Origin of the sequence: Citrobacter sp. Cf088, assembly GCF_030334295.1 — a bacterium.
Taxonomy (GTDB): Bacteria; Pseudomonadota; Gammaproteobacteria; order Enterobacterales; family Enterobacteriaceae; genus Citrobacter; species Citrobacter freundii.
On sequence record NZ_JAOWEE010000040.1, the window covers coordinates 345,432 to 402,511 of the forward strand.

Annotated in this window: 55 protein-coding genes and 1 other annotated feature (1 of these 56 only partly in view); of the genes, 23 read left to right on the forward strand and 32 right to left on the reverse strand. The window is 52.1% G+C overall.

The genetic code is table 11. The features are described from left to right. The 6 genes from OGV71_RS06935 to OGV71_RS06960 form a co-directional block, all read right to left on the reverse strand. On the reverse strand, positions 1–299 hold the start of the coding sequence (locus OGV71_RS06935; protein WP_005121522.1) for a PTS system mannose/fructose/sorbose family transporter subunit IID. Its footprint begins 562 nt before the window's first position; the window shows 299 of its 861 coding nt (coding positions 1–299); the start codon lies at positions 297–299; the stop codon falls past the left edge of the window. Next, complete coding sequence (locus OGV71_RS06940) at positions 296–1,045, reverse strand: PTS mannose/fructose/sorbose/N-acetylgalactosamine transporter subunit IIC (protein WP_003023960.1); 750 nt, start codon at positions 1,043–1,045, stop codon at positions 296–298. The genes OGV71_RS06935 and OGV71_RS06940 overlap by 4 nt, the downstream gene beginning before the upstream one ends. 25 nt (positions 1,046–1,070) lie before the next feature. Next, entirely contained in the window at positions 1,071–1,556 is a 486-nt protein-coding gene (locus OGV71_RS06945) for a PTS sugar transporter subunit IIB (RefSeq protein ID WP_003023959.1), read from the reverse strand. 12 nt (positions 1,557–1,568) lie between these two features. Continuing rightward, positions 1,569–1,994: a PTS sugar transporter subunit IIA gene (locus OGV71_RS06950; protein WP_003023957.1), complete on the reverse strand. Its 426-nt coding sequence runs from the start codon at positions 1,992–1,994 to the stop codon at positions 1,569–1,571. 120 nt (positions 1,995–2,114) lie between these two features. Continuing rightward, positions 2,115–4,913 carry a transcriptional regulator DagR gene (gene dagR, locus OGV71_RS06955; protein WP_003840669.1) on the reverse strand — a complete coding sequence of 933 codons (2,799 nt, stop codon included), beginning with the start codon at positions 4,911–4,913 and terminating at the stop codon, positions 2,115–2,117. A 90-nt stretch (positions 4,914–5,003) separates the two neighbouring features. Then, complete coding sequence (locus OGV71_RS06960; protein ID WP_003023951.1) at positions 5,004–5,420, reverse strand: GNAT family N-acetyltransferase; 417 nt, start codon at positions 5,418–5,420, stop codon at positions 5,004–5,006. Between the two features lie 130 nt (positions 5,421–5,550). Here OGV71_RS06960 and OGV71_RS06965 point away from each other — a divergent pair, with 130 nt between their 5' ends. Beyond that, positions 5,551–5,844 (forward strand): YicS family protein, encoded by a 294-nt coding sequence (locus OGV71_RS06965; protein WP_008323809.1) that lies wholly within the window; start codon positions 5,551–5,553, stop codon positions 5,842–5,844. 94 nt (positions 5,845–5,938) lie between these two features. Then, complete coding sequence (gene gmuD / locus OGV71_RS06970) at positions 5,939–7,321, forward strand: 6-phospho-beta-glucosidase GmuD (protein ID WP_204583164.1); 1,383 nt, start codon at positions 5,939–5,941, stop codon at positions 7,319–7,321. Between the two features lie 49 nt (positions 7,322–7,370). Here gmuD and nepI read toward each other — a convergent pair whose 3' ends face one another. After that, the gene (gene nepI / locus OGV71_RS06975; protein ID WP_003840662.1) at positions 7,371–8,564 is read right to left on the reverse strand and encodes a purine ribonucleoside efflux pump NepI; all 1,194 of its coding nucleotides are present in this window, start codon (positions 8,562–8,564) and stop codon (positions 7,371–7,373) included. A 214-nt stretch (positions 8,565–8,778) separates the two neighbouring features. On the opposite strand from nepI, the gene OGV71_RS06980 reads away from it, so the two are divergent. Together OGV71_RS06980 and OGV71_RS06985 are read left to right on the forward strand one after the other, a co-directional pair. Further along, on the forward strand, positions 8,779–9,138 hold the full coding sequence (locus OGV71_RS06980; RefSeq protein WP_061547778.1) for a type II toxin-antitoxin system RelE/ParE family toxin: 360 nt from the start codon (positions 8,779–8,781) through the stop codon (positions 9,136–9,138). Further along, positions 9,122–9,445, forward strand: coding sequence for a helix-turn-helix domain-containing protein (locus OGV71_RS06985; RefSeq protein WP_003023937.1), 324 nt, complete (start codon positions 9,122–9,124; stop codon positions 9,443–9,445). Before OGV71_RS06980 ends, OGV71_RS06985 begins: the two co-directional genes overlap by 17 nt. A gap of 66 nt (positions 9,446–9,511) precedes the next feature. On the opposite strand, the gene OGV71_RS06990 is transcribed toward OGV71_RS06985, so the two are convergent. The 8 genes from OGV71_RS06990 to rbsK form a co-directional block, all read right to left on the reverse strand. After that, positions 9,512–9,964: a DUF1198 family protein gene (locus OGV71_RS06990; RefSeq protein WP_003023933.1), complete on the reverse strand. Its 453-nt coding sequence runs from the start codon at positions 9,962–9,964 to the stop codon at positions 9,512–9,514. A gap of 125 nt (positions 9,965–10,089) precedes the next feature. Continuing rightward, positions 10,090–11,481: a hexose-6-phosphate:phosphate antiporter UhpT gene (uhpT, locus tag OGV71_RS06995; protein ID WP_003023929.1), complete on the reverse strand. Its 1,392-nt coding sequence runs from the start codon at positions 11,479–11,481 to the stop codon at positions 10,090–10,092. Between the two features lie 142 nt (positions 11,482–11,623). Further along, entirely contained in the window at positions 11,624–12,952 is a 1,329-nt protein-coding gene (locus OGV71_RS07000; RefSeq protein WP_003023927.1) for an MFS transporter, read from the reverse strand. Between the two features lie 9 nt (positions 12,953–12,961). Next, positions 12,962–14,464 carry a signal transduction histidine-protein kinase/phosphatase UhpB gene (uhpB, locus tag OGV71_RS07005; RefSeq protein ID WP_204583163.1) on the reverse strand — a complete coding sequence of 501 codons (1,503 nt, stop codon included), beginning with the start codon at positions 14,462–14,464 and terminating at the stop codon, positions 12,962–12,964. Next, complete coding sequence (uhpA, locus tag OGV71_RS07010; protein ID WP_003023923.1) at positions 14,461–15,054, reverse strand: response regulator transcription factor UhpA; 594 nt, start codon at positions 15,052–15,054, stop codon at positions 14,461–14,463. Before uhpA ends, uhpB begins: the two co-directional genes overlap by 4 nt. Before the next feature lie 153 nt (positions 15,055–15,207). Continuing rightward, positions 15,208–16,221 (reverse strand): aldose 1-epimerase family protein, encoded by a 1,014-nt coding sequence (locus OGV71_RS07015; protein ID WP_192474432.1) that lies wholly within the window; start codon positions 16,219–16,221, stop codon positions 15,208–15,210. 11 nt (positions 16,222–16,232) lie between these two features. Continuing rightward, positions 16,233–17,549 (reverse strand): L-fucose:H+ symporter permease, encoded by a 1,317-nt coding sequence (fucP, locus tag OGV71_RS07020; RefSeq protein WP_003023919.1) that lies wholly within the window; start codon positions 17,547–17,549, stop codon positions 16,233–16,235. Between the two features lie 27 nt (positions 17,550–17,576). Beyond that, positions 17,577–18,497 carry a ribokinase gene (rbsK, locus tag OGV71_RS07025; protein ID WP_003844463.1) on the reverse strand — a complete coding sequence of 307 codons (921 nt, stop codon included), beginning with the start codon at positions 18,495–18,497 and terminating at the stop codon, positions 17,577–17,579. Positions 18,498–18,820: 323 nt separating this feature from the next. On the opposite strand from rbsK, the gene OGV71_RS07030 reads away from it, so the two are divergent. Then, complete coding sequence (locus OGV71_RS07030) at positions 18,821–19,606, forward strand: DeoR family transcriptional regulator (RefSeq protein WP_003023916.1); 786 nt, start codon at positions 18,821–18,823, stop codon at positions 19,604–19,606. 1 nt (position 19,607) lies between these two features. Here OGV71_RS07030 and ilvN read toward each other — a convergent pair whose 3' ends face one another. The 3 genes from ilvN to ivbL form a co-directional block, all read right to left on the reverse strand. After that, positions 19,608–19,898: an acetolactate synthase small subunit gene (gene ilvN / locus OGV71_RS07035; RefSeq protein ID WP_048218864.1), complete on the reverse strand. Its 291-nt coding sequence runs from the start codon at positions 19,896–19,898 to the stop codon at positions 19,608–19,610. A gap of 3 nt (positions 19,899–19,901) precedes the next feature. Beyond that, entirely contained in the window at positions 19,902–21,590 is a 1,689-nt protein-coding gene (gene ilvB, locus OGV71_RS07040) for an acetolactate synthase large subunit (RefSeq protein ID WP_071696251.1), read from the reverse strand. Positions 21,591–21,697: 107 nt separating this feature from the next. Then, positions 21,698–21,796, reverse strand: coding sequence for an ilvB operon leader peptide IvbL (gene ivbL / locus OGV71_RS07045; RefSeq protein ID WP_071696250.1), 99 nt, complete (start codon positions 21,794–21,796; stop codon positions 21,698–21,700). Between the two features lie 521 nt (positions 21,797–22,317). Between ivbL and tisB the strand changes: the two genes are divergently transcribed. The 3 genes from tisB to emrD all read left to right on the forward strand — a co-directional run bounded on the left by tisB (position 22,318) and on the right by emrD (position 24,742). After that, on the forward strand, positions 22,318–22,407 hold the full coding sequence (gene tisB / locus OGV71_RS07050) for a type I toxin-antitoxin system toxin TisB (RefSeq protein ID WP_003840643.1): 90 nt from the start codon (positions 22,318–22,320) through the stop codon (positions 22,405–22,407). A gap of 123 nt (positions 22,408–22,530) precedes the next feature. After that, entirely contained in the window at positions 22,531–23,364 is an 834-nt protein-coding gene (locus tag OGV71_RS07055; protein ID WP_071696249.1) for an EamA family transporter, read from the forward strand. 193 nt (positions 23,365–23,557) lie between these two features. Continuing rightward, the gene (emrD, locus tag OGV71_RS07060; protein ID WP_044714253.1) at positions 23,558–24,742 is read left to right on the forward strand and encodes a multidrug efflux MFS transporter EmrD; all 1,185 of its coding nucleotides are present in this window, start codon (positions 23,558–23,560) and stop codon (positions 24,740–24,742) included. Here the strand turns inward: emrD and OGV71_RS07065 are convergent. Then, on the reverse strand, positions 24,669–25,751 hold the full coding sequence (locus OGV71_RS07065) for a cellulase family glycosylhydrolase (RefSeq protein WP_174501263.1): 1,083 nt from the start codon (positions 25,749–25,751) through the stop codon (positions 24,669–24,671). The two genes, emrD and OGV71_RS07065, sit on opposite strands and share 74 nt — an antisense overlap. Positions 25,752–25,829: 78 nt before the next feature. Beyond that, a complete protein-coding gene (gene dsdC, locus OGV71_RS07070) occupies positions 25,830–26,756 on the reverse strand; it encodes a DNA-binding transcriptional regulator DsdC (RefSeq protein ID WP_204584365.1) in 927 nt (308 codons plus the stop codon). A gap of 229 nt (positions 26,757–26,985) precedes the next feature. On the opposite strand from dsdC, the gene dsdX reads away from it, so the two are divergent. Both dsdX and dsdA read left to right on the forward strand, forming a co-directional pair. Continuing rightward, on the forward strand, positions 26,986–28,323 hold the full coding sequence (dsdX, locus tag OGV71_RS07075) for a D-serine transporter DsdX (protein WP_003844455.1): 1,338 nt from the start codon (positions 26,986–26,988) through the stop codon (positions 28,321–28,323). Positions 28,324–28,340: 17 nt separating this feature from the next. Continuing rightward, positions 28,341–29,663 (forward strand): D-serine ammonia-lyase, encoded by a 1,323-nt coding sequence (gene dsdA / locus OGV71_RS07080; RefSeq protein ID WP_204583162.1) that lies wholly within the window; start codon positions 28,341–28,343, stop codon positions 29,661–29,663. Positions 29,664–29,665: 2 nt separating this feature from the next. On the opposite strand, the gene OGV71_RS07085 is transcribed toward dsdA, so the two are convergent. The 6 genes from OGV71_RS07085 to ibpA all read right to left on the reverse strand — a co-directional run bounded on the left by OGV71_RS07085 (position 29,666) and on the right by ibpA (position 33,798). Next, complete coding sequence (locus OGV71_RS07085) at positions 29,666–30,178, reverse strand: radical SAM protein (RefSeq protein ID WP_286532955.1); 513 nt, start codon at positions 30,176–30,178, stop codon at positions 29,666–29,668. A gap of 14 nt (positions 30,179–30,192) precedes the next feature. Next, complete coding sequence (locus OGV71_RS07090; protein WP_003023890.1) at positions 30,193–30,555, reverse strand: DUF202 domain-containing protein; 363 nt, start codon at positions 30,553–30,555, stop codon at positions 30,193–30,195. Continuing rightward, positions 30,545–30,892 (reverse strand): YidH family protein, encoded by a 348-nt coding sequence (locus OGV71_RS07095; RefSeq protein ID WP_003023888.1) that lies wholly within the window; start codon positions 30,890–30,892, stop codon positions 30,545–30,547. The genes OGV71_RS07090 and OGV71_RS07095 overlap by 11 nt, the downstream gene beginning before the upstream one ends. 185 nt (positions 30,893–31,077) lie before the next feature. Continuing rightward, positions 31,078–32,739, reverse strand: a complete 1,662-nt coding sequence (locus OGV71_RS07100; RefSeq protein WP_003023886.1) for a putative transporter — start codon at positions 32,737–32,739, stop codon at positions 31,078–31,080. A gap of 124 nt (positions 32,740–32,863) precedes the next feature. Next, positions 32,864–33,292, reverse strand: a complete 429-nt coding sequence (gene ibpB, locus OGV71_RS07105; RefSeq protein WP_003840609.1) for a small heat shock chaperone IbpB — start codon at positions 33,290–33,292, stop codon at positions 32,864–32,866. A gap of 92 nt (positions 33,293–33,384) precedes the next feature. Then, entirely contained in the window at positions 33,385–33,798 is a 414-nt protein-coding gene (gene ibpA, locus OGV71_RS07110) for a small heat shock chaperone IbpA (protein WP_003023882.1), read from the reverse strand. Further along, positions 33,792–33,864: a sequence feature (ROSE (Repression Of Heat Shock gene Expression) occurs in the 5'-region of heat shock genes and acts as an RNA thermometer to modulate expression.), on the reverse strand. Its footprint overlaps the gene before it by 7 nt. Before the next feature lie 238 nt (positions 33,865–34,102). Between ibpA and OGV71_RS07115 the strand changes: the two genes are divergently transcribed. Then, a complete protein-coding gene (locus OGV71_RS07115; protein ID WP_003840607.1) occupies positions 34,103–34,435 on the forward strand; it encodes a YceK/YidQ family lipoprotein in 333 nt (110 codons plus the stop codon). Between the two features lies 1 nt (position 34,436). Here the strand turns inward: OGV71_RS07115 and OGV71_RS07120 are convergent, their stop codons facing one another. After that, the gene (locus OGV71_RS07120; RefSeq protein ID WP_204583161.1) at positions 34,437–35,663 is read right to left on the reverse strand and encodes a YidR family protein; all 1,227 of its coding nucleotides are present in this window, start codon (positions 35,661–35,663) and stop codon (positions 34,437–34,439) included. Between the two features lie 99 nt (positions 35,664–35,762). On the opposite strand from OGV71_RS07120, the gene cbrA reads away from it, so the two are divergent. After that, positions 35,763–36,863 (forward strand): colicin M resistance lipid reductase CbrA, encoded by a 1,101-nt coding sequence (cbrA, locus tag OGV71_RS07125; RefSeq protein ID WP_204583160.1) that lies wholly within the window; start codon positions 35,763–35,765, stop codon positions 36,861–36,863. A 22-nt stretch (positions 36,864–36,885) separates the two neighbouring features. On the opposite strand, the gene yidA is transcribed toward cbrA, so the two are convergent. From yidA to dnaA, 5 genes are all read right to left on the reverse strand, one after another. Continuing rightward, entirely contained in the window at positions 36,886–37,698 is an 813-nt protein-coding gene (gene yidA / locus OGV71_RS07130) for a sugar-phosphatase (protein WP_204583159.1), read from the reverse strand. Positions 37,699–37,856: 158 nt separating this feature from the next. Continuing rightward, positions 37,857–40,271 (reverse strand): DNA topoisomerase (ATP-hydrolyzing) subunit B, encoded by a 2,415-nt coding sequence (gene gyrB / locus OGV71_RS07135; protein ID WP_192464863.1) that lies wholly within the window; start codon positions 40,269–40,271, stop codon positions 37,857–37,859. 28 nt (positions 40,272–40,299) lie between these two features. Beyond that, on the reverse strand, positions 40,300–41,373 hold the full coding sequence (recF, locus tag OGV71_RS07140) for a DNA replication/repair protein RecF (protein ID WP_181509893.1): 1,074 nt from the start codon (positions 41,371–41,373) through the stop codon (positions 40,300–40,302). After that, complete coding sequence (gene dnaN, locus OGV71_RS07145; RefSeq protein WP_003023863.1) at positions 41,373–42,473, reverse strand: DNA polymerase III subunit beta; 1,101 nt, start codon at positions 42,471–42,473, stop codon at positions 41,373–41,375. The genes recF and dnaN overlap by 1 nt, the downstream gene beginning before the upstream one ends. 4 nt (positions 42,474–42,477) lie before the next feature. Next, positions 42,478–43,881: a chromosomal replication initiator protein DnaA gene (dnaA, locus tag OGV71_RS07150; protein ID WP_003023861.1), complete on the reverse strand. Its 1,404-nt coding sequence runs from the start codon at positions 43,879–43,881 to the stop codon at positions 42,478–42,480. A gap of 297 nt (positions 43,882–44,178) precedes the next feature. Here dnaA and OGV71_RS25555 point away from each other — a divergent pair, with 297 nt between their 5' ends. The 11 genes from OGV71_RS25555 to OGV71_RS07200 all read left to right on the forward strand — a co-directional run bounded on the left by OGV71_RS25555 (position 44,179) and on the right by OGV71_RS07200 (position 56,960). Next, the gene (locus OGV71_RS25555; protein ID WP_418222139.1) at positions 44,179–44,259 is read left to right on the forward strand and encodes a hypothetical protein; all 81 of its coding nucleotides are present in this window, start codon (positions 44,179–44,181) and stop codon (positions 44,257–44,259) included. 228 nt (positions 44,260–44,487) lie between these two features. Next, a complete protein-coding gene (rpmH, locus tag OGV71_RS07155) occupies positions 44,488–44,628 on the forward strand; it encodes a 50S ribosomal protein L34 (RefSeq protein WP_003023858.1) in 141 nt (46 codons plus the stop codon). A 17-nt stretch (positions 44,629–44,645) separates the two neighbouring features. Beyond that, the gene (gene rnpA, locus OGV71_RS07160) at positions 44,646–45,005 is read left to right on the forward strand and encodes a ribonuclease P protein component (RefSeq protein WP_003844432.1); all 360 of its coding nucleotides are present in this window, start codon (positions 44,646–44,648) and stop codon (positions 45,003–45,005) included. Then, positions 44,969–45,226 carry a membrane protein insertion efficiency factor YidD gene (gene yidD, locus OGV71_RS07165; RefSeq protein WP_003023846.1) on the forward strand — a complete coding sequence of 86 codons (258 nt, stop codon included), beginning with the start codon at positions 44,969–44,971 and terminating at the stop codon, positions 45,224–45,226. Before rnpA ends, yidD begins: the two co-directional genes overlap by 37 nt. Positions 45,227–45,228: 2 nt before the next feature. Continuing rightward, complete coding sequence (yidC, locus tag OGV71_RS07170) at positions 45,229–46,875, forward strand: membrane protein insertase YidC (RefSeq protein ID WP_003023844.1); 1,647 nt, start codon at positions 45,229–45,231, stop codon at positions 46,873–46,875. A 105-nt stretch (positions 46,876–46,980) separates the two neighbouring features. Then, positions 46,981–48,345, forward strand: coding sequence for a tRNA uridine-5-carboxymethylaminomethyl(34) synthesis GTPase MnmE (mnmE, locus tag OGV71_RS07175; protein ID WP_003844431.1), 1,365 nt, complete (start codon positions 46,981–46,983; stop codon positions 48,343–48,345). 320 nt (positions 48,346–48,665) lie between these two features. After that, on the forward strand, positions 48,666–49,886 hold the full coding sequence (locus OGV71_RS07180) for a tyrosine-type recombinase/integrase (RefSeq protein ID WP_286532963.1): 1,221 nt from the start codon (positions 48,666–48,668) through the stop codon (positions 49,884–49,886). Positions 49,887–50,035: 149 nt separating this feature from the next. Further along, positions 50,036–53,290 (forward strand): hypothetical protein, encoded by a 3,255-nt coding sequence (locus OGV71_RS07185; RefSeq protein ID WP_286532965.1) that lies wholly within the window; start codon positions 50,036–50,038, stop codon positions 53,288–53,290. Between the two features lie 749 nt (positions 53,291–54,039). Continuing rightward, the gene (locus OGV71_RS07190; protein ID WP_204583155.1) at positions 54,040–54,915 is read left to right on the forward strand and encodes an integrase domain-containing protein; all 876 of its coding nucleotides are present in this window, start codon (positions 54,040–54,042) and stop codon (positions 54,913–54,915) included. After that, positions 54,912–55,904: a primase-helicase zinc-binding domain-containing protein gene (locus OGV71_RS07195; protein ID WP_286532968.1), complete on the forward strand. Its 993-nt coding sequence runs from the start codon at positions 54,912–54,914 to the stop codon at positions 55,902–55,904. Before OGV71_RS07190 ends, OGV71_RS07195 begins: the two co-directional genes overlap by 4 nt. A gap of 3 nt (positions 55,905–55,907) precedes the next feature. Continuing rightward, the gene (locus OGV71_RS07200) at positions 55,908–56,960 is read left to right on the forward strand and encodes a helicase RepA family protein (RefSeq protein WP_204583153.1); all 1,053 of its coding nucleotides are present in this window, start codon (positions 55,908–55,910) and stop codon (positions 56,958–56,960) included. Positions 56,961–57,080: the final 120 nt, after the last annotated feature.

Consider the following 57,080-nt stretch of genomic DNA (forward strand, 5'->3'; position numbering starts at 1 on the left):
TGTTCCTCCATCGCAATGGAGATCCCCTGAATCACCGCCCCGAACGTCTGCTCTGAGTTGAAGAAGTTCAGATGGCGTTTCAGCGCTTCTACCTGTTCCTCTTTTTGCGGGTAGAGCTTTTTGATGATCGGCGTCATCGAGGCGCAGAAAATCAGGCTCTGCAAACGTTCATAGGAGCTGGAAACTTCCGCGCCCAGCCAGTAGATAAACCAGGCTTTGGTGATGTCTGCTTTGGTCAGCGTGCCGCTTTCACGCGCACGCTCCACCAGTTCATGTTGCATTACGTCGCTGCTCATCATGCTGCTCCTTCATTTTTCGCCAGACCTTTAATCAGGAAAGCCACGCAGGTACCAAAGATTGCCATCGCCATGATGTCCACCTTCAGGTACAGCACTGCGAAGAATCCGCCGATAAACCACGGCAGCAGGCTCTTTTTACCGATCACCATAATGGTGATGGCGAAGCCCAACGCTGGCAGAATGCCGCCCATAATTTCAAAGGAGTGCGTCAGCCAGTGCGGCATCAGCTTAAGGAAGCTTTCCACCACGTCCTGACCAAAATAGTTGGCGGCGAAAACCACCGGGAAACGCAGTACAAGGCCAAGCAACGCCGGGTAGAGGAATGCACAGCGCATAATGCCCGCCATGTTGGCCGTTTCCGCATGCTTGTCGGCCATATGCACCCATGCCGCGTTTAACGTGCGGCGCAACTGGTCGAGGAACACGCCGATGACGCCGAATGGGATCGCCAGCGCGATAGCCAGGTTCGGATCCATTCCGGCCTTCACGGCGATAGGAATTGAAATACAGGCAGCTAGCGCAGGATCCGACGGGACGTTACCGCCTGGCGTAGAGGTCACGCCGAGATAAACCAGCTGCATGCCTGCACCGATGATCATCGCCGTTTCCATGTTGCCTAACAGCAGGCCAACGAATACGGCAATCACGACGGGCTGTAGCAGCATGGCGGAGAAGGTGTAGCCAAGGCGTAAACGGGCAAACCAGTAATACAACCCCATCAGGCTTGCAAAGACTAAAGTATCCATAGTTAAGTACCCTGTTATCAAAGAATTAGAATTTTTTCAGGATATCGTCCAGCGACTGAGGCTTATCTTCCGGGATAGTCTGGAAGAACACCTGAATCCCACGATTTTTCAGGTCGCTCAGAATGCCGACGTCTTTTTCATCCAGCGTAATGTTCTGGAATACCGCTTTGCGGTTTGGCCCACCGCCCAGCCCACCGACCTGAATAGTGGTGACATCAAAGCCCAACTGAACCGCTTCCTGTACCGCCGCCAGAGAGGGGAACAGCACCAGCACTTTGCCGTCACCAAGCTGGTTTTCTTTCCAGGCGGCCGCAAAACTTTGGTTACCAAAGCAATCCACTTTGATGTTTGGCGGCGCGGCCATCAGGTAGATGTTTTTCATAAACGGATCGGCATCCAGCTCATCGCTAACCACCGCAATCCGGTTGGCCTGAGATTGCCCAACCCACTTGGTCACCACTTGTCCATGAATCAGACGGCTATCGATACGACATAAGACGATGTTTGCCATGATGTTTATTCCTTATTGTGATTGTTGTAATTGACGCACGTGGGCGACAACGTCCAGGCAACTGCTACGCCCGGCGTCGACCAGTTCAGCCACGCAGGTGGTCAACTGGCCATGCTCGCGTTTGTCGAGCGCCTCCAGCAGCAAAGAGGCGTTGAGCCCGGAAATAACAGCCACCGGGTAATCGGCGCTCAGCCGCGCCGCCACGTTGGAGGTGGTGCCGCCAATAAAATCAGTCAGGATCAGTGAGCCTTCCGGCATGGTTTTCACTACGGCTTCAACGCGCTGATAAAACTCGCCGAGCGTATCAACGGGCATCAGCGCAATTTCCGTCACGCCTTTGATTTCACCCATCACCATGCGCAGGCTGTTGCAAAGCTGTTGCCCCCAGCCGCCATGGGTCAGCAGCAGGATCTGGGGCAAGGATTCAGTGGTAGTCAAAATGGCCTCCTGGCTCGATTACATAGACATAGGTAAACAGAGCAAAGGCTGTGCCAGAATTTGTGTCACGCGGGGAGGAGAGGAGCGCTGGCGAGGCAGAAAGCCGCGCCAGTAAAGGGATTAGCTATACAGCAGTTCGTAGATATAAAAATATTCCGCGTCCGATAAGCGAATAGCATAGGCCTCTTCGATCGGCAGGAAAGCGGATTTAATGACACTAAACGCGCGATTATCCAGATCCGGCTTGTTCTCCAGCGCCATCTGTAACGGTTTGCGGTTAATCACGATACGCTCGACCATACAGCAGCAGTGGATCAGGAAGCGCAGTGTCACCTGACGGCTCGGTTTGAGCGAAAGCGCGGTGGTCAGATGATTCAGCACGCCTTCCATCTCTTTGAGAATACGCTGCGGGTTGAGCACCGAAATATGGTTAATGATGCTCTCCATAGTCAACGCGCTGATAAAGCGCATCGCGCTGCGCTCCATCTCCAGACGGCGTTCGCTGCTGGAGAGATCTGGCGTCAGCAGGCTGAGTACCAGCTCGGGGCCTTGCTCAGAGAACAGCTCCTCGAGCGAGATAAACGGAATATCCGGCAGTCCTGGCTGGAAAGTGCCCACTATTCCCGCCAGGCGTTCACTGGCGTTAATCGCCTGCTGAACACGCTCCAGGCTGCGAACTTCGTTGTAATCGAGGATCACCATCCGCGTATCCTGCGACATCAACTCACCGAAGCTCTCCTCCAGCACCTTTTTGATTTTTTCTGCCGTTCCCATCCCGGTGATGCAGGAGATAACCAGCACTTTACCGCTGTTTTCCTGCTGCGGAGTACAGAGCTGACAGGGAATATTTTTGCTCTGCATCAACGCCGCCAGCTGCGGCAAGTCGCTGGTTTCGTAGCTTAAATCCAGCCCAATCTCCAGCAGGCTGGTGAGCGTGATATTGGGCATTAGCAGTACGTCTATCTGGAATAACTTACTGATCGTGCTGCCAAAATGGACCAGTGAACCAATATCCACCATCAGGATCAATCGGCGATATTGCCGGGTCTGGATCATCTGCGTAAGGGCTTCCAGCGTGTCATGCACCGACTGCTCAAAAGGCATATCGATAGCGCTGAACACCTCGCGCTCCAGCACGCGATTCACGTACTGCGCCTGACTTGTGGCGGTCGTCGCACCGTGGGCAATCAAAATCACCCCGCAGTCCGGACTGGCGTCAATCCGTTGGCGGTAATGGCGACACTCTTTGAGGAACAGGCACAGCCAGACCACCTCCGTCGCCGGACACTGAATATGCAGCAGTTCATTGATTTTTCGGCATAACAGCGTAGCGTTTTCGTATTCATCTTTGCAGCGATCGAGGATCAGGCTGGAAGAATAAAGTTGCGGAATAAGGCCGCGCTGCACATAGCCAATCAGCGCCAGGAAGTGTTTGCGCAGCGGGTTAACCAGATTTTCCGGCAGCGTAAAACCAAGCACCTGCTCAACACAGCCGATCAACAGCGTGACTCGCTCTTCAATCTGATCGCCATAGCGCGGAGGATGCGCCACGCTGTCGCGGCTGTAGAGACCATATTCAAATATCGAACTGAGCTTGTTTTTGAGGATTGCCAGCGTTTCGGCTGGCGGCACGTTGCTGTTACGCAGGTTGATATATTCACGGGTCAGGAAGCTGTAGAAAAGATCGCTCTCTTCAATTTCGGCTCCGGTGGCCAGCGAATTTTTCAGCGCAGGCAGCGTGCGGGCATCGATGCTCAGGTGTTCTTTGCCTTCGAACAGCGCTCCAACCAACAGACGTTGTTCCGGCGTGGCGTTAAAGGGGATCTCGGTCAGACGTTTATCCAGCTGTAGCGTGTCGCTGTGCTCGGTCATCCCTGAGGCCCAGGCCTGGGCGCAGAGAAACTGAATGTCGCTCTTAAGCTGACCAATGTTGCCTTCCAGCGGCTTGTTCAACAGCCAGAGCAGCAAGGTACGGTCGATGCTTATCGTACGCTCGATTTTGCGGCTCTCACGCTGTAAGAAGCCAACGATCAGTTCAACCTGCTCTTCCACCGAACGCTGGCGGATGCCGGGGAGATCGATACATACCTGAATACGTCGCTGGAAAGTGCGCAGCAACGCCGAACTTACCGGTTCGGTGGTCGCACATATCAGACGAACCGAGATTGACCGCGCCACGGCGCTGGAACCCAGCGGCCGGTATTCGCCTTTGTCGAGAATAGAAAATAGCTTTTCCTGACCTTCATACGGCAGACGATGCACTTCGTCGAGCAGCAGATAGCCGCCGTCGGCTTGCTCGACCAGACCGGGTTTATTTTCATTTGCGCCGGTAAATGCCCCCTGTCGATGACCAAACAGGTGCGAAGAAAGCAACTCCGGGTTATGGGCGTATTCCGCGCAGTTAAAGTAAACCAGCGGCGGCGACGCTCCCACTGCGCGTTCGCAGGCGAAACGATGCATCAGTTCGGCAAAAAAGGTTTTGCCGACGCCGGAGGGACCGGTCAGCAGAACGTGCAGCCCGTGGGGATACAGCACCGCCGCGCGGCCTTTTTCCACCGCGTCGCGCAGGCTGCGATCGTAACCAATCAGGCCAGAAAAGGGATCGTCTGTCGCCTGGTTTTCCTGAACAGGCAACAGGTCGGCAACGGTTTGCACTTCACGCTCGGACTCATCCAGTTTGCGCCCCAGCAGCGTTTCAATCGCCTGACGATGCAGAAAGAATACCGGGCGTCCGCGGCTTTTAATCGCCAGGCCGTCGTTCCAGAGCTGATTGAGATCTTTACTGACCGAGTTGCGCGCCAGTCCGAGGTTAAAGCCGATAGCTTCTGCTGTGAACGCCGTTTCCTGCGCCAGATGGGCAAGATTCAGTCCTCGCGTCAGCCGTTCCAGCTCCCCCAGTATTATCTCAATCCGTCTCATCTCTTTACCGCTTAAGAAATAAATGATTGTTCAGAACATACACTATTCTGCTGCGCAAGAAAGTGAGGCGGCGTCCAGAGCTTCCGGTCATCAAAACGTTTTCGACAAATAATGCCGCGCGGAGCCGGTTTCCGGAAAGTTATCGAGGGTCATTTGCAGCTGATAGCCGTTTTTCTGATAAAACGGCAGCGCCTGGAAACTCATGGTATCCACCAGCGCATGCAGGCATCCTCTCTCACGCGCTGTCTGTTCGGCAGCCTGCATCAATTTTGTGCCGTAACCGCCTTTGCGCAGCGAATCATGCATCCACAGAAAATCAATACACAGCCATTCGCCTTTGATTTTGCCAATCAGCCCGCCCAGAATTTCATTGCTTTCATCGCGCCAGTACACCGCCAGGTCGCCAAAATTGGTGGTCCTCAGGAACTGGCGGTTGTAGGCGCGCAACCCGGCAAGCAGGGCATTTTGATCATCTTCAGTAATGGTATCTGTAATCTGTATTTGCATCCTATCCTCCTGAAAAACTACAACTTCTGGCTGATTATTTGTTTAGAAATTAACACAGGCTGATGAGTGAGGCGCATGCCGTCTACACTTACTCTTGAGATGATGCGCATCGACAACAAGGATTATTATCATGAAACGAGCCGCTTTACCGCTTATTGCCATTCTTTTCACGCTGTCGGGTTTAGCGCAGGCCGATTCGGCTTACGGCTCTCTACAGTCCGTTCATGAAAAAAATACTGTATTGAAGGACTTACGTAAGATTTGCACCCCACAGGGGTCGCCATCCGATGACGTGTGGGAAAAAACGATTATGTCTGATACACGTAATCAGCAGCATATCCGCGAGGCTATTCTGGCAATACAAAGAAATAACCAGAACAACTACTGGGAAGCACTTGGCAAAGTTGAATGCCCGGATTTATAAACATCTTGTTGTAAAATGAGCACTGTAACCGGTTTCTGTGTCGCAAAAAAACGTATTGTTGCCAGAACGTATAAATAGCAATGGAGCAATAACAATGCGATACCGTTTTCCAGAAAACTTCTGGTGGGGCAGTGCCTGCTCGGCACTGCAAACCGAAGGGGATAGCCTGAACGGCGGCAAAAGCCAGACCACGTGGGACGTGTGGTTCGACCGCCAGCCAGGTCGTTTCCATCAGGGGGTTGGTCCGGCGGACACCTCAACGTTTTATCAGCACTGGAAACAGGATATCGCACTGCTCAAACAGCTGAAGCACAACAGCTTCCGTACGTCTCTGAGCTGGTCACGCCTGATCCCGGACGGTACCGGCGATGTTAATCCGGAAGCCGTCGATTTCTATAACAACGTCATCGACGAGCTGCTGGCGCAAGGCATTACGCCATTTATCACCCTGTTCCACTTTGACATGCCAATGGTGATGCAGGAGAAAGGCGGCTGGGAAAACCGTGAGGTGGTTGAGGCGTTTGGCCGCTACGCGCAGACGTGTTTTACATTGTTCGGCAACCGGGTTAAGCACTGGTTCACCTTTAACGAGCCGATTGTCCCGGTGGAAGGCGGCTATCTGTATGACTTCCATTACCCTAACGTGGTGGATTTCAAACGCGCGGCCACCGTGGCGTATCACACTGTACTGGCGCATTCCACAGCGGTACGGGCGTATCGCGCCGGAAACTACGGCGGTGAGATCGGTGTGATCCTAAATCTGACGCCCTCTTATCCACGCTCTCAGCACCCGGCGGATGTGAAAGCCGCGCACCATGCGGATCTGCTGTTTAACCGCAGCTTCCTTGACCCGGTACTAAAAGGGGAATATCCGGCGGATCTGGTCGAATTGCTGAAAGAGTACGATCAGCTACCAACCTGTCAGCCAGGCGACAGTCAGCTCATCGCCGAGGGGAAAATCGACCTGCTCGGTATCAATTATTATCAGCCGCGTCGCGTGAAATGTCGTGATACTGCGGTCAATCCAAATGCGCCGTTTATGCCGGAGTGGCTGTTTGATTATTACGAAATGCCGGGGCGTAAAATGAACCCTTACCGTGGCTGGGAAATTTATGAGCCTGGTATTTACGATATTATTACTAATCTTCGTGATAATTACGGCAACCCGCACTGCTTTATTTCTGAAAACGGTATGGGTGTGGAAAATGAGCAGCGTTTCGTTGAGCATGACCAGATCAACGACAGCTATCGTATTGAATTTGTTTCTGAGCATCTTAAATGGCTACATAAAGGCATCAGCGAAGGTTGTAATTGTCTTGGCTACCATATGTGGACTTTTATTGATAACTGGTCCTGGCTCAACGGATATAAAAACCGCTACGGTTTTGTCCAGTTAGATTTAGACACGCAAAAACGTACGGTGAAAAAGAGCGGCGAATGGTTTGCCCATACTGCCGGAAACAATGGTTTTAATTAAAAAAAATAACCAGGATGCCGGATAGCGATCCGGCATACCGAGCTTTAGTTTATTGCATACCCTTTATGCGAACTTTTGCTGCCACCAGAAGCGCCGTCAGCAGCATCAGGCTGCCGGAAAGCATCAGGGGCGACAGCAGTCCGAGAGTATCGAGCGCATAGCCTCCCACCGCAGCCCCACAGGTATTGGCAAGCTGGATCACGGCGACCTGCACCGATCCGGCTTTTTCTGCCTGATCGGCAAGCGAGCGCGTGATCCACGTCGACCAGCCGACCGGTACCAGCGCAAACAACAGTCCCCAGATAATCGCAATACCCGCCGCCACCACTTTGTCACTGCCCCACAGAATCAGGACCAGTGCACTGAGCGCCAGCACCAGTGGCGCACCGGCTAACGCCAGTTTGACCGAACGCTTCAAAATCATCGACGAAAGCGACGTACCAACAAAGCTGGCAATACCGAAGCTCAGCAGCACCAGCGTCAGGCCATCAACGTCAAAGCCCGCCAGATTCATATAGATCGGGCGAATATAGGTAAAGAAGGCGAACTGCCCGGCAAAGGACATGAAGATGGCAATCATCCCGGCCATCACCCCCGGTCTCTGCAACAGGCTGAACATGTTTTGTTTCTGATGCGAAGGCTCGCCAGGCAGCGAAGGCAACGCTCTCACCACCCAAATTGTGCACAGCACGCCCATCACCGCCGCCGCATTAAACACATTACGCCAGCCGATAATGCCGCCTAAAAAGCTCCCCAACGGCGCGGCAATCACCAGCGCGATGGAGACTGCGCCAAAAATAACCGACAGCGCTTTCGGTACCGTACGTGCGGGAACCAGACGCATGGTCAGCGACGCCGACATCGCCCAGAAACCGCCAAGTGCCAGACCGAGGCAGGCGCGGCCAACGAGCAGCAGCGAAAAAGAATTGGCAAAGGAAACCAGCAGACAGGAAAGCGTCAGCAGCACCGAAAACAGGATCACCACATAGCGACGATCGGTCGCCTGAATAATTTGCGTCACAAACAGGCTGGCGAACATGGCGACAAATGCCGTCACGGTCACCGATTGCCCCGCCACACCTTCAGAAATCCCCAGATCCTGCGCCATCGGCGTTAACAGGCTAACGGGCAGAAACTCAACGGTTATCAGGCAGGCAACACAGAACGCCACGGCAAATACCGCCGACCAGTTAGGTCGGGAATTTGCCTCAGCGCGGGATTTTTGTTCAACAGCTTCACTCATTTTGTTACCTGCGTGGGGTTATTGTAGAAAAGTTACGCAGTGTAACATTAAATTTGTGACGTATTTAACGTTTCAGCAACTCTACCGTTTTGCATTGTCACTTGCGTAGAGGCTCGCACATTCCGAACGTGGCTGATTTTTCCCCTTTTTACAGCTAACTAAATGCATAGTATATCACCAGGTGCTATATTTATGGTTACAGGATGTCAACCCGATGCGAGTGTTCAAAACCAAATGGTTTACCAGGGAAGCGAAATCTCATGCGATTAATGACGATGAATTATGTGAAGCAATAGCCGCCACTCTTCAGGGAAGAGCAGACAATCTCGGCGGAGGAGTTTATAAAAAGCGGCTTAATCAAAATCGCGATCGCGCCATCATCCTTGCGAAAGGCGGAGAGCATTGGTTTTATACGTTCTTGTACGCCAAGCAGAACATAGCAAATATTAACAGTAGCGAGTTAAGCGGCTTTCGTGAACTGGCGAAGCATTATGCAAGCCTCGGTGATATGAAAATAGCAGCACTGATTCAGAGTAAAGAACTGGTAGAGGTCTGTCATGACAGCAAAGAATAAATTCAAAAGCCCTGCCTTTGAAGCCATCCATAGCGCAGCTTCTGGATTATTTAGCGTTGGTGCAATTCCACAGGAAACGATGCGCGATTTTGACAAAGCCAGTCTTAGTCACGTGGAAGATCTTCAACCGACTGAGATTAAAGCATTGCGTGAAAAGCTAAATGTAAGCCAACCCGTTTTTGCCCGTTATCTGAACACCAGCGTATCGACAGTGCAAAAATGGGAGAGCGGAGCTAAACGACCTGGTGGGATGTCATTAAAACTACTCAGCATCGTGCAAAAACATGGCCTGGACGTTCTGATGTAATTAGCCACTGCCAGATAGCGACACGTTTTGTCGACCTGAGAACCGTAACGCCATCAGGCATGACTATCAATGCAACCAATGCACGCCATCTTCGGGCTGGAAAAAGGCGTTATAGCGCATTTGAAATGCATTAAGCTCCTGCATGTCCGGCTCCATTTCGCGCAAAAAACCGAGCGCCAGACGCACCTGCGCGTCGGTAATCGGCGCGGCCAGCCGAGCTTTTTGCAGCCAACGGTGCCACTGCAGCAGATTCGGCTCACTGCCGTCGACAATCACTATTTGCCAGATCAACAGCACCTGGGCCGCATTTTGCAGATGTGATTCATCAGGGCGGTGGAGGTACTGTAAAAAAGCCTCACCCTGTACTTTTCCCATCTGATCGATCATCGATTCTACTGGCACGACATCAATGTTCAGTCGCTCGCTCAAGCGGCGAATTGCGCGTCGTGAACCGGACGTCAGCACCCGAAATCCCACCACAAAAACAACCACCAGGGTGGCCAACATTATCCAAATCATGCGCACATCCATTACCAGACAGGATGTCCATCATAGCGGCAAATTTATCGCTGTCGATGGATGAACGCCACGGCATAAAAAAGCCCGCCATTAAGGCGGGCAAAAGTTACCAATGCACACTTAACTTAAGCGACTTTCAGTTGTTGAATCTTTTTCTCGCGGCGAATTTTACGTTCTTCAAACACGGCCACGATGGCCATCAGACAGATACAACCGATGGCGGCGGTGTCCAGCGCGGCGAAGGTTCCTGCCCAGCCGGTGAGGCCGAAAATCGGCGTGCCGTCGGCAATCATCCCCAGACCAAGCTTGGCGAAGCTGTCACCAATCAGATAAGCAAAGGTACCTTTAATCCCATCGGCTGCGCCGATCGCTTTTTTCGGTACAAATCCGACTGCCGCAACGCCGATTAACAACTGCGGACCAAATACCAGGAAGCCCAGTGCAAACAGCGAAGCCAGATAAACGTACTGGTTGCTGGCGTGCTGATAAACGCCCAGGGTGGCGATAATCAACGCCAGCGCCACGCAGGCCACCAGCGCACGGCGACCATTCGCCAGGTCAGAGAGCCAACCCCACAGCAGCGTGCCGACCAGCGCGCCCACTTCAAACAGGGTAAAGCCCTGAATCGCCACTTCTTTGGAGAGCTTTAGCTCCTGGAAAGCGTAGACAGTGGACCATTGGTCAATACCGATACGCACCACGTACAGGAAGATGTTCGAGAAACATAACAACCAGATCACTTTGTTTTTCAGCACGTACTCAACAAAGATCTGCCATTTCGTCATCTCGTTTTCTTCGGTCTCTTTGTCTTCTTCGCTGATCTCCTCGCCGAACAACTCTTCAGCTTTACCAAGACCATAAGATTCCGGGGAGTCACTGCCGTAGCGCAGGCCGATAAAACCAACAATCAGCGCGATAATCGACGGGAAGATAAACATCCCGATGACGTGACCGTCGAACAGATAGTTAGCGCCAAACAGCGCCACGCCTGCCGCACCCGCACCGCCGAGGTTGTGGGAGATGTTCCACATACCGAGGTAAGAACCCCGCTTGCGACGCGGCGTCCATTTGGTGATGGTGGAATAGCTACACGAGCCGCCGGTACTCTGGAAGAAACCACTCAGCGCATAGAAGGCGATCATCAGAAACAGGCTGGTTGAACCCGCGCCCATGCTGGCGCTGAAGCCGAGCATACAGATGGCAGAGAGGATCAGCATAAACGGCAGGAACTGCTTGGTGTTTTTGCCGTCCGCGTAGTAGGAAACCAGCGTTTTTCCCACGCCGTAGGTGATGGAGAAGCCCAGGCCAATCATCCCCAATTGCGTCATGCTCAGCCCGTAGGTGGAGATCATGTCGTTCTGCGCGATGTTGAAGTTTTTGCGGATCAGGTACATGGTCAGGTAGCCGATAAAGACCACCAGATAGGACTGCATGAACGGTTTGAACCACATTTTGCGCCGCACATCGAGCGGCAGATCCAGGGTCGGCTTGCGCACCTGGTTGAGAAAGGCCAGCATTTGACACTCCCGAGCTAATTTTTATACCTGCGAATAGCAGGCATTGTAAAAATCAGCCGGGAGACGTGCCTGAGACAGCGTCCAGGTGAAACCGGGAAAATTTCTTAGTTTTGCCCCACTCAGGGCAAAAAGGTGAGGTGCATCACGCTTCGTTGAGATCGCGCGGAGCCTGGGCGTTTAAAAACGGCAGCAGCAGCAGCGCGGAAATCCCCGCCGCAATGGCGATCACCACAAAAAACCCGGTCCAGTGCCAGACCTCCATCACCTTCGCCAGGGGCCAGCCGGAGAGAGATGCCCCCAGATAGGCAAACAGCCCAACAAAACCGGTTGCTGCACCTGCCGCCTCTTTGTGCGAACACTCCGCTGCCGCCATGCCGATCAGCATCTGCGGGCCGAAGACGAAGAATCCGGTGGTGAAAAAGCACGCTGCCTGCATCACGTAGCTGGCGAACGGCATCAGCCACAGCGAACCAACGGAGAGCAAAATTCCGGCGGCAAAAATCAGGTTCATTGGACCGCGGTTGCCGTTAAACAGCTTGTCCGAGCCCCACCCCGCCACCAGCGCACCGACAAATCCCCCCAGTTCGAACATGGTCACGGCGGTATTTGCAGTCACCAGATCCACGCCGAGCGTCTCAGACATGTACAGATTGCCCCAGTCATTAATCGCTGCACGGACCACGTACACCAGCACATAACACAATGACAGCAGCCAGATATAAGGATTCAGCAGCACATAGCGGGTGAGGATCTCTTTGCGGCTCAGCCCTGCACCTTCCTGCTGCTGAGCAATTTCCAGCTCATCATGTCGCCAGTCGCCAATCGGCGGCAGACCAATCGCCTGCGGTCTGTCGCGCAGCCGCCAGCAGAGGAAAACCCCCACCACAATCGCCAGCAGCCCAGCGATCATCATCCCGGCGCGCCAGCCGTAGTGCAGCGCTGTCGCCGCCATCACGATAGGGATCAGCGCCCCGCCGACGTTGTGCGCGGTATTCCACAGCGCCCACCAGCCGCCGCGCTCGGTACGCGAATACCACGCGGTCAATAAACGCGCGCAGACCGGCGACCCCCAGCCCTGGAAAAAGGCGTTCAGCGCCCACAGCACCGCAAAGGCCCACAGTGAGGTAGAGAATCCAAACAAAATGTTCACCACGCCGGTGGCGATCAGCCCGATGCCCATAAAATAGCGGGCGTTGGAGCGGTCGCTGACGATACCGGAAACAAACTTCGACAGGCCGTAGGTGATGTAAAACAGCGTCGCCAGTAGCCCAATATCGCTGCGGGTCAGCACGCCGCTGGTGAGGATATCCGGTACGGCGGCATTGAAGCTTTTGCGTGTGAAATAGAACAGCGCGTAGCCGAGCCAGATAGTGGTCAGGATATGCCGCCGCCAATAGCGATAGCGGGCATCCACTTCCTGCTTGTCGGTGATGAGCGGCGCATTGGCCGGGGCTTTTAAAAACGCAAACATGGCCGCTCCTTACACATAACGTTGAGGCAGTGACACGCTGACCCGCGTGCCGTGCGTACAGGAAATCGACAGCGATCCTCCGAGGGCGCTAATCCGTTCACGCATCCCGGTGAGGCCAAATCCATGCTGATTCGACCCTGGCGGCAGGCCGCTGCCGTCGTCCTCAATCACCAGCATCAGTCGTTCATCCTGTTGCCAGCCCTGAAGCGTCACCGCGCTGGCGTTAGCGTGCTTGACGATGTTGTTCAGTCCTTCCTGACAGACGCGAAACAGTGTCACCCGCTGGCTTTCGCTGAGTGCAGATTCGTCAATTCGCCAGTCGAGATGGCTGACGATGCCGCGGCTTTCCAGTTCCATTTCGCGCATCAATGAGCGGATGGCCTGTTCCAGCGTGAGATCGTCCAACTGGCGTGGTCGCAGGCGGCCTAACAGGCGACGCACCGAATCGTACACGCCGAGAGAAAGTTGTTCGATGTGTGCTCCGCTACGCTTCACCCCTGCGTTTCCCGGCGCCAGGCGCTGGACAATACCCGCCTGGGTACGAATGGCGGTGATGGTTTGGCCGATATCATCATGCAGTTCGCGCGCCACGTCCCGGCGCACGCTCTCTTCGGTCTCCAGCAGGCGTTCAGCCAGACGATGGTTGCGCGCTAATTCGTTTTGCAGCGACTGGTTAAGCTCACGCAGACGCTGAATGCCCGCGCCGAGCAGCAGCCCGGTCAGGCTTTGCACCAGCAGCGAGAGCAACAGGTCGACGGGATGATCGTGCCAGGTCTGGCTGGCAATCAGCGCGATGGCGTTCATCAGCGTCGCAATCAGCGCCCCCTGCCAGCCGTAGTGCCAGGCCAGCGCAATGATCGGCAACGCGAGGCAAAACGGTGTGAAGCGCGAAAGCTCGGCGGGTAAACCGAGCTGTAGCCACAGGCTGACGCTAAACAGCAGCAGGTACCAGACCAGATGCCGCCCACGCCAGTTTACTGGCTGCGACACCACCGCAGGGCCCAGCGGCAGCCAGGTGGTGCTGGTCAGATAGTGCCAGAACACCAGACAGATCGGCGCCAGCGTTAATCCGCCGGTGAGCGTCAGCAGCAGCGCGTTCCATGCCTCTTCACCCTGCCCAAGCCAGGGCAGCGATTGCAGCAATGCCGCCGCCGTAAGCGCCGCGCCCTGCAACAGCAGCGTACGCCAGTCACGCTGATGGCGGTATCGCGATATCAGCATCACCGGGAGTAACGTGAGGAAGCTGCCGATCATCAAAAGTGGCAAATGGGCCAGCACCACTTCCTGTGCCAACCAGAAAAGAAGCAGCCATTCCGCGCCCAACAACACCGGCCAGTAGCCACGTGGACATTGCAGCATCAGCCCCAGACGCAGGCCAAACGGAAACAGCAGTACTGCCAGCTCCGGGCGCTCAACCAGATGCAGGCTGATGCTCCACAGGCAAAACCACGCGGCAGAGAAGATAAAGAAGCAGGCAACAACGGTGATTAACCGGGAACAGAGCGTGTTCATTGCCAGCCGTCAAACATCCGGCGGGCCAGTTCGACGTCGTTGCTGACGCCCAGCTTTTCCATCAGGTTGGCGCGATGCACGTGCACCGTTTTCGGCGACAGGCCCAGTTCAGCAGCAATCTCTTTGACCGCCATACCTTGTGCCAGTTTTTCCGCCACCTGACGTTCGCGTTTGGTGAGCGGATCCTGGCGACCAGCCGCCAGTTTGACGGCGATGTCCGGCGTCAGGTAACAGCCACCGGTCGCAACGGTATGCACCGCCGCGATCAGCTCATCCGGGCTACAGCGTTTAGAAAGGAAACCACGCGCGCCCGCGTTGAGCGCCTGCTCCACCAGCGCCGGGCTGTCGTGGACGGAGAGCATGATAATCGCCATTCCTTTTGGCAACTGGCTTAACAGTTCAAGACCGGAGATATCTGGCATCGAGATATCACAGATACAGACCTGCACGCCGCGCCCCGGTAATCCCGCCAGCGCCTCACTGCCTGAGCCAAACTCAGCCACCACCTGCAAATCAGGTTCCAGCCCCAGCAGTTGGGCAAAGCCGGAGCGGACGATAAGGTGGTCGTCAATAAGGGCAACGGTAATCATGGGTTCATCCTGGCGCTAAGACATGCCTGATGGCGCTGCGCTTATCAGGCCTACGGGCGGGTGCCGTTGTAGGCCGGATAAGGCATTAATACCGCCATCCAGCAAAAGCGCTTACCTTAACGATAAGCGCGTTGCTGTTCAAGCCTTGAGCGATCATGCTATGCCCGTTGTGACGGTAAATGTGCGGGTGTGTTTCGGTTCTATCTGAATCAACGTCCCGTTTCGCTCCGCTGCCAGGAAGCCTTCAGGGCGACAAGTCGCGGGTAGGGCGAAGGCTGCCACCTGCTGATCGCCGTTATAGAGGATCCAACGGGTGACATAATTCAGCTCCGCGCTGGAGAAACGCGTCACGAACGTGGTGCCATCAGGTGCGATCATGCTAAATTCAGGCTTATCTGTGTATCTATCCAGTTGGTCAGCGAAGAAAACGATTTCCGGATCGTAAAAATCGGGTTCATTAAGGCGCATCAGCGAAGCCTCACCCTGAATAATCCGCTGATTAAACGCCAGCCACTGCTCGGTAGGCTTAACATGTGCGGGTACCGATTCACGCAGCGTTATGGCTTCATCCGGGATATTCTGGCTGAAGGTCGCTTCCGGGACGTAGGCATAGTTCATATGGCACATGTACTGCAAAGGCATTGCCACTGAAGCGAGGTTAGTGACCGACATCTGAATATCAAACAGCGCGCTCGCCTTGCGCATGACCACCGCAGGATACGCCTGATAATGATGACCGAACCCCATCACATACTCGTAGCGTCCGCTCACGCGCAAATTCTCGCCTTCCAGCTCCAGCCAGGCCTCATCCATCGCAGCACAGGCCATTTCACCATGCAGCGGGTGAGAATCTTCCGGCGACGGGCAGCCATTAGCCAATAGCCCCGAGTGGAAAGCAAAGCAGCCGTAGGTCGCGACCACTTCTGCAGCCGGTTTTGGCTGACTGAACATGTTGCGCATGGTCAGATCATGCCCGTCAAACTGCGCATCCCAGATCATCTGCCCCATCCAGGGCAGAATAACCAGATGTCCACGACTGTTTTCTATCTTCAGCCCTTCCACACCGCTGGCATAACGAAACGCGGTAACCATGAAATCGCTATTTTTCAGTAAGATTCGCGGATGCTCTGCAAAGAGTTCCCGCCACAGAGTGATACGTGTTGTCATGATCGTTCTCCTCAGGAAACCGTCGCTTCAGCCAGATTGTTGCGTACTTTGCTTTCACGCCAGAAGTAGATACCGACGTACACGAAGCACAGCATGGAGACCAGGAACGAAAGTTGCAGCGAGTGGAACATATCAGCCACATAGCCCTGAATTGCCGGAACTACCGCAGCACCGACAATCGCCATGACAATGACAGCTCCCGCCATTTCAGTATGCTCGTTATCCACAGTATCCAGCGTACCGGCGTAGATTGTCGCCCAGCAGGGTCCAAACAGGACGCTCACCAGCACGGCGACGTACACGGCACTGAAGCTTGGCGCCAGCGCAACATAGACGAGGAACAGCGCGCCAATAATGGAGTATAGGATCAGCACTTTTTCCGGATTGAAGCGCGTCATCAATATGTTGGCGATAAACTTGCCGATAAAGAAGCAGGCAAAGCTATAGACCATGAAGGTTGAGGCGTCACGCTCGTTGATATCACCTAATTCCAGCGCCAGACGGATGGTGAATGACCATACCGCGACCTGCATCCCCACGTACAGGAACTGCGCCACAATTCCACGACGGAAACGGGCATTGCTGGCCAGATAACGCAGCGTGTCCATCGCTGACGGACGCTTATGACTCGCCGTTTGCGCGACTTTGCAGGTCGGGAAGCGGGTCAGCAGGAACAACACCATCACCACAACCAGTACCATGATCATGTACTTGTAAGGCTCAAGGGTATTTTCCAGCATCAACACTTTAAAGTTGTGGATCTGTTCCGCGTTCATCCCAGCCATCTGTTTTTCCAGACTCTCGCCTTCAGAGAAGACCAGATATTTGCCCAGCAGAATACCGGCAGCTGCGCCAATGGGGTAAAAGGTCTGGCTGATGTTCAGGCGTAAAGTGGCATACGCTTTTGGGCCGATCATGGAGCTGTAGGTATTAGCTGCCGTTTCCAGGAAGCTCAGGCCAATCGCAATCGCAAAAATTGCCGCGAGGAACATGGTGTAGGTGGCCATGTGCGATGCCGGGAAAAAGAGCGTACAGCCAACAATATAAAGCGTCAGTCCCATTAAGATGGCGATTTTATAGCTGGTCTTTTTAATCACCAATGATGCTGGAATCGCAATTAAAAAATAACCGCCATAAAAGGCACTCTGCACTAATGCCGAAGCAAAGTTGCTGAGTGAAAATACGCTTTTGAATTGCGTAATCAGAATATCATTTAATGCGGCTGCGCATCCCCATAATGGGAATAAACAGGATAACAAAATAAACTGGAACAGAGGCGTCTTATTCAGATAGCCGTCGGGCATCTGAATGATGTTTTTATCGTTCATAGTGCTACCTTTTACAATGCAGGAGTATTATTCGTTTAAGGTAAGAAACTCATTAAATTGTTCGATGCTTGGATAAGATGATTGAGTGCCTTTCCCGGTAACGCTAAATGCAGCGAAGAGAACGGCTTTTTTCATGGCGGCTTCGACATCACCGCTTTGAACGTAATAATGGGCAAAACAACCGATGAAAGCGTCGCCTGCGCCACTGGTATCGACAGCGTTCACTTTAAACGCCGGAACATGGACTTCCTGGTCACGCGTCATCCACAACGCACCTTTCTCACCCATGGTGACGATAATATTGTTCAGACCTTTATCAACCAGAGAACGTGCCGCTGCGCGAATATGGTCATAAGTATCCACTGGCATACCGGTTAATATTTCCAGCTCGGTTTCGTTCGGCACAAAAAAATCACATTTACAGGCATAAGACATATCTAATTCCCGTAATGCAGGGGCGGGATTTAGTAACACTTCGATACCGTGTTTTTTGCCAAATTCAATCGCGTGATAAACGGTTTCCAGCTGCACTTCCAGTTGCAGGACAATAAGCTGACATTTTTTCAGATCTTCCGCCGCACGATCGATATCTTCCGGGGAGAGAAATTTGTTCGCTCCTTTAATAATCAGAATACTGTTGCTGGAGTTCGCATTAACAAAGATCGGTGCGACACCGCTGCTGGTGCAGGGTACCTTTTCGACATAGGTGGTATTAATCCCCCAGGATTCGAGATTGCGAATAGTGTTATCCGCAAAAATATCATCACCGACTTTTGTCAGCATCAGTACTTTGGAATTGAGCTTAGCAGCCGCAACGGCCTGATTTGCGCCTTTGCCCCCGCAGCCAATTTTGAACGCCGGCGCTTCCAGCGTTTCCCCTTCTTTGGGCATCTGGTTGATGTAGGTGATGAGATCCACCATGTTGGAGCCAATAACCGCGATATCCATTTTACTACCTCTCAGAAACAATCACACTACAATGATATTAAAATAACATTATCATGTTACTTTCGTATCATTTGTGACTAGGATCGCGATTGGAAGATCATTTTATTGTTTATTTATTACGCTAAATGTTGCACCCCCATCACACTACAAATAATGAAGTTGCTTACAATTGACTGAAAGTTAATGGATATAATCAATAAAACGTGAAAAAACACGCTTTTATTTCCGAATAGTCAGACGTATAGTAATGCGGCAATGCCATGTTCTCAGAAACACAAAAATGTTACTGAAGGAACATGGGAACATGATTCGTGGAGAAGCACATGGAAACTAAGCAAAAAGAACGTATTCGACGTCTGATGGAATTGTTGAAGAAGACCGACCGAATCCATCTGAAAGAGGCGGCACGAATGCTGGAAGTTTCCGTGATGACTATTCGTCGGGATCTCAGTCAGGATGACGAGCCGTTACCGCTTACGCTGCTCGGTGGTTACATTGTGATGGTGAACAAGCCCGCCGCCATCGTTAATGCCCCAGTGCCTGCGCAAAAACAGTATCACCGCGACGATTTACCGGTTGCCATTCTGGCCGCGGGACTGGTAAGTGAAAATGATCTGGTCTTTTTTGATAATGGTGCGGAAATGCCGTTGGTGGTCAGCATGATCCCGGATGATATTTCCTTTACCGGAATTTGCTACTCGCACCGGGTATTCGTGGCGCTAAATGAAAAACCCAACGCCACGGTGATTCTTTGCGGAGGCACCTATCGGGCGAAAAGTGACGCCTTTTACGATACCAGCACCCCCTCTCCGCTGGATGCGCTCAACCCACGAAAAGTATTCATCTCCGCCAGCGGCGTCCATGAGCATTTCGGCGTTAGCTGGTTCAATCCGGACGATCTAGCCACAAAACGCAAAGCAATGGAACGCGGATTACGCAAAATTCTGCTGACGCGCCACGCCCTGTTCGATGAGGTCGCCCCCGCCAGCATTGGTCCACTCTCCACCTTTGACGTACTGATAAGCGACCGTCCGTTACCGGCAGATTACGCAACCCACTGCCGGAACGGCTCTGTCAAAGTGATCACCCCAGATTCAGACGGCGACTAACTCACTCAAAGAACACGGTGATTTTGTTAAACATCGACGGATCGGACTGATTGCGGGCCACTTTCTCCACATCTTCAAGCTTGTCGATCTGGCTTATCATCTGCTCAAGACGTTGATCGTCGTTGACCAGTAGCCAGATGCGGCTCTTATCGCTGTCCTGAATCGGTAGACAGAGAATGCCTTCCACGTTGAATGCGCGGCGGGCAAACAGCCCGCAAACGTGAGTCATTACGCCCGGATGGTTGCGTACGGTGAGTTCCAGGATTACGTTGTCATGAGTCTGCTGTTGCATGGCTTATTCCCCCACCATTTCTGTGTTTGCCGCACCCGGCGGCACCATCGGGTACACTTTTTCTTCGGCATCGATGCGCACGTGGATTAGCGCAGGTCCAGGGCGATTAATAATCTCCTGCAACGCTGCCTGTGGGTCCGCTTCGTTATTCAGATCGCAGGTTTCGAGACCAAACCCGGCAGCTATCTGCATAAAGTTAATCATCCCCGGATAGGTCGCGGCAAAAACGCCCTGCTTATAAAACAGACTCTGCTGCTGATATACAAGACCTAACGCTTCGTTATTCATCAGAATGATTTTAATATCCAGCTGATTTTCGCTGGCGGTCGCCATTTCCTGAATATTCATCATCAGGCTGCCATCGCCGGAGAAGCACAGCACTTTTTTGTCTGGGTTGGCCAGGGCCGCACCAATCGCCGCAGGCAGGCCAAAGCCCATGGTTCCCAGACCGCCGGAGGTCAGCCACTGGCGCGGACGGTTCAGCGGGTAAGCCTGTGCCGCCCACATCTGATGCTGGCCTACGTCGGTGGTGATAATGGCGCTGTCGTCTACGCAGGCAGCCACGGCGTTGATCAATCCATAGTGGCTGAGCGGATTTTTTTCCTGGGGGATCGTGCACGGAAATTCTTGCTGCAGGTCAGACACCAGTTGATGCCACTCTTCACGCGGCTGCGCTTCAATCTGCGGGATCAATTGTGCCAGAACCTCATCGACATCTGCCTGGATCGCCACGTGCGGCTGTTTGATTTTACCCAGCTCCGCGCGGTCAATATCCACGTGGATGATTTTGGCATTCGGGCAGAACTGTTCGGTTTTACCAATCGCCCGGTCATCAAAACGTGCGCCCAGAACAATCAGTAAATCCGCTTCTTGCAGAATAAAGTTGGTGCTGCGCGCGCCGTGCATGCCCAGCATGCCTAACGACAGCGGATGCGCTTTTGGCAGCATGCCGAGCGCCATCAAGGTCATAGTGGTCGGCAGTTTTGCTTTTTCGGCCAGCTCACGAACACGTTCCGGCGCGTTAATTACGCCGCCGCCGAGATACAGCACCGGGCGTTTGGCGGCGTTAATCATAGCTGCAGCATCGCGAATGCTGTCCTGGCCGAACGCTGGTGCCGCCATTTTCTGCGCGGGTTCCGGCATCTCTTCAATGTCAAAAACGGCGGTTTGAATATCCTTAGGAATGTCTATCCACACCGGGCCTGGACGTCCGGACTGCGCGATGCGGAACGCATCGCTCATGACCTGCGGTAATTCACTGATATGGCGGACCAGATAGTTATGCTTAGTGATGGGGATAGAGATGCCGTAGGTGTCGACTTCCTGGAAAGCGTCGGTGCCGATCATTGAGGCCGGAACCTGCCCGGTGATACACACCAGCGGGATGGAATCCAGACGCGCATCGGCAATGGCGGTTACCAGGTTGGTTGCGCCAGGTCCGCTACAGGCCATACAGACGGCGGGTTTGCCATCGGTCCTCGCCATTCCCTGCGCGATAAACCCCGCGCCCTGCTCGTGGCGCGCCAGGATATGACGGATTTGTGTGCTTTGGCTTAAGGCGTCATAGACGGGAAGAATCGAGCCGCCTGGAATACCGGTGACGACCTGAATCCCCTGACGTTCCAGGAAATGAACGATGAATTCTGCGCCCGTAAAACGCGTACGCTTGGATGTTATGCCCGAACTTGCCATGCTCCAGTCCTTTTATTCTGGGCCTTTGCTCCGGGCAGGTCTCTGAAACGAAAAACCCCGCCCGGTTTGCGCCGGCGGGGTTTTGGAATCGTGTGTTGATTCGGACCCTACGGCGCATTGCCGACGACCACCACCACACGCACGACGACCGCTGCGCGAGATGGCGCAGTTTTTAGTAGGGTCGCAGTCAGCGTGGAAGGGTTCATTAGGGACCTGTCTGTTTGTTGATTAACTGGATTTATACAAACACAGGTTTTTCAGCGTGACAATGGAAAAATTTTCATCTGCACAAAAATGCTTCAACGATCACATTTCATTGTATGTCGTGCAAAAACAAAAAACCCCGCCGGAGCGAGGTTTTTTCAGCGTTGTGCGGTTGGTAGCCGCCGAACACACTGTGTTATGTCAACGAAAAAAGTATACGCGTTCTACGAAGAACACGCAATTTCGGCACGAATTTTGATGCTTTTGAGTATGGAACATGAATAGTGTAACGTCCATAAAATACTGTTAATTTATACAGTATTTATCTATAATGTCTCGGTACGCAATGTGTTATGCGGGGGCCGCATCGTAAACCGGCGCATCAAAGTCCTGGCTGAAACGGGTGGTGCCGTCAGCGCCTTAACCCCCGTGTGAGCACACTGTGTTATGTCAACAAAGGTGCTGGCAACAGGCAGCGGCGAGGTACGTCAGCACCGTGCTCCTTGTACCAAAAGGAGAGCGTATGAGCCTCGTGGATATCGCTATTCTTATCCTCAAACTCATTGTTGCAGCACTGCAACTCCTTGATGCCGTTCTGAAATACATTAAGTAATTCAGATTCAAGTCGCACCTAAGGGGGGCGGATAACACTCCGCTCCCCTTTCACCTTCTCCCTGGTGCTTGTATCGCGTCAATATGTTACGTTTTTATGACATCCTCAGGGAAGAATTCCGCCATGACGCTTTCTGTTTTCTGCATTTTGCTGTTCGCCGCACTGCTGCATGCCAGCTGGAATGCCATCGTAAAAGCGGGAAACGACAAGCTGTACTCGGCGATCAGCGTCAGCGGAACCGCTGCAATTATGGCGCTGATTTGTTTACCCTTTGCACCGCAACCCTCTGCCTCCAGCCTGCCGTTTTTAGCTGTCTCAACCGCATTACAGGTGGTCTATACCGTCCTGGTCGCTAAAACCTATCAGGTTTCGGATATGAGCCAGACCTATCCTCTGATGCGCGGCACAGCGCCACTGCTGGTCGCGATTATCAGCGTCCTGTTTCTTGGCGATAGCCTTTCGCTACTCGCCTGGGTGGGGATTGCCACCATCTGTCTGGCTATTCTCGGGATGGCATTTAACGGACGCAGCGGTTCGCAACGCGGGATTATCCTGGCGCTCATTAACGCCTGCTTTATCGCCGGTTATACGCTGGTTGATGGCACCGGCGTACGTTTATCAGAAACCGCGCTGGGTTATACACTGTGGACCTTCTTTCTGAACGGCTCCTGCCTGCTGGGCTGGGCGATGATCGCCAGACGCCGGGAAGCGTCGCGCTATCTGGTACAGCAGTGGAAGAAAGGTATTCTTGGCGGCATTGGCACAATGGGTTCTTACGGCCTGGCGCTGTGGGCCATGACCCAGGCTCCGTTGGCGGTAGTCGCGGCGCTGCGTGAAACCTCAATCCTGTTTGGCGCGCTGCTCGCGTGGCTGCTACTGAAAGAGAAGGTTGCCGGAATACGTCTTGTCGCGGCTGCAGGTATTGCCGTAGGCGCAGTTTTACTACGCTTATCATGATCGCGTTGTAAACCCGATGCAATCCGGCAACATTTGTTGCCGCTTTTTGTTTACATTTCCTGCCGTCCATCACATAAACATTCCAGCCCACTATCTGGCCTTCTTTTTCTGTTGTGGTAGATTCCACGCGCATTTACGGGAAAGTGCAGCACCTTATTCTTCTTTTTTCTCTTTTTTAAAAGTAATCAGCGAAATGAAAAGGCATAGAAGCGTCAATTTGTTGTTGATGTTGGTATTACTGGTGGCGGTAGGTCAGATGGCGCAAACCATTTATATCCCCGCGATTGCTGATATGGCGCGTGAACTGAACGTTCGCGAAGGGGCGGTGCAAAGCGTAATGGCCGCCTATCTGTTGACCTATGGTCTATCACAACTGGTTTACGGTCCCCTTTCAGACCGCGTTGGCCGCCGCCCGGTTATCCTCGCCGGGATGTCTATTTTTATGCTGGCCACGCTGGTCGCGATTACCACGCATAGCCTGACGGTACTGATTATCGCCAGTGCCATCCAGGGGATGGGAACGGGCGTCGGCGGTGTGATGGCGCGAACGTTACCGCGCGATCTGTACGAAGGCACGCAGCTGCGCCACGCCAATAGTCTGTTAAACATGGGGATTCTGGTCAGTCCGCTGTTAGCTCCGCTGATTGGCGGTGTGCTGGATACAGTGTGGAACTGGCGTGCCTGCTATATTTTTCTGTTGATTCTGTGTGCGGGCGTGACGTTTAGCATGGCACGCTGGATGCCGGAAACGCGCCCTGCAGGTGCGCCGCGTCCACAGCTGATAGCCAGCTACAAAACCCTGTTTGGTAATAGCGCTTTCACCTGTTACGTGCTGATGTTGATCGGTGGTCTGGCGGGTGTTGCGGTCTTTGAGGCCTGCTCCGGAGTATTATTGGGCGCACGTCTCGGTCTAAGCAGCATGGTGGTCAGTATCCTGTTTATCCTGCCCATCCCGGCGGCGTTTTTCGGCGCATGGTTCGCCGGTCGCCCGAATAAACGTTTCTCGACGCTAATGTGGCAGTCGGTGACCTGCTGTCTGGTAGCGGGTTTAATGATGTGGATCCCAGGGCTGTTTGACGTGATGAACGTCTGGACGCTGCTGGTTCCTGCCGCACTATTTTTCTTCGGCGCCGGAATGTTGTTTCCGCTGGCAACCAGCGGTGCAATGGAGCCTTTCCCGTTCCTGGCAGGCACTGCCGGCGCGCTGGTTGGGGGATTACAGAACATTGGTTCCGGCGTGCTGGCGTGGTTCTCTGCCATGCTGCCGCAGACCGGGCAAGCCAGTCTGGGCCTGCTGATGACCCTTATGGGGCTGTTGATTTTTGTTTGCTGGCTTCCGCTGGCATCACGCGTGTCGCATCAGGGACAGGCGGTTTAAGCGTATGATGGCCCGGCTTATCGCCGGGCTTTTCGCATTCTGGCGCGATAATCGTCGTCAGCAACGGCTCCAGCGCCGGACGCCAGGCCCCCTCCTCACCATCATAGAACTGCGTATCCGCATTGATAGCATAGGGAATTTTCGCTTTTTTCAGCTCGCACGCCATAAAGCGGGCAAACGCCATTTGCGAGGCAGAAGGCGCGTTTTTGACGGTTTCTCCCGGCGACCAGCCCCCTACCCAACTGACATGCCCGGTTTTCTGTTGCCAATGAATGGCGGTATTGATACGGGCGCGAATGGCGGCCTTTTCTGCCGCAGTCCCTGAGGTCCACGGATATTTGCCGTTATTTTTCAGCGGTCCCCACGGAAAAATATGCCATTGGGCCAGCACCGTATTCTGACTTTGCGGCGGCAGCTTTAGGTTGGCCAAATCTTCCGGAGCGGCATGCAGTTTCGGCGCGATAAAAATCATTCGCTGTGGATCGATGGCATGGATGATTCGAATGGCTTTGTCATACACGCGATTGAGCGACGACTGATTATGGTTGAGCTTATCAGAGGGGTCGTAGATCAGGTCGAACCCCAGCAACGGCGAGCGTTGACCAAAGTAATGCGCCACCGCCACCCACCAGTTAACCACCTCTTTTTCGTTCCCGGCGCTGGGGTCTTTTTTATATTCGTCTGCCTGATAGGCAATGATCGGGATCACGCCATACTGCTCGCAGGCTTCCACCAGCTTGCGCAGATGAATCAGCCGCGCCTCCGTAGGCTCTCCCGCTACGCGAATGCGTACGTGGGCCAACCCTTTCGCCTTGTAGTCCCGCACTACCAGCGGATCGAATTCACGGATACCCCGATCGGTGCGCGCCCAATCTACGTCCATCCCAACGCCAAGCTGCTGTGCATACTGCGCCGCCGTCAGCGCAGGTTGCGCGGCACACACGGTGGCGCTGGCCAATAGTAAAAGGGAAACAATCGGCTTTAACACGGTCGTCCTTACGCAAATCATCAGGAGTGATATCACGTATTTAGCACGCTTTTTCACTTTCCGTGTAGAGAGAAAGCGTAAAAAATATTCGCGGTCCGCTTATTTTACCTGTTCCTGAAGCCAGCTAATAAACGCCTCGATTTTCGGCCACTGCCTGCCGGGCAGCGTGGTGATGTAGTAATGCTGATGGCATTTCAGCGCCATATCGCCAAAAGGCGCGACCAGTTCTCCGCTGTCGAGACGTTTTTGCACCAGCCGCTTTCGGCCCATCGCCACGCCGATATGGTTCATGGCGGCAATTACCGCTAAATCAGAACGATCGAAACCAATCCCCGATGATGTCGGCAAATTCGCCGTAAAATGCTGCGCCCAGCTGTGCCATTCATCGGTTCCTGAGTCGTTACTCCATGCCTGTCTGTCGTGCAGCAAGGTGCAGTGCGGCAAATTCACTAACGAACCGGTAAGGTCATAGCGGCGAGCGTAGTCCGGGCTGCATACCGGTAGGATCTCTTCATCCATCAGGAAGTGGTGCGTAAGCTGCGCGGAGGGCGCATCGTCAAAATAGATAGCCAAATCGACCCCGGCACGCTGTAAATTGACGTTGTCATTCCCAGTCAGGATGGTCAGTGAAATTGACGGGTAGCGACGGGTAAAGTCACCGAGCGCCGGAACCAGCCAGCACTGGGCGATAGAAGGTCGAGAGTAGACGGTGAGCGTCCCGGACAGCTCCTGGTTTTTAATATCGAGGATTTCCTGATTCAGCGTATCCAGCGACGATTTCAGCGCCCAGAATACCCGCTTACCCTCGTGGGTGAGTTCCACTTTACGGTGCGAACGGACAAACAGCTGAATGCCCAGTTCATCTTCCAACTGATTAATGCGATGGCTGACGGCGCTGGGGCTTAACGACAGCTCATCTGCCGCCAGCGCAAACGACTGATGCCGGGCCGCCACTTCAAAAGTATACAGCTTTGACAGCTGCCAGCCATTGAGCAGCCGGTTTCTGACCTCGCGTAGGGGATCCAAACTCACCTCCTGTCCTCCTGATTCATTCGCCGGAGTGTAAAAAACTTCGCTGCAAAAATCAGCATAAAGATGAATCAAGGTGAACCATATCGCATAAACATAGCGTAATTAGACGTAAATCACTCACTTGATGCAATCTGGCTCATGTGAAAGGAGATTTATATCGTTTGTCAGACGGTGCCTTATTTTTGTCCAATAAACCCATATTAATCACAGGGCAAGGTGAGCTATGCACTCTCAAATCTGGGTTGTGAGCACGCTGCTGATAAGCATCGTGTTAATCGTTTTGACCATCGTGAAGTTCAAATTCCACCCGTTTCTGGCGCTGCTGTTAGCCAGTTTCTTCGTGGGTACGATGATGGGGATGGGGCCGCTGGATATGGTCAATGCCATTGAGAGCGGCATCGGCGGTACGCTGGGCTTCCTCGCGGCGGTTATCGGCCTTGGGACCATTCTGGGCAAAATGATGGAAGTGTCCGGCGCGGCCGAACGCATCGGTCTGACGCTGCAGCGCTGCCGCTGGCTTTCCGCCGACGTCATTATGGTGCTGGTCGGGCTGATTTGCGGGATCACGCTGTTCGTTGAGGTCGGCGTGGTGCTGTTGATTCCACTGGCCTTTTCGATTGCTAAAAAAACCAATACCTCATTACTGAAGCTGGCGATTCCGCTGTGTACGGCGCTGATGGCGGTACACTGCGTCGTACCTCCGCATCCGGCCGCCCTGTTCGTGGCGAATAAGCTGGGCGCAGACATTGGCACCGTGATTGTCTACGGCTTACTGGTGGGTTTAATGGCTTCGCTTGTCGGTGGGCCGCTGTACCTGAAATTCCTCGGTAACCGTCTGCCATTTAAACCAGTACCGGCTGAGTTTTCCGACCTGAAAGTGCGTGATGAAAGCACGCTGCCATCGCTGGGCGCGACGCTGTTTACCGTACTGCTGCCGATTGGCCTGATGCTGGTGAAAACCGTCGCGGAACTGAACATGGCGAAAGGCAGTACGCTGTATACGCTGCTGGAGTTTATTGGTAACCCGATCACCGCGATGTTTATCGCCGTTTTCGTAGCCTATTACATTCTCGGTCTGCGTCAGCACATCGGTATGGGTGCGCTGCTGACCCACACCGAAAACGGTTTTGGCTCGATTGCTAACATTTTGCTGATTATCGGCGCAGGCGGCGCATTCAACGCTATTCTCAAGAGCAGCGGGCTGGCGGATACTCTGGCGCTGATCCTCTCAAACATGCATATGCACCCGATTCTACTGGCGTGGCTGGTCGCTCTGATTCTGCATGCGGCGGTAGGCTCTGCCACGGTGGCGATGATGGGCGCAACGGCAATCGTTGCCCCGATGCTACCGCTGTATCCCAACGTTAGCCCGGAGATCATCGCCATTGCCATCGGTTCCGGCGCTATTGGCTGCACGATCGTCACCGATTCCCTGTTCTGGCTGGTGAAGCAGTATTGCGGCGCCACCCTGAATGAAACGTTCAAATACTATACGACCGCGACATTTATCGCGTCCGTTATTGCACTGGCTTGCACATTCCTGCTTTCCTTTATTATCTAAGCGCGAAGAGACTGACTATGGAAAACATTCAAACACTTATCGCCCAGCATCCTTTAGTGGAAGATCTGGTGGCTCTGAAAGAGACAACCTGGTTTAACCCTGGCACCACCTCTCTTGCGGAAGGTTTACCGTATGTTGGCCTGACAGCACACGACGTTGAGGACGCCCACGCGCGTCTGACGCGCTTCGCACCGTATCTGGCGCAGGCCTTCCCGGAAACCGCCGCCACCGGGGGCATTATCGAATCTGAGCTGGCCGCAATCCCTGCCATGCAAAAACGGTTGGAAAAAGAGTTCGGGCAACACATTAACGGCGAAGTCCTGCTGAAGAAAGACAGTCATTTGCCGATTTCAGGCTCGATTAAAGCGCGTGGCGGCATTTATGAAGTACTGACCCATGCGGAAAAACTGGCGCTGGAAGCCGGTCTGCTGACCACCAAAGACGATTACCGCGTTCTGCTTTCGCCGGAGTTCAAACAGTTTTTCAGCCAGTACAGCATCGCGGTTGGCTCCACCGGCAACCTGGGGATGTCGATTGGTATCATGAGTGCCCGCATTGGCTTTAACGTCACGGTGCATATGTCCGCTGACGCCCGCGCGTGGAAAAAAGCCAAGCTGCGCAGCCACGGCGTGACGGTAGTGGAGTACGAAGAAGATTACGGCGTGGCGGTTGAACAAGGTCGTAAGGCGGCGCAGTCCGATCCGAACTGCTTCTTTATCGATGATGAAAATTCCCGCACGCTATTTTTAGGCTATGCGGTCGCCGGTCAGCGTCTGAAAGCGCAGTTTGCCCAGCAGGGACGCACGGTGGATTCAGACCATCCACTGTTTGTTTACCTGCCTTGCGGCGTCGGCGGCGGCCCTGGCGGCGTGGCGTTTGGCCTTAAGCTGGCGTTTGGCGATAACGTACACTGCTTCTTCGCTGAACCGACTCATTCACCGTGCATGCTGCTGGGGATTTACACCGGGCTGCACGATACCATTTCCGTACAGGACATCGGCATCGATAACCTGACAGCAGCGGATGGACTGGCGGTGGGTCGCGCATCGGGCTTTGTTGGCCGGGCGATGGAACGTCTGCTCGACGGTCTGTACACCCTGGACGATCAGACAATGTACGATATGCTGGGCTGGCTGGCGCAGGAAGAAGGCATTCGTCTTGAGCCGTCGGCGCTGGCAGGCATGGCTGGCCCTCAGCACGTTTGCGCCTCCAAGGCTTACCAGCAGATGCATGGCTTCAGCGCGGATCAGCTCAATAACGCCACGCACCTGGTGTGGGCGACCGGCGGCGGCATGGTGCCGGAAACCGAGATGGCGCAATACCTGGCGAAAGGGCGCTAATCTCAGCGCAGCATCGCCATCAGCTCCATCGGTGAGCGATGCTGCTTAAGCAGGTCACGCATCACGCGCATATGCGGTGCGGTATGATTGAAGAAAGCCTGATATCCTGCACACAGTACGCCCTTTCCATTTTCCTCGCAGTACGCAGGACAATCACCATGGTAATATTGAAACAATGAGCATGTCTGGCAACGCGTATTTATTGATGACATGGTCTGTCGTTCAATCTGTGCTGCCAGACCACACCACTGGCGGAGCGTTTTGTCGAAAAGCTGGATAGATATCTGATTAATATCTTCACGTACCCAGATATCAAATATCGTAATTAAAAATCGGCCCCACGTCTCAGACGTAACCGATTCGTCTGTCAGATGACCTGAGCCATCGTGCTTAACCAGCGGAATAAACTGTACCAGGCGAACATTTCCTTGTTGCAAACCACGGTACACTTCGACTGGTTGTAAACACTTCTGGTGGTCAATCACCACGTTTAAAACATCATCACTAACATCCATGTTCTCACATCCTGTCATGCAAAATTCCCGATAAATACGATAAGTTGGCGAACATGCGTTACAGCAAACAGTATTGCGAGGGATAACACCGCGAGGGAGATCATAAATTTGTCACGCACCGCACGAGATTCAGAAAAATCGCTATGTGTAACATCCATCAGATTACGGCTGCGGGTATAGCGCCAAAGTACGATTCCCACCATCGCCAGCACCACAATTGAAACCCAAAACAGGAAGCCCGCCTGATGCCAGTTGTGCTTCAGCGCCAGCGCCATTAACGCACCATAACCCAGCAGGGTACGAAACCAGGCCAGCGATGTTCGCTCCGGTTGTAACCCCGGGTCGGCGATACGTCGCGATTTGCGGCTATCCGGCATACAGCACCAGCGTCATGACAATCACTGCCACAATAGTCAACATAACGCTGATAATCAGCAGGCTGTGGGTGTAGGGCAAGTCCTCTTTCAGTCGCATCGCCTTTTCGTTACGTAGCCAGCGCAGGTAGCCGTAGATCGCCAGACCGCCGGCAAACAGACACAGCAACAAGGCAAGCGCCTCACGGATGACCGGCGTGGCAAAATCCGGGGCCAGTTGATCAAGGCCAACCCCCGCAGCCAGAAATCCGAGCGCGGTGCGGATCCACGCCAGAAAGGTACGTTCATTTGCCAGCGAGAAGCGATAGTCCGGTGCTTCCCCAAGGCGAGAAATCTTCATGACAGCTCCTTAAATATTGTTATCTGATCGTTATACCGGAACAGTTAAGGAGTATGAACCTGATTCTCAAACGAAAGGGCGAGTCTGGTGATGAGACAATGGAAAAGAGAGAGGGTGTTTGTAATGCCGGATGGCGAGTTGCGTTTTATCCGGCCTACAGGAGATGCAGGCCGGATAAGTCAGTTTTAACCTAATCCCCAGAAGAGCACCGCCAGCAATTGCGGGGTGATAATCCTCAGGAACATGACCAGCGGATAAACGGTCGCGTAGGAGAGCGCAGCCGCCCCGCTGGTGGCATGCAGGTTGTTAGCAAACGCCAGCGCAGGAGGATCGGTCATTGAGCCGGCCAGCATGCCGCACAGCGTCAGATAGTTCATTTTGGCGAAGATCCGTGCCAGCAAGCCCACGGTAATGAGCGGAATCGCGGTAATGAAAATACCGTAGCCCACCCAGCTCAAGCCATCGCCTTGCGTCAGGGTATGAACAAAATCACCGCCTGACTTCAGACCAACCACCGCTAGAAACAGTACGATACCCAACTCTCGCAGCGCCAGGTTAGCGCTGGGAGGCATAAACCAGTACAGCTTACCGATGCTGCCAATACGTCCAAGAATCAAAGCCATAATCAGCGGCCCACCGGCCAGCCCCAGCTTCAACGCCACCGGGAAACCCGGGATAAACAGCGGGATTGACCCCAGCAGAACACCCAGTCCGATACCGATAAATACCGGCAGCATCTGCACCTGCTGCAGTTTTTGCTGCGCGTTACCGACAACATTAGCAACGGCGTCAATCGACGAAGGGCGCCCAACCAGATTGAGGATGTCCCCGAATTGCAGGCTGGCGTCGCTGCTGGCTACCAGCTCAACCCCCGCACGGTTCAGGCGGGAGATCACCACGTCGTAACGTTCTTTAAAGTGCAGATCGCGGATACGTTTACCCAGCACTTGTTCGTTGGTCACCACCACGCGCTCAACGCGTAAATCAGTCCCGCGCGTCGACAACGATGTGTCCACCTCCTGACCAATCACCACCTGCGCGTTGTGCAAATCAGCTGGCTGCCCGACCAGGTGTAACAGGTCGCCCATCTGGATAACTGTCCCTGGCGACGGTACCATCAATGTCTCGTCACGTTTCAGACGCGAGCAGATGATTTTGTCGCTGTTCAGAATCGGGACATCCTGAATTGCCATATTGTTGATGTTTGGGTTTTCCACACGGATGTTCATCGTCTGAATCAGTGCGTGCCCGTTGGTTAGCGTGGATTCATGCTGCTGGGCTTCAGCATCGACGTTAACGCGGAAAATAAGGCGCATCAGCCACATGGTGAGTAAAATTCCGCAAATGCCGAAAGGATAAGCCATGGCATAGCTCATCCCCATCTGGTCAACCACATCGCCAGGGGTACCCAGATCACGCAGAATTTGCTGCCCGGCTCCCAACGCTGGGGTATTGGTGACCGCCCCGGAGAATATACCCAGTACCACGGGAAGAGGAATGGCAAAAAGTTTATGCAGAATCGCGGTGACCAGGCCACCCATGATGACAATCAGCACGGCAAACAGATTCAGCCGCAGGCCCGAAACGCGCAATGACGCAAAAAAGCCCGGTCCGACCTGGATACCGATGGTGTAGACGAACAGGATCAGGCCAAATTCCTGAATGAAATGCAGCATGTCGCCGCTCAGGGTCATCCCTGCCTGATCGACAAAATGCCCGACAATAATACCGCCGAACAGCACGCCTCCGATGCCAAAACCAACACCACGTATTTTTATGTTGCCGATCCATAATCCGACAACTGCCACTAATGCCAGAACACTGACCGTCAATGCTATATCACTCATTATCTTGTTCCCTGTGAATAACATCATTAAGTAAATGGATTCTCGCAGAGTACAGTCGCAATGTATGGGTGGTAAAGCACAAAAAAGCCCCGTCATTTCTGGCGGGGCAAAGGCATGGAGCTATTTAACTATTTAATGCGGGACGTTCGCTGATAGCGATACGTTGTGGAGCAATGGCTTCAGGTTCATTCCGGGTCAAATCGATATGCAGCAAGCCGTTAGTGAAGCTTGCGCCGGAGACCTCCATATTTTCAGCCAGCGTAAAGCTCAGGCTGAACGGCTGAATGACCAGCCCCTGGTGCAACCATTTGGTCTCTTTTTCCGGCTGCTGCGGCGTACCTTTCACGGTCAGGCGCGTACCTTCCAGTTGAATATCCAAATCTTCCTGGCGGAAACCGGCTAACGCAAGGGTAATGCGGTAGTGGTTATCATCGCTCTTTTCGATGTTATAAGGCGGGAAGCTCTGGCTTTCACCGGTGTTTTGCAAAGCATTGGCCAGTTTGTCAAAACCGATCCATTGACGCAGCAGTGGGGATAAATCGTAGTTACGCATAATAATCTCCTTCTAAGAAGCGAGTAGGTACCTTTCGGCTCCCTGACGGCAAGCCGATGACTTAGCAAGGCCGCCTGAAGCGGCCTATAGAATTAGTTGATTTCGATGCGGCGCGGCTTATTCGCTTCAGGAATCACGCGCTCAAGATCGATATACAGCAGACCATTTACCAGGTTTGCGCCGCGAACATGAATGTTCTCCGCTAACTGGAACTTACGCTCGAAGTTGCGCTCGGCAATACCCTGATACAGGTAAGTACGTTCTTTTTGATCGTCCGCATGGGCGCCTTTCACCACCAGCAGATTATCCTGGGCAGTAATTTCCAGTTCGCTTTCAGCAAAACCGGCAACGGCAATTGCAATGCGGTAATGGTTTTCGTCTACCAGCTCAACGTTGTACGGAGGGTAGCCGCCATTGCTTTGGCCCTGATTATTTTCCAGCAGGTTAAACAGACGGTCAAAACCAATAGCAGAACGGTACAGCGGGGATAAATCAAAGTTACGCATAATTAATAGCTCCTGAAATCAGCGAGAATAATTGACCTTCCATCATGGACAGGTCAGGTAGCCAGGACACCCATCAGGCATGCCCTTCATTTGTCTACACTCTAAAAATGGGTCTTAATACAAACTTTTCAAGCGTATTCATCTGACTTTTTTTGCAGTTTGTTGTCTATTGCATACACTGGGGGGAGCAGTTGTTCTCGTTAAATCGCGATGGCCGCCACAGTGTGACGAAATGGTGATGTTATTTTCGCAACGGATCGCTTTAACTCACCATGCAAACACGATAAATACAGATGAATAAATGATGATTAAAAAAATGTTGGTAACACTGACGATGTGTAGTGGGATAGCGTTTGTAAGCGGCTGTTCCAGCATCATGTCGCATACCGGTGGCAAAGAAGGGACGTATCCTGGCACGCGAGCCAGTGCCACAATGATTAGCGAAAGTGATACGAACTGGGGAACCAAGTCGCTGGCGATTCTGGATATGCCTTTCACCGCGGTGCTCGATACGGTATTGCTACCGTGGGATCTCTTTCGCAAAGACAACTCGGTGAGATCCCGCGTAGAAAAGAGCGAGGAGAGAACCCAGGCCACGAACGCCGTTATTCCCCCGGCAGAAATGTCCGCTCCATAAGTTAACGCCCGGTTTCAGTCACCCACAGCTGGCGGAAACCCTCGACGTCTTCCATCCACGCAACCTGTCGACCATCAGGGGAGAAGACGATCGCATCGGCCGACGGCGGATTACCATGACGTTCCGTTAAAAAATCAATCTCGCCCGTTTGAACATCACAACAAGCAATTCTGTTCTCCAGTACAAATCCCAGCCATTTCCCCGATGGGTGCCAGTTAAAGGCTGACTGAATATTCGTAGAGCATTGGGTAAGCTGACGCGGTGCACCCCCCTGTGGGGAAATCAGCCATAGCTGCACAATACAGCTGTCATCACGCATTAAAAACGCAATCTCAGACGCCTTTGGATTACTGCGTACCCAATGGCGAGGTTGATTCACCAGCCCCGGGAAGGCGCGCTCATGGGTAAACGTCAGGCGACGTTGGCAAATACCGGATGGCGGCGCAGGCATGGTCATGTCAGTCCCCTCCAGAGACGCGTCCCCCGGCTGTTTCCAGCCACTTTCATCCAGTGGCAAATCGACAATAAACAATTCCGGTACTTTTTCGCCATTCACTGATAACGTATCGCCGATAAACGCCAGCCTGTTTTCTCCTACCCAGCCCTCTTCATAGGCACGGTTAATCTCATCGCTACCCGGTTTTGGCGTTGGTGTCGTCTGGCTCACCAGCACGCACCAATGGCTGCCACTGTATTCACGCGGATGCTGCGCGGAGACTTTCACCGGCCCATACGGTGCAGCCACGCCGACGTTGCGTAAATCCAGCGCCGCCGAGCGCTCATGCAAAACATGGTCGTTATAGGTGAAACTGACAAACTCACCGTTTGGGCTAAAGACATGCACATGACTCCCGCCACGCAGCGCGCCTGGCGTGTACGGCGCGGTAATATCCATCGCATCCAGATTCTCCACCCCAGCCTGCGTAACAATCACCCCACGACGATGATGGAAGTCGTAATGCCATGTTTCATCAGGATTTTCAGGCCCATGAATGAATACATATTTTTCCGACTTTGGATGAACGGTCACCACGCCAACGTGCGCTCCCTGAGTAGCCCGGTAAATCACCTCCAGTTCGCCAGTATGGATATTGACGCGCTCAATTGTTTCACCGGTAAAGGAGGCGCCAGAAGGACGCACATCAAAGACCAGCCACTGGCTGTCCGGTGTCCAGGTGTTAATATTGGTAAGCTGATGATTACGCGGCGTAAAGGTGATTTGCTTCATGGGATGCCCTGATACAAGACGATTAAAGCAATCATACTTCACAAGCACTTCACTTTCAGGCTTTAGCGTATCGCCATCTTCATTTTTGCGGACAGAAAGATGGAACATTTTGACGTGGCGATTATCGGATTAGGTCCGGCAGGCGCAGGGCTGGCGCGGCAGTTGAGCGGAAAAATGCGCGTGATTGCGTTGGATAAAAAACGCCAGTGCGGCAACGAAGGTTTCACTAAACCCTGCGGCGGTCTGCTGGCCCCGGACGCCCAGCGTTCGTTTATCCGCGATGGTATAACCTTACCCGTTGATGTCATCGCCAACCCGCAGATTTTTAGCGTTAAAACTATTGATGTTGCCGCTTCTTTGACGCGTAACTACCAGCGCAGCTACATTAATATCAACCGCCATGCTTTTGATTTATGGCTTAAATCTCTCATCCCTGATGATGTGCAGGTGTACCACGACAGCCTGTGTCGGAAAATCTGGCGCGAGGGCGATAAATGGCATGTTATCTTCCGCGCCGACGGTTGGGAGCAGCAGATCACCGCGCGTTATCTGGTGGGGGCAGACGGTGCGAATTCACTGGTGCGCCGTCATCTCTATCCCCAGCACCAAATCCGTAAATATGTCGCTATTCAACAATGGTTTGCGGAGAAACATCCTGTGCCGTTCTATTCCTGTATTTTTGATAACGATGCAACTGACTGTTATTCATGGAGTATCAGCAAAGATGGCTATTTTATCTTTGGTGGCGCCTACCCCATGAAGGACGGACAGGCACGCTTTGACGCGCTGAAGGAGAAGCTGAAAGCGTTCCATTTCCAGTTCGGCAAACCGGTGAAAAGTGAAAAATGTACGGTGCTGTTCCCCTCACGCTGGAAGGATTTCGTCTGCGGTGAAGACAATGCGTTTTTGATTGGCGAAGCTGCCGGTTTTATCAGCGCCAGCTCGCTGGAAGGGATTAGCTATGCGCTGGACAGCGCGGAGATCCTCAAATCGGTACTGCTGCGGGATACGCCAGATATGAATCACGCTTACCGTAAAGCCACCCAAAGGTTACGTCTCAAACTGTATGGCAAAATCCTGAAAAGCCGAGCCCTGACGTCGGCATTTTCCCGTAAATGGATTATGCGCAGCGGCGTGGCGCATATTCCCCAGGGAGACCATTCAGCACCACAAATCATGGCTGAAACAGGGCAAATGTAACAAGGCACTTGCCCATAATTTCTTAATTCAGCGCAAATTTCTCAATGGCATACGCGACGCCATCTTCGAGGTTGGATTTGGTCACGAAGTTGGCGATTTCTTTGACTGATGGAATAGCGTTGTCCATAGCAACGCCCACGCCTGCGTATTCAATCATCGCGATGTCGTTTTCCTGATCGCCTATCGCCATCACCTCTTCGGCTTTAATACCTAACGCATCGGCCAGCGATTTTACGCCCGTCCCTTTATTGACGCGCTTATCGAGGATTTCGAGGAAATACGGCGCACTTTTCAATACGGTGTACTTCTCTTTTACTTCTGCTGGGATGCGCGAGATGGCTTTATCGAGGATCTCCGGTTCATCAATCATCATCACTTTCAGGAACTGGGTTTCTGGATCCATTTTCTCGGCTTCACAGAACACCAGCGGGATGGTCGCGACAAACGATTCGTGCACCGTGTAGTAGCTGATGTCACGGTTCGCGGTATACAACGTGTTGCGATCGAGGGCGTGGAAATGTGAGCCAACTTCCCGGGAAAGCTGCTCCAGGTAGCGATAATCGTCATAGCTTAACGCAGTTTGCGCTACGGTACTGCCATCTCCAGCTTTCTGCACCAGCGCACCGTTGTAGGTAATGCAGTAGTCACCGGGTTGTTCCATATGCAGTTCTTTCAGATAACTGTGAACGCCGGCATACGGGCGTCCTGTGGTCAGCACCACATTCACGCCACGCGCGTGCGCCGCGGCAATCGCCGTTTTGACCGCAGGTGAAATGGTGTGATCGGGCAGCAGAAGTGTGCCATCCATGTCGATAGCAATAAGTTTGATAGCCATGAGTTCCCCGGATTAAATGAGTCCGTCCTCATGCTAACGCGATTCCGCTCAAAAAACAGCTACGAAAAGGGGGATAGAAAGGGGAATCGAGATTCCTCTTTTTTGGGCAAAAAAATACCCGGTTGCGCAAACAACCGGGTATGTTTAACAACGCACGATTAGATATCGATGTTCGCCGCTTTCAGGGCATTCTCTTCGATAAACGCGCGACGCGGTTCAACGGCGTCGCCCATCAGCGTGGTGAACAGCTGGTCGGCAGCAATCGCATCCTTCACGGTAACGCGCAGCATACGACGGCTTTCCGGATCCATGGTGGTTTCCCACAGCTGTTCCGGGTTCATCTCGCCCAGACCTTTATAACGCTGGATAGCGAGGCCGCGACGTGACTCTTTCTGCAGCCATTCCAGCGCCTGCTCGAAGCTGGCAACCGGCTGGCGACGCTCGCCACGTTCGATAAACGCATCGTCTTCGATCAGTCCACGCAGCTTCTCGCCAAGCGTACAAATACGACGGTATTCGCCACCAGTCACAAACTCGTGGTCCAGAACGTAGTCGGTATCCACACCGTGAGTACGGACGCGCACAATCGGTTCAAACAGGTTCTGCTCTGCGTTGTGGTGGATATCAAACTTCCACAGGCTACCGTGCTGTTCTTTTTCGTTCAGCTCGGTAATCAGCGCATTAACCCAGCGGGTAACGTTCTGTTCGTTTGCCAAATCAGCTTCCGGCAGCGTCGGTTGATAAACCAGTTCTTTCAGCAGCGCTTTCGGGAAACGACGTTCCATACGGCCAATCATTTTCTGCGTCGCGTTGTATTCAGAAACCAGTTTCTCTAACGACTCACCTGAAAGGGCTGGTGCGCTGGCGTTGGTGTGCAGCGTGGCGCCATCCAGAGCGATAGAAATCTGGTACTGATCCATCGCTTCGTCATCTTTAATGTACTGTTCCTGCTTGCCTTTTTTCACTTTGTACAGCGGTGGCTGTGCAATGTAAACGTGGCCGCGTTCAACGATTTCCGGCATCTGACGATAGAAGAAGGTCAACAGCAGCGTACGAATGTGCGAGCCATCGACGTCCGCATCGGTCATGATGATGATGCTGTGATAACGCAGTTTGTCCGGGTTGTACTCGTCGCGACCGATGCCGCAGCCCAGCGCGGTGATCAGCGTCGCCACTTCCTGAGAAGAGAGCATCTTGTCGAAACGCGCCTTCTCAACGTTAAGAATTTTACCCTTCAGCGGCAGAATCGCCTGGTTTTTACGGTTACGGCCCTGCTTCGCAGAACCGCCCGCGGAGTCCCCTTCCACCAGGTACAGTTCGGACAACGCCGGGTCGCGTTCCTGACAGTCCGCCAGCTTGCCCGGCAGACCCGCTAAGTCCAGCGCGCCTTTACGACGGGTCATTTCACGCGCGCGACGTGCAGCTTCACGGGCACGCGCAGCATCAATAATTTTGCCGACAACGATTTTCGCGTCAGACGGGTTTTCCAGCAGGTATTCGCTCAGCAGTTCGTTCATCTGCTGTTCTACCGCCGATTTCACCTCAGAGGAGACCAGCTTGTCTTTGGTCTGTGAGGAGAACTTCGGATCCGGTACTTTCACGGAAACAACGGCAATCAGGCCTTCACGGGCATCGTCACCGGTAGCGCTGACTTTCGCTTTTTTGCTGTAGCCTTCTTTGTCCATATAGGCGTTCAGGGTACGGGTCATCGCCGCACGGAAACCTGCAAGGTGAGTACCACCGTCACGCTGCGGAATGTTGTTGGTGAAGCAGTAGATGTTTTCCTGGAAACCATCGTTCCACTGCAGCGCAACTTCAACGCCGATACCGTCTTTTTCAGTGGAGAAGTAGAAGATATTCGGGTGGATCGGCGTTTTGTTTTTGTTGAGGTATTCAACAAACGCCTTGATGCCACCTTCGTAGTGGAAATGGTCTTCTTTGCCGTCGCGCTTGTCGCGCAGACGAATAGAGACGCCGGAGTTCAGGAATGACAGCTCACGCAGACGCTTCGCCAGAATGTCGTATTCGAACTCAACGACGTTGGTAAAGGTTTCGTGGCTTGGCCAGAAACGGACCTGAGTCCCCGTCATTTCTGTTTCGCCAGTTACTGCCAGCGGTGCCTGCGGCACACCGTGCACGTAAGTTTGCTGATGCACTTTGCCTTCACGACGAATCACCAGTTCCAGCTTCTGTGACAGGGCGTTAACGACGGAAACACCCACACCGTGCAGACCGCCGGAAACTTTATAGGAGTTATCATCGAATTTACCGCCTGCGTGCAAAACGGTCATGATAACTTCCGCTGCCGAAACGCCCTCTTCCGGGTGAATACCGGTTGGGATACCACGGCCATCATCGGTAACGGACACGGAGTTGTCAGCGTGAATCGTTACCACGATATCTTTACAGTGACCCGCGAGCGCTTCGTCGATAGCGTTATCTACCACCTCGAATACCATGTGGTGCAGACCGGTGCCGTCATCCGTGTCGCCGATATACATACCCGGGCGCTTACGCACCGCATCCAGTCCTTTCAGGACTTTGATACTGGAGGAGTCATAAGAATTCGACATCAACGTTTCTCGCTCATTTTATCTTGGGTTAATCCGTTATTTTACCCTTTTCCACGGTAAACATCTTCGAATTTTCATCGGACATGTCTATAACGTGTTCAGCGCTGATTGCGCTGACAAAGACCTGAGATTGCGTGGCTTTTAAGCGGCTGGCCAGCAGTCCGCGACGCGCGTCATCCAGTTCAGAGGCAAAATCATCTATCAGGTACAGGCAGCGCCGCCCGCTTTCACGGGTCAGGAACTCCCCTTGCGCCAGACGTAAGGCGCACATCAGCAGCTTTAGCTGCCCACGCGACAATGTATCTTCCACCGGCGCACCGTCAGCGCGAATGCGGAAATCCGCCTTATGCGGACCGTGCGCGGTGTAGGTCAACATGCGATCGCGTTCAAAACTACGTTCCAGCACTTCGGCGTAATCTGTCTCTTTCTCCCAGCCGCGCTGGAAAGAGAAGGAGAGAGAAAACTCGGGAAGAAACTGCTGGCAGGTATCCGCCATATCCTGCGCGATACCGGCGCTGTACTCCGCGCGCCAGGTGCTGATTTGTTCCGCCAGTGGGATCAGTTCTTTATCCCACGGGCGCAGTTGCTCATAACGACTCACCTGGCGCAGCGCTGCATTGCGCTGCTTGAGCAGTCGCTTCAGGTTACTCCAGGCGGTGAAAAATCCGGCTTCATTGTGAAAGCATCCCCAGTCAAGGAATGCTCTTCTGTATTTGGGGCCGCCATTGAGTAAAGTAAACCCCTCAGGCGTGATCAACTGCATCGGCATCAGGTGCGCCAGTTCCGCGACCTTGTGCCCGTCAGTGCCGTCAATGCGCACTTTGCTGTCACCCAGTTTGTCTTTCGTCAGGCCAATCGACGTCTCACGTTCTTCACCCTGCAAACGCCCGTGTAAAACAAACGACTCCTGCTCGTGGCGAATCACGCGGCCAATCTGCAAACTGCGAAACGCCCGACCATGGCCGAGCGTATAGATAGCTTCCAGCACGCTGGTTTTGCCGCTGCCGTTAGCGCCTACCAGAAAGTTAAAGCCGGGAGATAAGGCAAGATCCGCGTTTTCGATATTGCGAAAATCGCGGATCAACAGACGGGAGAGCGACATTACAGTCTCATTGGCATAACAACATAGGCAGCACTCTGAGACGCCGCATCTTCAATTTGTACGCTGGAGACGGAGTCGGTCAGCAGAATACGGACGTTTTCGCACTTCAGCGCGTTCAGCACATCCAGCACATAGCTCACGTTAAAGCCGATTTCCAGTTCAGTACCAGGATAGGAAACATCCAGAATTTCTTCTGCTTCTTCCTGCTCCGGGTTGTTGGCAGTGATTTTGAGCTGGTTTTCGCTGACATACAGACGCACGCCACGGAATTTCTCGTTGGAGAGAATCGCCGCACGCGCAAACGCCTGTTTGAGGATATCGCAACCGGCTTCCAGATGTTTGTCCGGATTCTTCGGCAATACGCGGCGATAATCCGGGAAACGACCGTCAACCAGCTTGGAAGTAAAGATGAAGTCACCAACGTGCGCACGAATATTGTTGCTGCCAATCTGCACGCGCAGCGGGTTATCGCCGCCGTCGAGCATACGCATCAGTTCAATCACACCTTTACGCGGTACGATCACCGAATGGCTAGGCAACGGCTGACCGACAGGCATTGAACAGACCGCCAGGCGGTGACCGTCGGTCGCCACGGTACGCAACTCTTCCCCTTCGGTTTCAAACAGCATGCCGTTTAAGTAGTAACGCACGTCCTGATGCGCCATCGAAAACTGCGTGGCTTCAATCAGGCGCTTCATTGTCGCCTGTGGCAGGGTGAATTCGACTTCGCTCTGCCAGTCGTCCAGATTCGGGAAGTCGGCGGCAGGCAGCGTAGACAGCGAGAAACGGCTGCGGCCAGAACGCACCAGCATACGGTCGCCTTCCAGTTGAACGGCAATTTCCGCCCCTTCTGGTAATCCACGGCAAATATCGAAGAATTTACGCGCCGGAACGGTGGTCGCACCAGGTTCATGAGGCTGGATCAGCGCCACGCGCGCCACCATCTCCATTTCGAGATCGGTACCGGTAAGCGAAAGGGTGCCGTCAGCAACCTGCAGCAGCAGGTTTCCGAGGATCGGCAGTGTAGGACGTCCACCCAGCGGGCCGCTGACCTGCTGAAGCGGTTTTAATAAATGTTCACGTTCAACGGTAAATTTCATAGCGTCACGAAGATAATGTTCTGATTAAATTGGAGAAATCTTCTTTAATATCATGGCTTTCCTCACGCAACTGCTCAATCTTTCGGCAGGCATGAAGCACGGTAGTATGGTCACGCCCACCAAACGCGTCGCCAATTTCCGGCAGACTGTGGTTAGTGAGCTCTTTTGCCAGCGCCATCGCCATCTGGCGCGGACGAGCTACCGAGCGAGATCGACGCTTAGAAAGCAGATCCGCAATTTTGATTTTGTAATACTCCGCCACCGTCTTCTGGATATTGTCGATGGTGACCAGCTTTTCCTGCAAAGCCAGCAGATCGCGCAGCGCTTCACGCACGAAATCGATAGTAATCGCCCGGCCGGTAAAATTGGCGTTGGCGATCACGCGGTTCAGTGCGCCTTCCAGCTCACGTACGTTAGAGCGTAGACGCTTGGCAATAAAGAACGCTACTTCACCCGGCAGACGAATGTCGTTTTCGTCGGCTTTTTTCATCAGGATCGCAACACGCGTTTCCAGTTCAGGCGGTTCGATCGCGACAGTCAGTCCCCAGCCAAAACGGGATTTCAGACGATCTTCAACGCCGTTGATCTCCTTCGGATAGCGATCCGAGGTCAGGATGATCTGCTGATTGCCTTCCAGCAGGGCGTTAAAGGTGTGGAAAAACTCTTCCTGCGATCGCTCTTTATTCGCGAAGAATTGGATATCGTCAATCAGCAGCGCGTCAACGGAACGGTAGTAGCGTTTAAACTCTTCGATCGCATTGTTTTGCAGGGCTTTGACCATGTCCTGCACAAAACGCTCGGAGTGCATATACACCACTTTGGCGTTTGGCTTACGCGCCATAATGCCGTTACCGACAGCGTGCAGCAGGTGAGTTTTACCCAGGCCCGTACCGCCATAAAGGAATAACGGATTGTAGGCGCCGCCAGGATTGTCCGCCACCTGACGTGCCGCCGCGCGCGCCAGTTGGTTAGATTTACCTTCAACGAAGTTATCAAACGTGTGTTTGACGTTGACGTTAGAACGATAGGTAGGTTCTGCCGGAGCCGGGACGTTATCCCAGCCTGGACGCGCCGCCGGAGCAGCACGTTGTGGTTGCACTTGCTGAGTCACGTGGGCGGGCGCAACAACGTTGTTGACCGGCGTTTTCAGCGTTTGCGTGACGGGTTTAGTACCGACTTCAAAGCGCAGCTGTGGGGCATCCGCTCCACAGAAATTATTGAGTAATCCATTAATATTATTAAGGTATTTATCCCTTACCCAATCGAGCACGAAACGGTTTGGCGCGTACAAAGCCAGCGTGTTATCGCTCAGTTCCGCCTGCAACGGGCGTATCCACATACTGAACTCTGTGGCTGGTAACTCATCCTGCAATCGGGCAAGACACTGCTGCCAAAGCGAAAGTGACACGGCGGACTCCACTCGAACAAAAGTCGATAAATGACAAAGGCTGAAACATTCATGATTGTTGACGCACACCGACAAGACCCTATGCAAAGGGTGACGTGCGAATTGCTATCTGCAATTTTTACCCGATCAGGATCCATTGAAACGATCAGGACCGCGGATCATAGCGTAAACTGAGAAAGAGATCTTCTGTTTCTCACAGATTCTTCCCGATTTATCCACAGGATGATCCAGAATCGGCTAAGTGTAAACGATCCTGGAGAAGTGCTGCAGGTTTTAGCGCGCATATTGAAAAAATTAATGAGTAAAGATGCTTTACTGCTTAAACGATCTAATAAAGATCCCGAGCGATCCTTGCGCTTTATCCACCAGCCCGTATAATTCTTACCCCCAGCGAGTAACGGTCGCCTTACGGCGTCAACGCTGCCTGTTTTTTACGCGAAACCATGCGGAAAAAAGCGGGAAATAAGGAAAGAGAATTGACTCCGGAGTGTACAATTATTACAATCCGGCCTCTTTAATCACCCACACTGTGGCGTAAGTCGTTCGAAATTCGTTCGGGTATACGCAAAAGTCAGTGAATTTATTCAAGTTTAGGTAGAAATCGCCATGAAACGCACTTTTCAACCGTCTGTACTGAAGCGCAACCGTTCTCACGGCTTCCGTGCTCGTATGGCTAATAAAAATGGTCGTCAGGTTCTGGCACGTCGTCGTGCTAAAGGCCGTTCTCGTCTGACCGTTTCTAAGTAATAAAAGCTAGCCCCTGAGTGGTTAAGCTCGCATTTCCCAGGGAGTTACGTTTGTTAACTCCCACTCATTTCACATTCGTCTTCCAGCAGCCACAACGGGCTGGCACGCCGCAAATCACCATCCTCGGCCGCCTGAATTCGCTGGGGCATCCCCGTATCGGTCTTACAGTCGCCAAGAAAAATGTTAAACGTGCGCATGAACGCAATCGGATTAAACGTCTGACGCGTGAAAGCTTCCGTTTACGTCAGCACGAGCTTCCAGCAATGGATTTCGTGGTGGTGGCGAAAAAAGGGGTTGCTGACCTCGATAACCGTGCTCTCTCGGAAGCGTTGGAAAAATTATGGCGTCGCCATTGTCGCCTGGCTCGCGGGTCCTGATAGCCCTCATTCGGGTCTATCAACGCCTGATCAGTCCGCTGCTTGGGCCGCATTGCCGTTTCACTCCAACCTGTTCGAGCTACGGAATTGAGGCATTGCGCAGGTTTGGAGTGATAAAAGGCAGTTGGTTGACGGTGAAACGCGTATTAAAATGCCACCCTTTACACCCTGGTGGTGACGATCCCGTCCCGCCCGGACCATTTGATACCAGAGAACACTAACGATGGATTCGCAACGCAATCTTTTAGTCATCGCTTTGCTGTTCGTGTCTTTCATGATCTGGCAAGCCTGGGAGCAGGATAAAAACCCGCAACCTCAGGCCCAACAGACCACGCAGACAACGACCACCGCAGCGGGTAGCGCCGCAGACCAGGGCGTACCGGCCAGTGGCCAGGGGAAACTGATTACGGTTAAAACTGACGTGCTTGATCTGACCATCAACACCCGTGGTGGTGATGTGGAACAGGCTTCACTGCCAGCTTACCCGAAAGAACTCGGTTCTACCGAACCGTTCCAGTTACTGGAAACCACGCCACAGTTCATCTACCAGGCTCAGAGTGGCCTGACAGGTCGTGACGGCCCGGATAACCCGGCTAACGGCCCGCGTCCGCTGTACAACGTCGAGAAAGACGCGTTTGTACTGGCTGACGGTCAGAACGAACTGCAGATCCCGATGACCTATACTGACGCAGCGGGTAACACATTCACTAAAACGTTTGTACTCAAGCGTGGTGAATATGCTGTCAACGTTAACTACAGCGTGCAGAACGCCGGCGAAAAACCGCTGGAAGTCTCCACCTTTGGTCAGCTGAAGCAATCCATCAATCTGCCATCTCATCGCGATACCGGAAGCAGCAACTTTGCGCTGCACACCTTCCGCGGCGCGGCGTACTCCACGCCGGATGAGAAGTATGAGAAATACAAATTCGACACCATTGCTGAAAACGAAAACCTGAACGTCAATGCTAAAGACGGCTGGGTCGCAATGCTGCAACAGTATTTCGCAACGGCATGGGTTCCGCGTAACGACGGCACCAACAACTTCTATACCGCTAACCTGGGTAACGGCATTGCCGCTATCGGCTATAAGTCACAGCCGGTACTGGTACAGCCTGGCCAGACTGGCGCGATGACCAGTACCCTGTGGGTCGGCCCGGAAATTCAGGATAAAATGGCGGCCGTTGCACCGCACCTGGATCTGACCGTGGATTACGGCTGGTTGTGGTTCATTTCTCAGCCGCTGTTTAAACTGCTGAAATGGATCCATAGCTTCCTGGGTAACTGGGGCTTCTCCATCATCGTTATCACCTTTATCGTTCGTGGCATCATGTACCCGCTGACCAAAGCGCAGTACACCTCCATGGCGAAGATGCGTATGCTGCAGCCGAAGATTCAGGCAATGCGTGAGCGTCTGGGCGATGACAAACAGCGTCAGAGCCAGGAAATGATGGCCCTGTACAAAGCTGAGAAGGTTAACCCGCTGGGCGGCTGCTTCCCGCTGATCATCCAGATGCCAATCTTCCTGGCGTTGTACTACATGCTGATGGGCTCCATTGAACTGCGTCATGCGCCGTTCGCTCTGTGGATCCATGACTTGTCTGCACAGGACCCGTACTACATTCTGCCGATTCTGATGGGCGTGACGATGTTCTTCATTCAGAAGATGTCTCCGACCACCGTAACCGACCCGATGCAGCAGAAGATCATGACCTTTATGCCGGTCATCTTCACCGTGTTCTTCCTGTGGTTCCCATCAGGTCTGGTGCTGTACTATATCGTCAGCAACCTGGTAACCATTATTCAGCAGCAGCTGATTTACCGTGGTCTGGAGAAGCGTGGCCTGCATAGCCGCGAGAAGAAAAACTCCTGATTCGGTGTAGGCCGGATTAGGCGAAGCCGCCATCCGGCAAACGGAACATAAAGTAAAGGGCGGTCATTAGACCGCCTTTTTTATTGCATTAAGAAGAGACAAACCATGAGCCATAACGACACCATCGTCGCTCAGGCCACCCCACCGGGACGTGGTGGCGTGGGTATCCTGCGTATCTCCGGCCTGAAGGCGCGTGAGGTCGCAGAAACCGTACTGGGGAAACTACCCAAACCGCGTTACGCCGATTATCTGCCGTTTAAAGACGCGGATGGCAGCACGCTGGATCAGGGGATTGCCCTGTGGTTCCCCGGCCCGAACTCCTTTACCGGCGAAGACGTTTTAGAGCTTCAGGGTCACGGAGGTCCGGTGATTCTTGACCTGCTGCTCAAACGTATTCTGACCATTCCCGGGCTGCGCATTGCCAGACCGGGTGAATTCTCCGAGCGCGCGTTTCTCAATGATAAGCTCGATTTAGCCCAGGCCGAGGCAATTGCTGACCTGATCGATGCCAGCTCGGAGCAAGCCGCTCGCTCGGCGCTGAACTCGTTGCAGGGTGCATTTTCCGCACGGGTAAATCATCTTGTGGAAGCGCTCACTCACCTGCGCATCTATGTGGAAGCGGCGATCGACTTCCCGGATGAAGAAATCGACTTCCTGTCTGACGGCAAGATTGAAGCGCAGCTCAATAGCGTTATCAGCGATCTTGATGCCGTACGTGCCGAAGCGCGTCAGGGCAGCCTGCTGCGCGAAGGGATGAAGGTAGTCATTGCCGGTCGCCCTAACGCCGGGAAATCGAGCCTGCTGAACGCGCTGGCAGGCCGTGAGGCGGCTATTGTGACCGACATTGCGGGGACGACTCGCGACGTATTGCGTGAGCATATTCATATCGACGGTATGCCGCTGCACATCATCGATACTGCCGGTTTGCGCGATGCCAGCGATGAAGTTGAACGCATCGGTATCGAACGTGCGTGGCAGGAAATCGAACAAGCCGACCGTGTGCTGTTTATGGTGGATGGCACCACCACCGATGCCGTGGACCCGGCTGACATCTGGCCAGACTTTATTGCCCGTCTGCCAGCCAAACTGCCAATTACCGTGGTGCGTAACAAAGCGGATATTACCGGTGAGACGCTGGGCCTTAGCGAAGTAAATGGCCACTCACTGGTTCGTCTCTCCGCACGTACCGGTGAAGGCGTTGACGTACTGCGTAACCATCTCAAACAGAGTATGGGCTTTGAAACCAATATGGAAGGCGGCTTCCTGGCGCGTCGTCGTCACCTGCAGGCACTGGCAGAAGCGGCGGAGCATCTCGAGCAGGGTAAAGCCCAACTGCTCGGAGCATGGGCCGGAGAATTGCTGGCTGAGGAGCTACGCCTGGCGCAGCAGAACCTCAGTGAGATCACCGGGGAATTTACCTCCGACGATCTGCTGGGACGAATTTTCTCCAGCTTCTGTATCGGTAAGTAAGTTTTAGTCCATCCTCGTCCGTGAACGTTCACTAACCCGCATTAACTACCTGTTAATGCGGGTTTTTACTTTCCATACTCGTCCATAGTCGTGCGGGTTCATCCGCGATTTTTGTGTCCTGAATTGTGCCCATAGCCAAAAAACCGCTGTGCCATTGTTCATTTTTTGCGCTAAAAATCACATCAAATGGACACAAAAAACGGTATAAAAAACACTCAAATCTGCCTTCTCATGGACACAGTGAAAAAGAAGGTGTTAATAATCCAATATTAAACAATCTATTAGAAAGGATGCTCATGGACACACTGTAGAGGTGAGATATGGCACTTTCAGATACCAAACTACGCACACTTGCCCCCAGAAATCGCCCCTGGCAACTTGCCGATCATGACGGACTGGTGATTGAAGTTCTTCCCACCGGACGGAAAATCTGGCGTTTCCGCTACCGCTTTGACAACAAATCGCAAAAGATCACGCTGGGCGAATACCCGGCTTTCTCACTTGCAGAAGCGCGGCTTTGGCGTGAAAAGTGTCGCTCAATGGTGGCCCATGGCATCAATCCCGCGCAGAAAAAACAGGAAGAAAAGCTTAAACAGAAAGACCCGACAACAGTAAAAGCGTTCGCCAAACGCTGGTTGACCGATATCGTTGAAAAAAGTAACCGCGATCCGCGCAACATCACTCGCGTTATCGAGAAGGACATCATTCCCATCATCGGGAAGCTGGAACTGGAAGAACTCACAACCGCTCACATTCAGGTCGTGCTCGACCGCATCAAACAACGAGGTTCGGATCACGTCGCGCTGCTGACGCGAAACGTGCTTAAACGCATGCTGGCCTATGCGATTTCCAGGGGAATCATCTTCAACAACCCGGCAGCCGCTATTGAGGCCCGTTATATCGCACAAGCAACAAGCCGTGACGTGGCGCTAACCGCAGAAGAGATCGGCATCCTGCTACGGGGGATCTACACCTCTAACATGAACCGACGCCACAAGCTGGCTCTGCACCTACTGATCATCTGCATGGTGCGTAAATCGGAGATGATTGAAGCGACATGGAGTGAAGTTAACTTCAACGCGCTGGAATGGCGTATCCCCGGCGAAAGAATGAAGATGGATAACCCGCATATTGTTCCGCTGTCAAAGCAGGCGCTGGCGATGTTCGAAGAGCTAAAATTTCTGGCCGGAGATTCCCCTTACGTCTTCCCCAGCCGAAACGACCACCGACGCCCGATCTCCAAAACAACGCTTAACTGCGCAGTGCGTACGCTGGATCTGAACGTCAGGGATTTTGTTATTCATGACTTCCGGCGTACTGCCAGCACATTGTTACATGAGCAAGGCTACAACTCCGACTGGGTAGAGAAATGCCTGGCGCATAAGATCGGCGGCGTTCGCGGTGTCTACAATCGTGCGGAATACCTGAATCAGCGCCGGGAGATGCTTCAGTCCTGGGCGGACTTTGTTGATGCGCAGATTGAGGAGGGGCGGAAGGTGGTTATCGGGAAGTTTGGGAAGGCTTATGAGATAAATCGTTAATTATGAAGAGTTCTACATTTCTCTAAAATCACTTAACTGTATGTTAAATAATAGTTTTAAATTCTTTGTAAATACGAGATAATTTAAAAAGGAACACTGTTAATTTTATATTATTTATAAAATGAAAATTCATTATAGAGGATTATATAGTGGAACAGAATTTTTCTCCGAAAGCTTTCATGAAAAATAGACGCCCAGAGCGTTTTTCGGATTCAAAAGTAATAGAAAAAGGGACACTTGACCGAGTTGTACTTGAACATTTCATTTCAACATTAAATACCAGAAGCCAAGAGTTAGAGTTTGAAACGTTTTCAAAAAAATTATGCGAAAAGGTAGTATGCCCAAATTTATTAGAGCAGACAGGGCCAGTTGCAGGAGGTGACGGAAAAACCGATACACAAACATTCCCAGTATCAGATCACAATCAACTTTTATGGTATGTAGGTACTGCAGATTTTTCACATCAAGAAAGATGGGCATTTGCTGTAAGCACCAGAAAAGACTGGAAGAAAAAATGCCAAGAAGATGTTAAGAAAATCGCTGATACAAATCGAGGCTATAGCAAAATATTTTGCGTGACTAACCAATATATTAAATCAAATCAACGGAGTGAACTGGAGGATTTATTAAAAAAAGAAATTGGTATAGATATTAGAATTCTCGATATAAGTTGGATATTAGATCAGGTTTACAGTAATGGTTATGAACAACTTGCCATAGAAACGCTTTCAGTTCCTACTAATTTTGAAAGAGAAACAATACATGGGAGTAATGATTATCAAAAAAAACAAGAACTAGAAGCATTAGATAGTGAAATAAAAAACAAAATAGACCCTAAAAATATAAATGTAGATCAGGTTTCTTTATTTCTGCGAATGGCCATTTTAAGTTCAGAATTAGAAAACACAGAGATAGAATCCCAAGGTCTTTTTGAACGCGCAATTAAAATAGCAAATAGATTTGGGACACATCAGGAAAAAATCGATGCATACTACAACTATGCTTGGTATTCATTTTGGTGGTTTGAGGATTTCCAATTATTTGTTGAAAATATAAACAATTTATATAATATAATGGAGGACACCACTAGCTCTTCAAAATGGGAGCTGATAATAAATTTATTAGTAATTTACTCATCTCATGTTAAGAGGTCACCAGAGAAGAAATCAGAGAAAACAGACGAAATAATTGATTTATCTTTAGAAACCCTTCAAAAGATTGCATTAGATGATTCTCGCCCTGGTAATGCTTTGCTGGCAAAAACTCATATCAATCTCTTTGAGTTAACCAGAATAGAAAAAGATGAAGAAGCAAGTTTAAGATTTATTGAAATAAAGAAAATCCTTCAAGAAGGACAAAAACTAGTTGGTTATCCATTTGAAAAAACCTGTACACTCCTTGAACAACTAGATGAAGTGATTGATGAAAATGATGAATTCGAAGAGCTTATAGATTTCATTACAGAAGTTACCAGTCAACGCTCCGGTGAAGTTAAAGCGTCACTTAACAGCTTAAATAGAGCAATCAAAAAACTTCAACAAAATAAGCCACACCATGCAATTACCCTTGCTGGAAAAACAATTTCAGGTCTTTATAAAGAAGAGTCCAGAGAAGCAGTTATTAAAGCCTTTGATGTCACTTCATTAGCTTACGAGAAAATTGGATTACTCTGGGCGGCTCGCGCCAGCTCACTAAGTGCATCTTCATTACTTACTGACCAGTTTTGGCGTCAAGATGAGCTCAATGAAAAACAAGTAAAATCATATATCAGGATAGCATGGATTGAACTAAAGCTTGGTCGCTTAGCAGAGGCTCTCACATGGTTTGAGCTTGCTTTAATTATTGATAATGTATTGCCACAAGGGGTATTGGATGAAGAAGTAATAATGCAGTTTGATGGCTGCTTAAGTCATTATCTCGCAAATGCTAATATTGATTCCATTCGTAAGCTTGAGAGGGTTCCTTGCGTCTTAGAAAACCTTAATTTATTTCACTCATACTCTATAATCCTATACTCATTAGGATATGAACAACAAATAAGAGAGGAATTTGGCGATCTTAAAAACATAGATTTAAAAGAACACCAAATGATAGTTAGAGATGCAGACATTGGTGCAGACACTACTCAATTGAATATACTTTCAGACGAAATCGGACATATTGAAACTCTAATATTAGGTTGCAACTTCATTATAAACTTCCCCTTAAGAAGCCCATATCTCGAGTTTGCAGAAGGTCTCCTAGCATATCTCGAAGGTTTCTTCGCAACGGGGATAACTGATAAAATTTATGCTACAGAATCTAAATTAATAATTAACTTCATTCCCAAAATAGATGATACTGATAGCATTAGCAATCAAATCAACACATCAGGTTCAAATGTCATCATAAATACAACATTCTCTGATTTTAATGACCCCGAAGTAAAAAGAGAATATATCCCAAAATTCAAAAAATATTGCTTTGATTTATTGTCACCAATATTTCAGTTGGCGTTTTTCACTAGAGACCCAATGGTATTGCTGGAGAAGTTATTTTCTAACGACGACATAATGGCAAGATTATCACCTTTATATAATAGTATAATGGCGGTTTACAATATTATAGGGAAAGATTCTTGTTCCAGATTTTCTTCCATCTATACTAATGAAGAACATAAGGAATTCAATCTCAAAAGAGAGACCAATTGGGATAATGACATACCAAAAAACAAAAACAAATTAAAAGATAGCACTCCTGACGTAAGTAAATCTGGAGAAACTCCAGACGAGATTTTTTTCGATAAATTGTCACATAATGATATTATTGTTCATGACATCATAAAACCAAGGTTATGGGATAAAACCACCTGGAAAGGTATCGGATTCTACATGCTCCCAGAGCAAAAACTTGTTTTTAGCCTTGTTTTTAAACATGAAAACTTCGCTGAAATTATTTTTGATGACCTTAGTAAAAATATATCCGCATCAAAAAATTCAGATCGCCTAAAAATAACCATACTTAAAGGTGTTGATGGAAATAATCCTGCATGGTACAGAGTGATAATTAGTGAGAATTTAGAAAGATATGATAATAGCAAAATCATAACCATGATAAATAGACAATGTACAATGACGCCGCAAACGGATATAAACCTATCTAAATTCATTTCTATTCTTAATAAATTAGATTATTTTTATTTAGGTTATAGCAGTACTAATTCATCTGAAATTAAACAACCTAAAAACAATATCCTTATAAAGATATCAAAAGAAAACCTAGTAATAAAAGATGCCTGGAAAATCAGTAGTAACGATATAGAAAAAGTAATGCTATATAGAGATGATGACATATTTATCCCAAAAGAAATAGCAAACGCACCTGTTTTAGAGGTCATCGAAGAAATAAGGAAGTTACATCAATAAATCCACATGAATTGTAAATGCCTGCTAAATATTAAAATTTGGCAGGCTTTATCATTTTTAACAAAGCAACAATCACGAACCTAATAACTTTTGAAATTATTCAAATGCAAAAACAGTTTCCCACTGCTTCCCCACGCTCCCAGATCTACCCTATCCCCAACTCATAGCAGTACCCCTAAAAGCTTCCTGTTCTAAGACGAACTGCGACCTGTAAGAAGCGCCTTTGGCGGTCAGCCCCCCGGTCAACCAGGGAACGAAGCGTGGTCTGAAACTGACCTCCTGTCTCGATACAGGTGACCACACCCTATATCGCTACCCTGTTGCAAGCGTAGCGACAGACAGAACGCTGTAGAGAAGTCGGACGGCATTGCCGAAGGCTTTGCGTCCGTACTTCCTGCTGAATTTGCAAAACGCGGCGTCACTTTTAAGAGCGTAAGCGAGTGAAAGTGACGCCAGCGCGCAGATCAGCTTCAACCCAGCTACTGCCTGTAAATCCACTGCAACAAACAGGCTGACACTCAAACAGATGTCAGAAATTCACTTACCAGGAGGAGAAACCAGCACTACCGAACCGATACCGGAGGACAGGTTATTTTACCTGTGGGGATATACCTGCCTGAGCAGGCGGCTGCATTCGTGCATCACCGTACCCCGTCATACCTCATCCGCGCATTCTCCGGCGCACCGGTATCGTTCAGCACAGCACGCTGTGCCCAACCGCGCGTCGGAGAATTGAGTGGAGAGTAGCTATGTCGAAACTTACAAAACGCATGGAAAAACTCGCCCTGCTGGCTGGCGGCAGTTTTAAAACAGTCCATGATCGCCTCCGCATCGCCGGGCGTTTAAGTCAGCATCTGCACAAGCTGAATATCCAGATTCAGGATCTCCAGCATCTGAAATCGTCACATATCGAAAGCTACGTGATGGCGCGACGGGAAGCAGGCATTACGCCACGCACGCTACAAAACGAGATGGCTGCCATGCGCACCATCCTTGCTCAGTCTGGACGTCAAAAATTTGCCCAATCGGAGCGCATCAGCAATAAAGCGCTCGGGCTGGGTAACGCCAGCCGGGCAGGAACGCATCTGCCATTAACCTCAGAACGCTGGTTGTCGGCGCTGTCTGCTTTTCATGAAAAGGATGAAGGGCTGGCTCTGACGCTGGAGCTTGCCAGAGCAATGGGTTTGCGTTCACAGGAAGCGGTGCAGTGTTGTCAGTCTCTGAAGACATGGGCCGCTGCGTTAGAGCGTGGAGAAAACCGATTGCAGGTGGTTTTTGGCACCAAAGGATCACGTTCCCGTCAGACGGTGGTGCTCGAACCTGAAAGGCTACGCAGCATCCTGAACCAGGCTATACCCCTGATGGCACAACGCGGGGGACGTTTGCTCAATAAACCCGATCTGCGCGCCGCAATGAATTACTGGCGTGCCAGCGCAGTTCGCGCAGGGCTGACTGGCCCCTATGCACCACACAGCCTGCGCTATTCATGGGCGCAGGAGGCGATGGCGCACTACCAGAGACAGGGGCTGAGTATAAAGGAAGCCAGGGCGATGGTTGCGATGGATCTTGGTCATGGCGATGGTCGAGGGCGCTACATCCAGCAGGTGTATGGGAGGCAATCATGAGCAATTACGTTTCTATCATCTCCGAGCAGGTACGCAATACCTGGCCGAAAATTTTTGAAAAACTTGGCATTCCCATTCCACCAAATCATCGCCATGGCCCTTGTCCCTCTTGTGGGGGTAAGGATCGCTTCAGGATGGATGATCTGGAGGGGCGCGGCACATGGTTCTGCAATCAGTGCGGCGCAGGTGACGGACTGGATCTGGTTTCCCTATGTTTACATTGCGGACTGGTTGGCGCCGCCGAAATGCTGCAGGACATGGATCTTGTTCCACCGTTTTCGCCGTCTCCGCCAGCCAGGGAAAAATCACAGGCTTTGAATATGGAATCGCGTATTAAGACACTGCTTCGCCATTGTGAATCCGGAGAAGCGCCGTATCTGACAACGCGAGGCTGGCGACGAGTCCAGTGGCTTCTGACTGAGCGTAGTAGCCGGACAATCTGCGGCGTGCATTTCGGGGCGGGTACGCTGGTATTGCCAATTCGAAATACAGGCGCGCAGCTGACAGGTGCGCAGTTCATTCATCCTGGAGGGAAAAAGTACCTGCTGCCCGGTAGCCATCTGAAGGATTGTTTTTGCCCGGTACATCAGGCGAGCCGCAACGGTAGACCGGAACCCTGGGCACCGGACAGCAAACCACCGGAAGGCATCATCATTACCGAAGGATATGCAACCGCGCTTGCGGTTTCATGCCTTCATCATTTTCCGGTGGTTGCTGCCCTGTCGGCGCACAACCTGAAAAATGTGGCCATCGCTTTCCGGGAGCAGTGGCCTGAATGCCACCTTATCCTGGCTGGCGATAATGATTGCAGTCAGGAGAAAAATACCGGGTTGCTGAATGCAACCGCTGCTGCCGAGGTTGTGAAGGGCTGTGTGGTTCTCCCTGCAGACACCACATTGAGCGACTGGGATGAATTTTACCGTCACTACGGTGAATCCATTTCCCGGACTGTGTTCAACCAGCAGCTTCCTGCAAATCTCAGGTCGTAGGTCATGACAGCATCAGACCGTACTCTCACCACCTCCCTTCCGCTGCGCCGGGGCTCGGAAGGGTTCAACATCAGTCAGGATTATCTGGTGAAAGGGCTCATTCCCGCAGGGGCGCTGTGCAGTATTTATGGCCCCGGCGGCTCTTTTAAATCCTTTCTGGCGGTATCGCTGGCGTGCCATATTGCCAGCGGTACGTCATGGGGCGGAAGGCGAGTCAATCAAGGGGCTGTGCTGTTTATCGCCGGAGAAGGAGGAACCGGTGTATCGCGGCGGATCCGCGCCTGGGAACTCAGCGTTAATGACGAGATGGCGCTCGATAACCTGTTTCGCGTCGACTGCCCGATCTTTCCAGCCGCTCCGGGAAGCATCGAGCAGGTGATCCTGGCGACGCAAGACATTCAGAACATGACCGGAATGCCGGTACGGTTGATCATCCTTGATACGCTGGCCCGCTGTTTTGGTAACTCAGATGAAAACACCGCGCGGGATATGGGCGCATTTATCCAGGGTTGCGACGCCATTCGGTATCATACGCGCGCAGCGATGATGATCGTTCATCACTCGGGTAAGGATCAGGAACGGGGCGCACGCGGTTCAAGTGCTTTTCAGGCTGCGCTGGATGCCGAGTTTAATGTCAGGCGCGAGGGACGTCGCAACGCTATCACCCTGAGTTGTACAAAGATGAAAGATGCGGAGATGCCGGAGGTCACCGCCTACGATCTTGAGGAAGTTGTTATCTATACCGATAGCGATGGCGAACCAGTGACCTCACTGGTGCTGAATGACGAGCCCAGGCAACCTGACGATGACTTACTGAGTAGTGGCATACCACCCGGTGTTCCTCATATCACCCGCAACCATACGGCGTTATGGCGCTGTATTAACCAACGCATCAGCCAGAATAAGCCTTGTACCCGCGCGCTCTTGCGCGACGATCTACGGGCTAAGGGAATTAACGTCGAGAAGAAATTTTCGCGCTGGCTGGAGAAGCTGTTGCGCGAGCAACTGATTGTGCTCGATGGAGAACAGATCCGGCTCCCGGATACGGGGGAATGATGATGGAACTTGGAATCTGTGGGGGGGATACACTGGCAGGTACTCGACTCCCCCCACATTATTCACCTTTAACAGCGAAAGATGGGGGATGCCCTTTCAACCCGCGCCATTGCTGTGCTC

What these genes read in the sequence shown, in the direction of transcription:
- OGV71_RS06960 (WP_003023951.1), bottom strand. Translation starts at nt 5,420, where the DNA reads ATGCAAATACAGATTACAGATACCATTACTGAAGATGATCAAAATGCC.
- uhpB (WP_204583163.1), bottom strand. Translation starts at nt 14,464, where the DNA reads ATGAACACGCTCTGTTCCCGGTTAATCACCGTTGTTGCCTGCTTCTTT.
- OGV71_RS07115 (WP_003840607.1), top strand. Translation starts at nt 34,103, where the DNA reads ATGATTAAAAAAATGTTGGTAACACTGACGATGTGTAGTGGGATAGCG.
- rpmH (WP_003023858.1), top strand. Translation starts at nt 44,488, where the DNA reads ATGAAACGCACTTTTCAACCGTCTGTACTGAAGCGCAACCGTTCTCAC.
- OGV71_RS07000 (WP_003023927.1), bottom strand. Translation starts at nt 12,952, where the DNA reads ATGTTTGCGTTTTTAAAAGCCCCGGCCAATGCGCCGCTCATCACCGAC.
- yidC (WP_003023844.1), top strand. Translation starts at nt 45,229, where the DNA reads ATGGATTCGCAACGCAATCTTTTAGTCATCGCTTTGCTGTTCGTGTCT.
- uhpA (WP_003023923.1), bottom strand. Translation starts at nt 15,054, where the DNA reads ATGATTACCGTTGCCCTTATTGACGACCACCTTATCGTCCGCTCCGGC.
- gmuD (WP_204583164.1), top strand. Translation starts at nt 5,939, where the DNA reads ATGCGATACCGTTTTCCAGAAAACTTCTGGTGGGGCAGTGCCTGCTCG.
- ibpA (WP_003023882.1), bottom strand. Translation starts at nt 33,798, where the DNA reads ATGCGTAACTTTGATTTATCCCCGCTGTACCGTTCTGCTATTGGTTTT.
- tisB (WP_003840643.1), top strand. Translation starts at nt 22,318, where the DNA reads ATGAGCCTCGTGGATATCGCTATTCTTATCCTCAAACTCATTGTTGCA.
- OGV71_RS07190 (WP_204583155.1), top strand. Translation starts at nt 54,040, where the DNA reads ATGTCGAAACTTACAAAACGCATGGAAAAACTCGCCCTGCTGGCTGGC.
- ilvN (WP_048218864.1), bottom strand. Translation starts at nt 19,898, where the DNA reads ATGCAACAGCAGACTCATGACAACGTAATCCTGGAACTCACCGTACGC.
- OGV71_RS07085 (WP_286532955.1), bottom strand. Translation starts at nt 30,178, where the DNA reads ATGGATGTTAGTGATGATGTTTTAAACGTGGTGATTGACCACCAGAAG.
- recF (WP_181509893.1), bottom strand. Translation starts at nt 41,373, where the DNA reads ATGTCGCTCTCCCGTCTGTTGATCCGCGATTTTCGCAATATCGAAAAC.
- OGV71_RS07120 (WP_204583161.1), bottom strand. Translation starts at nt 35,663, where the DNA reads ATGAAGCAAATCACCTTTACGCCGCGTAATCATCAGCTTACCAATATT.
- OGV71_RS06940 (WP_003023960.1), bottom strand. Translation starts at nt 1,045, where the DNA reads ATGGATACTTTAGTCTTTGCAAGCCTGATGGGGTTGTATTACTGGTTT.
- OGV71_RS06990 (WP_003023933.1), bottom strand. Translation starts at nt 9,964, where the DNA reads ATGATTTGGATAATGTTGGCCACCCTGGTGGTTGTTTTTGTGGTGGGA.
- OGV71_RS06945 (WP_003023959.1), bottom strand. Translation starts at nt 1,556, where the DNA reads ATGGCAAACATCGTCTTATGTCGTATCGATAGCCGTCTGATTCATGGA.
- rbsK (WP_003844463.1), bottom strand. Translation starts at nt 18,497, where the DNA reads ATGGATATCGCGGTTATTGGCTCCAACATGGTGGATCTCATCACCTAC.
- OGV71_RS07180 (WP_286532963.1), top strand. Translation starts at nt 48,666, where the DNA reads ATGGCACTTTCAGATACCAAACTACGCACACTTGCCCCCAGAAATCGC.
- OGV71_RS07065 (WP_174501263.1), bottom strand. Translation starts at nt 25,751, where the DNA reads ATGATTTGCGTAAGGACGACCGTGTTAAAGCCGATTGTTTCCCTTTTA.
- OGV71_RS07100 (WP_003023886.1), bottom strand. Translation starts at nt 32,739, where the DNA reads ATGAGTGATATAGCATTGACGGTCAGTGTTCTGGCATTAGTGGCAGTT.
- nepI (WP_003840662.1), bottom strand. Translation starts at nt 8,564, where the DNA reads ATGAGTGAAGCTGTTGAACAAAAATCCCGCGCTGAGGCAAATTCCCGA.
- gyrB (WP_192464863.1), bottom strand. Translation starts at nt 40,271, where the DNA reads ATGTCGAATTCTTATGACTCCTCCAGTATCAAAGTCCTGAAAGGACTG.
- OGV71_RS07090 (WP_003023890.1), bottom strand. Translation starts at nt 30,555, where the DNA reads ATGCCGGATAGCCGCAAATCGCGACGTATCGCCGACCCGGGGTTACAA.
- OGV71_RS07030 (WP_003023916.1), top strand. Translation starts at nt 18,821, where the DNA reads ATGGAAACTAAGCAAAAAGAACGTATTCGACGTCTGATGGAATTGTTG.
- yidD (WP_003023846.1), top strand. Translation starts at nt 44,969, where the DNA reads ATGGCGTCGCCATTGTCGCCTGGCTCGCGGGTCCTGATAGCCCTCATT.
- dsdA (WP_204583162.1), top strand. Translation starts at nt 28,341, where the DNA reads ATGGAAAACATTCAAACACTTATCGCCCAGCATCCTTTAGTGGAAGAT.
- cbrA (WP_204583160.1), top strand. Translation starts at nt 35,763, where the DNA reads ATGGAACATTTTGACGTGGCGATTATCGGATTAGGTCCGGCAGGCGCA.
- yidA (WP_204583159.1), bottom strand. Translation starts at nt 37,698, where the DNA reads ATGGCTATCAAACTTATTGCTATCGACATGGATGGCACACTTCTGCTG.
- ivbL (WP_071696250.1), bottom strand. Translation starts at nt 21,796, where the DNA reads ATGAACCCTTCCACGCTGACTGCGACCCTACTAAAAACTGCGCCATCT.
- OGV71_RS06985 (WP_003023937.1), top strand. Translation starts at nt 9,122, where the DNA reads ATGACAGCAAAGAATAAATTCAAAAGCCCTGCCTTTGAAGCCATCCAT.
- mnmE (WP_003844431.1), top strand. Translation starts at nt 46,981, where the DNA reads ATGAGCCATAACGACACCATCGTCGCTCAGGCCACCCCACCGGGACGT.
- OGV71_RS07055 (WP_071696249.1), top strand. Translation starts at nt 22,531, where the DNA reads ATGACGCTTTCTGTTTTCTGCATTTTGCTGTTCGCCGCACTGCTGCAT.
- dsdX (WP_003844455.1), top strand. Translation starts at nt 26,986, where the DNA reads ATGCACTCTCAAATCTGGGTTGTGAGCACGCTGCTGATAAGCATCGTG.
- OGV71_RS07095 (WP_003023888.1), bottom strand. Translation starts at nt 30,892, where the DNA reads ATGAAGATTTCTCGCCTTGGGGAAGCACCGGACTATCGCTTCTCGCTG.
- OGV71_RS07015 (WP_192474432.1), bottom strand. Translation starts at nt 16,221, where the DNA reads ATGACAACACGTATCACTCTGTGGCGGGAACTCTTTGCAGAGCATCCG.
- OGV71_RS07195 (WP_286532968.1), top strand. Translation starts at nt 54,912, where the DNA reads ATGAGCAATTACGTTTCTATCATCTCCGAGCAGGTACGCAATACCTGG.
- OGV71_RS25555 (WP_418222139.1), top strand. Translation starts at nt 44,179, where the DNA reads ATGAGTAAAGATGCTTTACTGCTTAAACGATCTAATAAAGATCCCGAG.
- fucP (WP_003023919.1), bottom strand. Translation starts at nt 17,549, where the DNA reads ATGAACGATAAAAACATCATTCAGATGCCCGACGGCTATCTGAATAAG.
- emrD (WP_044714253.1), top strand. Translation starts at nt 23,558, where the DNA reads ATGAAAAGGCATAGAAGCGTCAATTTGTTGTTGATGTTGGTATTACTG.
- OGV71_RS06980 (WP_061547778.1), top strand. Translation starts at nt 8,779, where the DNA reads ATGCGAGTGTTCAAAACCAAATGGTTTACCAGGGAAGCGAAATCTCAT.
- dagR (WP_003840669.1), bottom strand. Translation starts at nt 4,913, where the DNA reads ATGAGACGGATTGAGATAATACTGGGGGAGCTGGAACGGCTGACGCGA.
- OGV71_RS07200 (WP_204583153.1), top strand. Translation starts at nt 55,908, where the DNA reads ATGACAGCATCAGACCGTACTCTCACCACCTCCCTTCCGCTGCGCCGG.
- ilvB (WP_071696251.1), bottom strand. Translation starts at nt 21,590, where the DNA reads ATGGCAAGTTCGGGCATAACATCCAAGCGTACGCGTTTTACGGGCGCA.
- uhpT (WP_003023929.1), bottom strand. Translation starts at nt 11,481, where the DNA reads ATGCTGGCCTTTCTCAACCAGGTGCGCAAGCCGACCCTGGATCTGCCG.
- OGV71_RS06965 (WP_008323809.1), top strand. Translation starts at nt 5,551, where the DNA reads ATGAAACGAGCCGCTTTACCGCTTATTGCCATTCTTTTCACGCTGTCG.
- ibpB (WP_003840609.1), bottom strand. Translation starts at nt 33,292, where the DNA reads ATGCGTAACTACGATTTATCCCCACTGCTGCGTCAATGGATCGGTTTT.
- dnaN (WP_003023863.1), bottom strand. Translation starts at nt 42,473, where the DNA reads ATGAAATTTACCGTTGAACGTGAACATTTATTAAAACCGCTTCAGCAG.